Origin of the sequence: Paraburkholderia agricolaris (genome assembly GCF_009455635.1) — a bacterium.
Classification (GTDB): domain Bacteria; phylum Pseudomonadota; class Gammaproteobacteria; order Burkholderiales; family Burkholderiaceae; genus Paraburkholderia; species Paraburkholderia agricolaris.
Genome location: NZ_QPER01000001.1, coordinates 230,687 through 288,357 on the forward strand (window position 1 = coordinate 230,687; position 57,671 = coordinate 288,357).

Below are 57,671 nucleotides of genomic sequence, written 5' to 3' on the forward strand. Positions count from 1 at the left end.
AGACGTTTATCCGGATCGGGAAACTCGCCTTTTTTCCTGCGACGCCTTTTTTCCGCCGCACAGGTCTGGTCGTAGATCAGCACGGTTACGCCGTCGGTGTCGCGCAATTCGCGCTGCACGGTATCCATTTCGCTGCGATGGTGGAACGTCGTGCCTTTCGGGAACTGGTCGTGATGACCGTCGTATTTCTCCGGCTCGTCGCTGACCACGACGAAACGCGACACGCCTTCGGCTTCCACCTGACGCGCGATCTGCGGCACGGAGATGCTGCCGTCGACCGGTTGGCCGCCCGTCATCGCGACCGCGTCGTTATAGAGAATCTTGTACGTGATGGTGGCTTTCGCGGCCACCGCCTGGCGAATCGCGAGAATGCCCGAGTGAAAGTAGGTGCCGTCGCCGAGGTTCTGGAACACGTGGCGCGTTTTCGTGAACATCGAGTGCGAAGCCCAATCCACACCTTCACCGCCCATCTGAATCAGGCCGGTGGTGTCGCGTTCCATCCACGACGCCATGAAGTGACAGCCGATCCCCGCATGCGCGATTGAACCTTCAGGCACTTTGGTCGATGTGTTGTGCGGGCAGCCCGAGCAGAAATACGGCGTACGTTTGACGCTATCCGCAGCATTCGAAAGAATTTGCGGCGCGACCAGATCGACCACACGCTCGCGACGATCGAGCGCCGGCTTGTGCTTCGCGAGCCAGTTCGCGAACACCGGCAGAATGCGCGACGGCCGCAATTCACCCAGCGACGACAGCAGCAACGTGCCGTCTTGGGCGTTCTTGCCGACCACAATCGGCCGCGTGCCTTGCGTGCGGTTGTACAGATAGTCTTTGATCTGCTGCTCGATGACCGGACCCTTCTCTTCGATCACCAGCACTTCAGACAGACCGGACACGAACGCGTCGATGCGCGTCATCTCCAATGGGAACGACAAACCGACCTTGTAGATCCGCACGCCGGCCGCTTCCAGATCGGCCACCGTCAGATCGAGCCGGCGCAGCGTTTCCATCAGGTCGAGGTGGGCCTTGCCGCAGGTGACGATGCCCACGTTCGCATGCGGACTCGGCGCAATCCATTTGTCGATGCTATTGGTGCGCGCAAAATGACGAACCGCGTCGAGCTTCGCGTGCATCCGCGATTCGATGGTCAGGCTCGGCAGATCGGGCCAGCGGTTATGCAGGCCGCCGGCAGGTGTCGCGAAATCCGGTGGGGTTGCCCATTCGGTTGTCAGTGCATCGAGGTCCACCGTCGAGCCGGACTCGACTGTCTCCGAGATCGCCTTGTAGCCGACCCATGCACCCGAGAAACGGGAGAGCGCCCAGCCATACAGGCCGAACTCGAGCATGTCGGCAATGTTCGACGGATTCACCACCGGCATATGCCATGCCATCAACGCGAAGTCGCTCTGATGCGGCATCGACGACGATACGCAGCCGTGGTCGTCGCCCGCCACCACCAGCACGCCGCCGTGCGGCGACGAGCCGTACGCGTTGCCGTGCTTCAGCGCGTCGCCCGCGCGATCCACGCCCGGGCCCTTGCCGTACCACATCGCGAATACGCCTTCGACGGTGCGCTCCGGGTCCGATTCCACCCGCTGCGTGCCGAGCACGGCGGTGCCGCCAAGTTCTTCGTTGATCGCCGGCAAAAAGCGAATATCACTCGCCGTGAGCAGTTTCTTTGCTTTCCACAACTGCTGGTCGACCATGCCGAGCGGCGAGCCGCGATAGCCGCTGATGAAACCGGCGGTGTTCATGCCGTGTGCGCGGTCAGCGGCGCGCTGCATCAGCGCAAGTCGCACCAGCGCCTGGGTACCGGTCAGGAAAATCCGGCCGCGCGTGGCGGTGAGGTTGTCGGACAGCTTGTAGTCGGCGAGAGCGGGCGTGCCGTCGATGGGCAGGCGAGCGGTCATGGGTGAGTCTCCATTTTTTGCATCCGCGCGCCGTGGGTGGGGACCACAAAAGGTGATGCGGCGAAAGAGACTCTATTTTTTAGCGCCGATTGGAGTGAATTTTTTCTACTTGGCGACGCGTTCAGCGAAACAGCGCGACGGGTCGCGCTTTTTAATGAAGTTTTGAGATGGATCTGCCACGCGACGGAAGGGTTCGGGTATGCCCTGGTGTGTCGCGTGACGGTGAAATCGGCATTGGCGCGCGCCCAGCCGGCCGTTTCGCGGCCGGAGGGCGAATACCGTTCAATGCGGCTGGCCTGAGGTTCAGTACCCAGTCCAGACGGCCAACGCCAGTGCGCCGCCCGAGAGCAACAGCAGCACCACGAACAAGGGCAGGATGAACCTGATCCACTGACCGAAGCCGACCCGCGCGGTGGCGAGATACGCGAGCAGCATTCCCGAGGTCGGCGTGACCATATTCGTCAAACCGCCGCCCAACACGAAGGCGAGTACCGAGGTCTGGCCACTGACACCGGACAACTGCGCAATCGGCCCGATGATCGGCATGCTGACCGCGGCCTTGCCGGACACGGACGGAATGAACACGTCGAGCACCATCTGCACGGCCATCAGGCCGTTCGCCACCCATACCGCGGATTGGCCGCGCGCGAGTCGCGTGAAATGCTCGATCAGCGTGTCGAGAACGAGACTATTTTGCAGAATCAGTTCGACGGATGCCGCGAGCCCGATCAGCAGGCCGGCGAGAATCATCCCCTTCATGCCGTCGACGAAAGCATCGGCCGCACTGCGCGAATCGAGCCTGCCCACGGCCGCCGTCACGATACTGATGAACACGTAGAACGCGGACAACTCCACGTTGCCCCAATGCAGTTCACGCGTGCCGATCACGAGCATTGCAGCGGCGACGGTTAGCACGATCAGCGTCGCTTTGTGGCGCCCCGACAGCTTTGCTTGCGGATGCTGATCGACGCTTTGACGTGCGACAGCCAGCCGGTAGCCGCTCAAACGCACGTGGGCCAGCAGATACAGAATGCCCAGCGTCAGGAACACAACGAACACGCCGATGCGCATCGCGATGCCGCTGAAGAGCGGCACGCCGACGATCGGCTGCGCGACGGCGAGCGACAGCGGATTGGTCACCGAGGCGATATAGCCGACCTTCGCGGCAATCGCGACCAGCCCGACCGCGAACAGGTTCGACAAACCGAGCCGCCGCGCCAGCACCATCACCATCGGAATGATCACGAGGTATTCGGAGATGAACCCGAGCAAGGTGCTGCCCAAGCCGATCAGCACCATCAGCAGTGGCGCCAGCACATAGATGTTGCCCGCGGTGAGTTGCAGGAGCCGGTCGATTCCCGCGTCCACGACGCCGGTCTTGCGCATCACGCCGAACATGCCGCCGACGAACATCACCATGAAAATCAGCGGTGCGTTCTTGATGAGGCCATTGGGCACCACGACGAACGCCGACACCAGGCTCGCCGGCGCGGCCTGTTCGGGCGTGCTTTTGCTGACGCCCGGCGCGACCAGCGTGGCGAGGCTGTGACTCTTCGGCACCACCTGATAGGTGCCCGGCACCACCAGCTTGTCGTGACGCTCGAAGCGGCCGGCGTCGATCAGATAGGTCATCGCCACGGCGGCGAGTACGACCCAGATCATCATCACCACCGGATGCAGCATCTTGCCGTGCGGCTTCTTCTCTTCGCTGCCGCTGCCGGGATGGCTGCCAGGCGGTTGGTCGTCGTCGGCGGTGGGGGCCGCGGGTGGGGCGAGCGTGGTCATGGATGGATTCCTGTCATGCCGGCAGCGGGTTCATTTGCGGCGCGGTGTAGCCGAGTTCGGCGGAGATGGTGCGGCTGCACGCTTGCAGGCGTTCGAGGTAATCGGGAATCTCGATCCGGCTAATGCGCATTTCCGGCCCTGACACACTGACCGCGGCCACCGCTTCTCCGGTGACGTCGCGCACCGGCACCGAAATCGCCACCGCGCCGGCCGTCACTTCGCCCACGCTGACCGCATAGCCTTTGCGCGCGATCGCATCGAGTTCGTCGACGAGCTTCATCAGGTCCGGTGACTGCGGCAGCTTTTTCAGGCGCGCGAAGTATTCGGTCTTGACGGCGTCCGGCGCGAACGCGAGCAGGATCTTGCCGGACGCGCCGCTGTTGAGCGCACGCCGGTTGCCCACCGCGCCGATGGTGCGCATCTCGTGCGTGCTTTCGCAACGTGCGACGCATACGGTTTCGAGCCCTTCGCGCACGCGCAGCACGACGTTCTCGTTGATTGCCTGGTTGAGCGCGAGCATGTGTTTTTGCGCCGAGCGCACCAGCGTGTTCTGCTGCGCGGCCGCGACGCCGATCACGAAGGCCTGCGGACCCAGCGCGTAGGTTGAGGCACGCGTGTCCTGCACCACGAAGCGATGCAATTCGAGCGTGCACAGCATGCGATAAGCGCGCGATTTGTTGATGCCGAGTTGATTGGCGAGCTCGGTGACGCCGAGGCCTGGATGTTCGGCCACGTGGCTTAGCAGCTTGAGCGCGCTGTCGACGGAATCGACGATGTAGTTCACGGTTGTTCCTTCATTCGTTGCGTCATTGCGCCGTACGGGGCGCGGCAAGTTGGGCGCGGACATAGTCGGCGAGCGCGGCGGCGAAAGCGTCGAGGTTGCGCTTGAGCGTGTCGAAGCCGGCGTTTTTGACGAACGCGGCTTCGTCCATGTACAGCCCGCGATTCAGTTCGATCTGGATGCTGTGTCTGTGCCGCGCGGGATCGCTGACGGCGGTGAGCAGATCGCCGCCCTGATATGGCTCGTTGATCTGAACGCGATAGCCAGTGCCGCTGAAATAGTCCGCCACCCATTGTGTGAAGGCCGGGTCCGCGGTGGTGCCGCGACGGTCGCTGATAACAAAGTCGGGGCGCGCCGCGCCGGCGTCGACGTTCATCTCGTTGCCGCGTGATTTCATCGAATGACAGTCGACGTGCCACAGCGCACCGTGCTGCGCGTAAGCACGCTCGGCGGCGGCGCTGAGCGCCGCGCGATAGGGCAGGTAGTACGTGTCGATGCGATGCCGTACTTCGGCGATCGACAGTTTGCGGTCGTACATCGGCACATTCGGCAGTGCGTCGCGGCGGATCAGACCCATGCCGCGCAACGTGTACTTCTCCGGGGCGAGCGGTTCGGGCCACGGCTCGGCGAGCAATTGCACGTCGATGTCGGTGATCGCCCGGTTCGGGTCGATATAGGCGCGCGGGAAATGTGCGCCGATCAGCACGCCGCCTTGCTCGGGCACGCCGGCCCACAGTTCGTCGACGAATGCGTCCCACGAACTGCGAATCGCGGCGGCCGGCGCGGACGTGCCGAAGTCGGCCGGCAGCGCGATGCCACTGTGCGGCGAATCGAACAGGATCGGTAACGCAGCCGCAGTGGGTTTCGCGATAAAGAACGGCGCGTCTGCCGGCGCGGCAAGAGTGTTGCTATCGGGCGTCAAAACAAATTCCTTTCGGGTGGCCGACGCGCTTTGAAGATCGTCGTGGCTTGAGTCAGCGGCTTGTGTGTTTTATTAAATAAAACAGCATATCAATATTTAACGACGAACCTTATTGCCGGTCAAGTCACTCGTCGAAAGCCTTGCTATCCGGATCGTCAATTTTTAAATCCTTGCCGGTCAAGGATTTGCGCTGTGTTACTCAGTAAAACCCCCAGCGGTGCGTCATGCCGTCAATGCGGGCAAACCAGTATTTCTGCGACGCCTTGACCAAGCAATTTTGCATTTCGAATAATAAACGATACGTTGTTTTATTAAATAAAACAAAATGATCGAGGCAAGCAGGCAATAAGCGACCGGCTTCGACAAGACCGGTTCACACACTCATAACAAGGAAACGCAGATGAACAGCAAAGGTTTGGCGATGGCGCTTACAGGCACGGCGATCGGTGCGGTGCTCGTAGTGTCGGGAGGCAAGGCCATGGCGCAGTCGAGCGTGACGCTGTACGGCATCGTCGACTCAGGCATCACCTACACGAGCAACCAGAAAGGCAGCACGACCTGGCAGGCGACCGGCGGCAACGAACAGGGCACGCGCTGGGGCATGGTGGGCACGGAGGATCTGGGCGGCGGCACCACGGCGATCTTCAAGCTGGAGAACGGCTTCAACATCGAGACCGGCACCGCGAGCGCAAATGGCCGCATGTTCGGCCGTCAGGCGTGGGTGGGATTGTCGAACCAGCGCTGGGGGACTTTTACGATGGGCCGCCAGTACAACGCCGCACAGGATTCGCTGGCGCCGTTGCAGATTGGCGCGAGCACGTCGCTAACGCAGTACGCGCTGCATCCGTTCGACACCGACGACCTGAACAACTCGTTTCGCACCGACAATTCGGTGAAGTACGTGACGCCGACTTTCGCGGGCTTTCAGGGCAATGCGATGTACGGTTTCTCCAACGCGACCAACTTCGCGGCGAACCGCAGCTGGAGCGTCGGCGGCACGTATGCGCAGGGCCCGTTGCATCTGGGTGTCGCGTACGTGGTGCTCGATAACCCGGCGCTCGATCCGAGCGGCGCGATTCCGTCGGACAACTACTTCACCTTCCTGAAGGGCATCACGAAACAGCAGATCTGGGGCGCGGCCGGTACGTACGACTTCGGCAATGCGACGTTCGGCATGCTGTACACCACCTCGCTGTTCAATCTGCAAACCGGTGCGTCACAGCGTTTCAACAACTACGAAGGCAGTTTCCGTTATCGCTTCACGCCGGCCGTGATGTTCGCAATCGGCGAAACGTACACGCAGGTCAATACGACGCAAAGCGCGAAGCCGAGCGTGCATTACCTGCAAACCAGCGCGGGCGTGCAGTATTACCTGTCCAAGCGTACGGATTTGTATGTGAACGCGATCTATCAGCGCTCGTCGTCGAATACGGTGGCAGCGATTGAAGGGATCAGCAATCCGTCGAGCTCGAGCATTCAGGTGGCGGGCGTGGTGGGGATTCGCCACAAGTTCTGACGGAAGCAATTTCGCCGAGGCTGCGCGGCTTACGATGCAGGAGCCTTCGCCACCGGCGCGGCAACAGGCACCGGGTCGAGCGGCACGACGTCGTTGAAATGCGAGTAGTCGATGTGACTCACGCCGTTTTCCTCATGCATGATGTCGACGTACTTGTGCTGCCAGCGGATCTGCTCGCAAGACCACATGTGACGCGCCTGCATGGTCTGCGAGGTCGATTCGTCGACACCCTCGAGCGTGAGCCAAAGCGACGCCTCGCGGCCTTTCAACGTTTCGGCTGTTTCGCCGAATAGCGGACTGCTTTCGTCGATGACGTGCATCAGGCTCCAGCCCAGTTTGAAAACCGGGTGCTGATTGCGCACCAGCGTCAGGTCGTAGAGCTTGCGCAATGTAAAGCCTTCGATCGTGGTCTCCAGCCGCATGAGGCGCAGGTTCGCCCGCGCCTCGGCGATAACGTTCTGACGCGCGTTGGCCGCACGCACCACCAGCGTCATGCGGCCTTCGAGCGGCCGCACGATCGCGTAGCGGGCGAACATGATCTTGGCGTGCGGGCGTGAAAAGCGCGCGAAGATCAGCCCCGTCGCCAACGCGATACTGGACATGCCGACAAAGATCTCCAGGGTCGCGATCCAATGCGCGTAGACGGTTTGCGGATGCATGTCGCCATAACCGACCGTCGCGAGCGTTTCGACGCTGAAGAAAAATGCGCCGCCGAAACCCGCTGGGAACTGATTGGCGATCGGCGCGGTGCCGAGCATGTAGAGCGACGCGAACACGGTATTGAGCAGCAGGAACAAAACCGCGAGCGAGACAAAAAACGTCGGCCAGCGCACGACCAGGGCGCGGTGGTAGAGATCCTGCCAGAGCGGCGTGGGCATGCCGTGCGCGACCACGACGCGATCGTCCAGGCGCATTTCCCGGCTGCCGCGCGCGCGACGTCTCGGCGCAGGCGTTTCGTCGTCGCCGATGCTGGAAAGACGGTCGGGTGAGTCAGTCGCCATCGCGTGCTCGTGAAGATGGAAAACGCGCAAAGCGTAGCACGCCGGTTAGCGCGCGGCGGGTGATTTTCCGCGCGCTGCAGGGGCGGTGGAGGTGGCGCTGCCCGGCGCTCAACACGCCCGCGGCGAGTGAGTCTACGGAAAGGCTCGCGGCTTCGGAATGCCGGCGCCGTGTTCGATGTCGTCGACGGCTTGCTGGTGCGCTGCGGCGATGGCTTCGGTTTCATCCGCGTAGCCGTTGTCACCGCCCACGGTGGTCCACGACTTGACGGCTTTCTCGCGATGCCGGATTTCATATTCCGCGTCCCAGCGCGCACCGCTGAGTTCGAGAGGGCGGACGTGAATCGAGTACACGCCGTAGAGGAAGAGCTGTTCAGCCATGTTCGCCTCCAGCCGGTTGATTCGCGAAAAGGCGCCGTGCGATGGGCGCGGCGCCGGGTTGCCTAGAGTTCGATTTCCCCGAGGATGCGGTGGGCGAGGGCTTTGGCTTCCTCGAGCGCTTCCTCCGGCGTGGACGACGTGGCGTCGACCTCGTAGACCGTGGTCTCCTGGTCGGCGCTGGCTTCGCCTTCGTCGCGGGAAAGGGTGACGAGGCCCTGCCACGTGTCGCTTTGTACTTCTCTTATCGACGCGGTGGCCGTGTAGATGCCTTTGGTGTAGGTGATGTCCTCCATGGCAACGCTCCTTCTTCCAAAAGGAAGGGTCTTTTCATCCTAGCACGATGATCGCGGTTCGGTTTTTCGCCTGCACGGCGCTCGATTTCTGCAGCCGGCGTGTACTACTGCATCTGTCACTGCATCTGCCACCCCATCTGCCACCATACGCGCCGCACAAGGCAAAAAAGCTACAGCAGCGCCACCACCTCGTCCAAAGAAGGCGCATGCGCGCCGGCGTGGCGGCAAGCGGCGGCGCCTGCTGCCAACGAAAAGGCAAGATGCTCCGGCCATGCCCGCTGCGGCGCGGTCATCAGGCTGAACAGCAGCCCGCCAATCGACGCATCCCCGGCACCCACGGTATCGACCACTTCGACCCGAGGCGGCTGGGCTTCCACCACTGTGGCGCCGTCGATCAACATGGACGTCTCCGGTCCGCGTGTCACCAGCACGGTGGCGGCTGGATTCATGGCCCGCAACTGCGCAAGCGCGCCGGCCTCGTCGTCCGTCTTGAACAGCATCCGCAAATCCTCGTCCGACACCTTGATCAGGTCGGCCAGCGCGGCCATTTTCCGCAATGTGGGCTCGTATCCGTGTTCCATCAGGTTCCGGTAATTCGGATCGAAACTGATCTTCACGCCGCGCGAACGCAACTCGGCCGCCAACGCGGCCAGCGTGTCGCCGAGCGGCTGACGCACGAGGCTGATGCAACCGAAATGCGCCCACTTCACCTGCTCCATCCAGCCCGCCGGCAGGCGCGCCGGATCGAAAGCCAGGTCGGCGCCATTTTCACCCATGAAAAAGTACGCAGGCGGATGCGTCTGATGGACGATTGCCAGCAGAGGTGGCCGCTCCACGCGCTGCATGAAGCGCATGTCGAGCCCTGCCGCAATGCTCGCGTTCCACAGGTCGTCCGAGAAGTTATCGATGCCTAGCGAGCCGGCGCTCGCCGTAGGCAAACCAAGGCGCGCCACGCAGCGCGCGACGTTCCAGCCGGCGCCGCCGGGGCGCGAGAGCCATTGTGAGGCGCCGGTCCGCACGAGATCGGTGAGGATGTCGCCGGCGGAGACGAAGTGGGGGAATTCAGTGTTCGCGTTCAGGTTGCTCATTGTGCTTACTCCGCGGATTCGGACCCAGCGGCCGCGCCGTCAGGCAGTGCGTGCGCCAGCACCTCGTAGCACGCGCCCATCGTGTGATAGTCGGTCTTGCCGGCGGGACTCTTTTCGTCGCTGTACTTACGGTTGTCGCAGGTGAGAATGCGGTACCACGCGCCATACTTGTGATCGACGAAATGCGCCCAGCTGTAGCGCCAGATCTCGTCGTACCAGTCCCAGAAACGCTCGTTGCCGGTGCGCTTGCCGAGTAGCGCGGCGGTCGCGAACGTCTCCGCCTGAACCCAGAAATACTTGTCGTGGTCGCACACGGTGCCGTCCGGGCCGAAGCCGTAATAGAGGCCGCCGTGATCTTCGTCCCAGGCATGCGTCATGGCCGCGTCGAATAGCTCGATGGCGCGCGGCAGCAGCCACGGCAACGGACGAAAGCGCTCCAGAATCAGCAGCAGCTTGGCCCACTCGGTCTGATGGCCGGGCTGGAAGCCCCACGGACGGAAGATGTTAGAGCTGTCTTCCTCGTTGTAATGCCAATCGACCGACCAGTCCGCGTGAAAGTGCTCCCACACGAGACCCTGCGAGAGCTTCGCCTGGCGCAGCGTGATGTTCGACGCCACCCGTTCCGCGCGATCCAGATAGACCAGATGCCCGGTTGCCTCGTGCGCGGCCAGCAGCGCTTCGGTGGTGTGCATATTCGCGTTCTGGCCGCGGTACGAACTGACGCGCCAGTCGGCTGTCGCCTCGTCGGCGTAGAGGCCGGCGGCGGCGTCCCAGAAGCGGTGTTCCATCAACTCGAAGGTTGCGCCGATCATCGGTTTCGCTTCCTCGATGCCGGCCATCGCCGCATGCGAATACGCGAGCAGCACGAACGCGAGGCCGTAGCAGTGGCGCGTTGCGTCGAGCGTGCGTTTGCGGCCGTCGCGCCATTCGAGTTCCCAGTCGTAGCCCTGGTGTTCCGCGTCCCAATGCGCTTCGCGCAGGAAGCGCAAACCGCGGCGCGCGTACTCGAGATGCTGCGGATCGCCGAACTGGCGATAGGCCATCGCATAGTTGAAGACGTAGCGGCAGGTGCTCACCAGATGCCGCGTGGTCTTGTCGTAGACGGAGCCGTCATCGCGGAAAAAATGGAAGAAGCCGCCGCTCGGATCGAGCACGTTCGGCGCGTAGAACTTCAGCGTGTCCTGCACATGCGAGAGCAGGAAGTCGCGGTTGCGGAAGCTCTCGACGAGCGGCGCGGCGGCGCCATTGGCGGAGTGAAGCAGATCGGATTGCGTCATGGCGTTTTTACCAAAGTACTGGCACGGGCAATGAGATGGACGGGCAAGTGGACTTCGAGTTCAAGGGGGGCATCTTCAAGCAGCAACTCGACGCCGCGCCGCCCAAGCGCTTCCTTGTCGACCGAAATGGTCGACAGTGGCGGCGTGGCATGAGCGGCGGCGGGAATGTCGTCGAAGCCGATGATCGCGATTTCCTCGGGGACGCGGATGCCGCGTACCAGGCACGTGCGCAGCGCGGCGAGCGCCGCGGCGTCGTTGTAGGCGAACACGGCGTCGGGCCGCGGACCGGGCGCGTCGAGCAGCTGGTGCATCGCGCGCGCCGCGCCGCTAGCGGGATCGAGGCCGGCGTCGATCGTGACTTCAAGTGAGGGGTCGAACAGCAAGCCCGCTTCGAAAAACGCGCGCCTGTAACCGAGCGCGCGCTGGGCAATGCTGAAGTGTGCGAGCGAGCCGCCGATGAACGCGACGCGCTTGCGCTGCTGTTCGAACAGATGCCGCATGGCGAGCGTGGCGCCCGCGGCGTTGTCGAGATTCACCGAGCGCAGGCCAGGCGCCCACAGATCGATCAGCACGAGCGGACGTTGCATTGCCACCAGCGTGGTCAGCGTTTCAGGCTCGACGAAACCGGCGATCGCCACCGCATCCGGCGCATGCAGGCGCATCTGCTGGATCACGTCTTCGGTCGGACCGGCAGTCAGCACGGAAGGAACAATCCCGCGTTCGCGGCACGCGTCTTCCACGCCGTGCAGCACGTGCGAGAAGAACGGGCTGACGGCGAAGTTGTTGTGCTGACGATGCAGCAAAAAAGTCAGACGGCGGATGCGCGGACGCAACTGGGCGGCGTCGTAGCCGAGCTGCCGCGCCGCTTCGATCACGCGTTCGCGAGTGGCCTCGGAAAGGCCGGGCTGATTCTTCAGGGCGCGTGAGACGGTGCCGATCGACACGCTGGCCGCGCGGGCGACGTCGCGGATGGTTGTAGCCATCGAATGAAGCGGCCGCGGGCGGCGCGACCGTACGGTGTTTGGGTTCGGGCGATTGTATAGTAAAACATCGCTAAAACCGCCTCGTAAACCGTCGATGCGCCCCCGTAAATACCCGTAAGTATGGGTGTTAGTCTGATTTATGTTGTTTAGTAAAAATACTAAACAACGTGTCAATACTGGTGTTGACGCGTTCGCGCACTCAGTCGAAAGACATCGCCGCCACGTCGGCCTGTCCGCGCAGCAGGGCCACGCTCTCATCCGCCTCGATCAGCACGAAACCGCTCGCCTCGTGCTTCGCGCGCCGCTTCGCCAGCGCCGCGACGGACGCAATTTCTTCGCTGCTATAGAACGACGGACCACCGTCCGACTCGACGCGCACGCAGCCGATCGCCATTGTCACGAAGCCAAAGAAGGTCGGATTGCCGCGCCGGTCTTCACCGTGGATGCCGCCGGCGAGCCGGTCGGCGGGCGCGTAAAAGCGCTGGGCGCCTTCGTTGAACAGGTGAATCGCGCGCAGTACGCGGTCATTCCAGTCCTCGCTCTGGAACAGGATCAGGAAGTCGTCGCCGCCGACGTGGCCGAGGAAATCGCGGGTCGGGTCGCACACGTCGGCGAGTACGGCGGCCGCGAATTTCAGCACTTCATCGCCTTGCCAGTAACCGTACTGATCGTTGAAGGGCTTGAAGTGGTTCAGATCGACATAGCACGCGTAGAAACCGGCGTCGTTGCCGAGCAGGCGGGCGATGTGCGAACTGATCGGGATGTTGCCCGGCAGGAAGGTCAGCGGGTTCGCGTAGCGCGCGGCTTCGATGCGCACCTCGGTGACCGCGCGCACCAGATTCTCGCCGGTGCCGAGACCGGCGTATTTGCCGTGTTTGTCGGTGATGACGAAGCCGTCGGCGAGGTAACGCTGGTCGTCGCTGGCAAGCAGTTTGGCCATTTGCTCGACGGTCATCGATTGTTCGATGATTACCGGCGATGCGTTCGCAAACTGCAGGCAGGGCCGCTTGCCGAACAACTCACGGTGGTACGGCAGTGCGTAGCGATCCATGAAACTGCGGCGGTTGATGAGCGCCACCGGTTCGTCGTTCTCGACCACCGCCACCGCGTGCAGATCGGGCAGACGGTTGAACAGTTCGAGCACGTCGTTGTTGGTGGCATGACGCGGTAAGGCGGGCGCATGCACCATCATCTTTGCCGACGCCATGCCGCCCGACGGCGATGCGCTGCTCAACGTGCGCGTCGTTTCCGGGAACACGGCGATGTGGCCGGAGAGCAGCGCGTCGCGGGCGTCGTCGGTGACGCTGCGGGACGGCTGCGCATGCGGGCGGCCGAAGAAATAGCCTTGCCCGCAGCCGATCCCCATGTCGCGCACCACGATCAGATCCGCTTCGTCCTCGATGCCTTCGGCCACCAGTCTGGCGCCGCTCGCGTTGGCGAAGTGCTGCATGGCGCGCACGGCTTCGAACTTGAGCGAATCGCTGGAGATGCCGTGAATGAAGAATCGGTCGATCTTCACGACGTCCGGTTGCAGGCGCACCCATAGATTCATGCTGGCGTTCGCGGTGCCGTAGTCATCGAGTGCGAATTGCGCGCCCTCGGTCCGCAGCGCCGAAATCACCGGCACAAAACTGGCGACGTCCAGAATCGTGCTCTGCTCGGTCAGCTCGATCACGATCCGTTGCGGATCGACGCCGCGATGGCGCAGCAGTGCGAGCGTGTCGTCGCGTGCTTCGGCCAGCCGGCGGATCGCGCCCGCGCTGAAATTGAGAAACAGCTTGCCGTCGAAATCGAGCCTCGCGAACGCGTCGATGCACGTGCGTGCGGCGGCCTGCTCGAGTTCGAGCGTGCAGCCCTCGGCGAGTGCCTGCGAAAAAAGCGCGAACGGTGCTTCGAGCGAGGTGCCGGACGGCCCGCGAATCAGACCTTCGTAGCCGAGGATCGCGCCGCCGTCGAAATCGATGATTGGCTGGAATACGGCGGACAGATCACGCCGGGCGATCAACTCCTCGATGCGCGGCGTAGCGGATCGGGAGGGCGAACGAGGTTGCATGGCAGTTAGGCGTAGCGATCGACCTACGACTTATCGACCTATCCGGCATGGAATTAAGTGAACTTTTAGTGAAGCGTTGCACCGGCGTGGTGCGCCCGCCAGTATCGGCGGCGGGCTCGCTACCGTCTGGGTTTGCCGCGGCCAGGACTTTGCCTATGCCGTCCGGCTGAGGCGACAGCGGCGGCATTTGAGCGTGAAATAACAAAAAAGCCGCACAAGGCGGCTTTCTTCAAATGACGCTCAGGGAGGGCGCTTATGAATGTCCTGTTTGCATTGCGCGCATATTCACCGGCGCGCGACGGCAGCGGCGGCCCGCTCGCGCGAGGCCGCGCGGGTTTCACCGCTCATGTCGCGAGCCCCCCAGCGCTGCGCGAGCGCGGCGCACACCATCAACTGGATCTGGTGGAACAACATCAGCGGCAAGACCACGGCCCCCACCGCGTGCGCGGCGAAAATCACTTTGGCCATCGGCACTCCGGCAGCGAGGCTTTTCTTCGAACCGCAGAAGATGATCGTGATCTGGTCGGCGCGGTCGAAGCCGAGCCGCTTGCTGACCACGATCGTCACGGCCAGCGCGAGGGCGAGCAGCACAACGCTGATCAACACCAGTCCGCCGAGCGCGGACAGCGGGATCTGGTGCCACAGGCCTTCGTTCACGGCCTCGCTGAATGCTCCGTACACCACCAGCAGGATCGAGCCCTGGTCGACGAACTTCAGCACGCCGCGGTTGCGCTCGATCCACTTGCCGATCAGCGGGCGCAGCAGTTGTCCGGCCACGAACGGCACCAGCAATTGCAGAACGATATTGCCTACCGTATGCCACGGCGAGGCGCCGCCGCTTGCAGCCTGATTGGTGACAACGAGGCTGACGAGCGCGGGGGTGATGAAGATGCCCAGCAGGCTCGAGGCCGACGCGCTGCATACGGCGGCCGGTACGTTGCCTTTGGCAATCGAGGTGAACGCAATAGACGACTGAACCGTCGACGGCAGCGTGCAGAGGAAGAGGACCCCCGCATAGAGCGCCGGCGTGACAAGTGGCGAAAGGAGCGGCTTAAGCGCGAGACCGAGCAGCGGGAACAGCGCGAACGTGCTGAGCAGTACGACCAGATGCAGGCGCCAATGCGTCGCGCCCGCTACGATCGCCTCGCGTGAGAGCTTGGCGCCGTGCAGGAAAAACAGTAGGCCGACTGCAACGTTCGTCACCCAGTTGAACCCGACAGCGGCCTGCCCATGGACCGGCAGGAAGCTGGCAAGGATCACGGTGCTCACAAGACACAAGGTGAAATTGTCGGGAAGCAGTTTCGGGCGAGCCATGGCGGAATCTCGATTCGGTGATGCGAAAAGCGGGGCGCGCGAATGCGCCCGACTCAGGCTATGAAAAACGCCTATTGTTGCTAAAAACCGATTGAATATGCAAATTCATTTGCCGAATCGATTAATGAGCGTTGCGCATTAAAACGCTGAATCAGCGGGCCTCAGTCCATGCTCACGGTCAGTTCCAGTATTGGCGAGCGCATCGGTTTGGTCCACTGCCGTTTTGACAATCCGGCGAAAAATCCGCGGGGGATTCGTCATGCGAAAGCACCTTCCGCGGATCTCGGGACAGCCGTTCCAGCAAGCTGTTTCAATGCTTTCGCGCAAGGGCTCTGTCGCGGAAAAACGTCGCAGTAACAAGGTGTTACAACAGCCGTCGAGGCCTAACACTTTTTGGCTCGACACCCTTTGCCGGCAACCATAAATTACTGATCAAAGGCCATCGGGATGCCCCGCGCCGCAGCAGACATGCGGCGCGTGCGCCGATCCCAGAACAAGTCCATCGCAGCTCGAACGGTGGGCTTCAGGCAGCTCTTCGGGCATGTGAGTCACTTGGTGGACGGGTTGTCGAGAACGAAGCACTGGGCATTGGGCGCGGTTATCACTGCGTTGTGCTCGTTCGCCTACGCAAAAGTGCCGGGCATGCCGCACGGCGGCGGCGGTTCGCATGCGGTGTTTAGCCACGCAATGCGAGGCGATGCGCACAACGGTGGCTACTACCATGGCGCCGCCAATGTCAGGCAGCCTCGCACCAACGTGGCCGACAATAACGCACGCTTGCCGCGTGGCGGCGCGAATTTCGCCGGCAACTACCGCAACGGCTTTGGCGGCTACAATCCGGGTATGCGCCGTGTGGCCGGCCCGGGTGGATATCCCAACGACGGCCGCGGCGGTATGCAGTACGCCGACGCTATGACACCGGTCAGCGCCGAATCGCGCGGGGTACCGCGGCCACCGCCTAACGCGCCAATTCGCACCGGTTCGATTCGTGCCGACGTCGCCCGGTATAACGAAGAGCGCGGTGCCGCGCGCGCCATGCAGCGTCCGGGGGATGACCCACGTCAGCAGGAAGGTCCGTACCGCAACTAATCACCGCGTGGGCGTCGAGTTCGTCGCCCGCGCTCAAGGTGCTCCCACAGCGCTTTTCGTCCCACCGAATTTCCCTGGTTCCTACCGCGAAATCCGCATCTCCGGCTCTCAAACCGGCTTACTGCGGGATTACACGCCACTGCTGTTCAAAACCCCCTGTCAATGTGACGTTTCGACGCCACACTTTTTTGAAAACATCCGGCAGCAAATCGTGACCCGTTGTCAAATTCGAGCGATTTTGGCGCGGCGCGTCATCCACCTGTCATCTGAGCCGTTATCAACCGGTCGGGCGCAATCTCAGTAACGCTTTGCGCCGAACCGCGAAGTCCGCCGCGATGCGGTGACGGCATGCGCCGCGACAGCTTTATCAGGCTGATAAATGACAAAACTAATCAGAACGCTATACCCGCAATAACCCACGATATTTTTGTCCATAAAAATGGTCCGCAAAGATGGTCTCGCCCAGATTGGCTCGATGATCGAACGGACAACAACAACGGTTCGCGCGAGCGCCCCCTTTCGCACAGCCACACCCTTTTGACAAAGACAGGAGAACCCATGAAAACAAGCATCAGCCGTGCGCTGAAGACCACCCTCAAGGCAACCGCGTGTGCCGCTCTGCTGGCCAGTGCCTCATCTGCTTTTGCGCAATCGAGCGTGCAACTCTACGGCCAGGTCGACGAGTGGGTCGGTGCGCAGAAATTCCCGGGCAACAAGACCTCGGTCCAGGTATCCGGCGGCGGCATGTCCACGTCGTACTGGGGCCTGAAGGGGGCTGAGGATCTGGGCAACGGCTACAAGGCGATTTTCGCAATCGAAGGCTTCTTCCTCGCGCAGAACGGCCAGTACGGCCGCTTCACGGGCGACACGATGTTCTCGCGTAACGCGTACGTCGGTATCGAATCGCCCTACGGCACGGTGACGGCAGGCCGTCTGACCACGCCGCTGTTCGTGTCGACGATTCTGTTCAACCCGTTCATCGACTCGTACGTGTTCTCGCCGATGATCGCTCACACGTATCTCGGTCTCGGCACGTTCCCGACCTACACGACCGATCAGGGCGTGACCGGCGACTCGGGCTGGAGCAACGCAGTGTCGTACTCGTCGCCGAACTTCAACGGCCTGACCGCGACCGCGATGTACGCACTCGGCAATACCGCGGGCCAGAACGGCGCGAAGAAGTGGAGCGGCCAGGTGCTGTACTTCCACGGCCCGTTCGCAGCGACCGCGGTGTACCAGTACGTGAACTTCAACAACGTGCCGGGCGACCTCGGCAGCTTCGATACGTCGGGCGTTCCGGGGCTGAAGAGCCAGAGCGTGGCGCAAGCCGGCGTGACGTACGACCTGAAGTTCGTGAAGTTCTACGGCCAATACATGTACACGTATAACCAGCAGACCATCTCGAGCTGGCACGTGAATACGGGTCAGGGCGGCGTAACGGTACCGGCCGGCCCGGGTTCGGTGATGGCGTCGTATGCCTATTCGCGCGACGGCGGCGGCCTGAACCAGACTCGCCAGACGGCATCGATTGGCTACGATTACCCGCTGTCCAAGCGCACGGATATCTACGCGGCTTATATGTACGACAAGATCAGCAGCCAGTCGAGCGGCGACACGTACGGCGTCGGCCTGCGCGCCAAGTTCTAGGCGTCCGGGTCGAGGCGGGCGGCATTTGCAAGCGGATGCCGCGAGACGCCATGCCGGCTGATACCGGCACTGACACGCAGCAATACGCAGCAACGCGCAACACCGCCAAAGCCCACCTTCCCAGGAAGGTGGGCTTTGGCGCTTCTGGCGTTCATTCTTCGTTTGCGCATCGGCTCGATTTGCCGCCCGGCTTTTGATAAACCCGGCAGAATGGCGTCGATTGATTCCTGAAGCGAGCGATTGAGATGGATACCCTCGTCAGCATGAAAGTGTTCCGCCACGTGGTTGAAGTCGGCAGCTTTGTCGGAGCGGCCGAACGCATGGAGATGTCGGCGGCCATGGCGAGCAAGCACGTCATGCACCTCGAACAGCAACTCGGCGCACGTTTGCTCAACCGCACCACGCGTCGCGTCGCACCGACCGAGGCGGGCCGCGAATACTATGAGCGCCTGAGCCAGGTGCTCACCGAACTCGAAGAAGCCGAACAGGTGGTCGGCGCGGCGAGCGTCGTGCCGCAGGGACGCTTGCGGGTGTCGTCGTTGTCGGCGTTCGGCTTGAGCCACGTGATGGCCGCCGTGGCCGACTATGCCGCACAGTATCCGCAGGTCACCGTCGACATGACCTTGTCCGACCGGGTAGTGGAACTGATCGACGAAGGTTTTGACGTGGCGATCCGGGCGTCGCCGAGCGGGCTGAAATCGTCTTCGCTGATTGCCCGGCAGATTGCGACTGCTCATCTGGTGCTGTGCGCGTCGCCCGCCTATCTGCGCCGGCACGGCACGCCAAAGACCGTCGCCGAGCTGGCGCGTCACAATTATCTGCAGTACGCAGGCGTGTCCGCGCTCGAAATCGCACCCGCAACCGGCGATGCTTCGTCGCGCGTGCGATTAACCGGAAATCTGATCGTCAACCACCTGGAGGCGCAGCGCGTGATCGTACTGCAAGGCGCGGGAATCGCGATGCTCGGCACCGAGGTGATCGGCGACGATCTGGCGGCCGGGCGCCTCGTGCCCTTGCTGGTGGACGACGTGCCGCCGCGCGAGTTGCCGATCCATGTGGTTTATGCGAGCCGTCGGCATCTGTCGGCCAAGGTGCGCTCGTTTGTCGACTTCCTGGCCGACCGTTTTGCCAATGAATCGCTTTGGCCTTCGCTCGAGCAGATCAAGGCACTGGCGGTTCGCTAGGCACGTTGCCTGGCTATGTCGGGCGGCGCCTGCGTTCGGTCACCGCCGTCCTGCCGTTTCTGCGCCTGTTATTGCAACTTACCGTGCTATGCCGAGCCGCGCTTTGGCGTCGTTATATTCCTTCGCCAAACGCTGGACCAGCTCATCGACGCTGGGCACATCGTCCATCAGGCCGACGCCCTGGCCTGCGCCCCAGATGTCCTTCCACGCCTTCGCCTTATCGCTGCCGAAGTTCATCGCGGTCTTGTCCGATTCCGGCAGCGCGTCCGGGTCCAGCCCCGCGTTCACGATACTTTCGCGGATGTAGTTGCCGTGTACACCGGTGAACAGGTTCGTGTAGATGATGTCCGACGCCGTGGAATTGACGATCGCCTGCTTATAGCTGTCGACCGCGTGCGCCTCTTTGGTCGCGATGAAACGCGTGCCCATGTAGGCGAGGTCCGCGCCCATGGCCTGCGCGGCGAGAATCGAGCCGCCGTTGGCGATCGAGCCGGACAGCACGATCGGGCCGTCGAACATGCGCCGGACTTCGCCCACCAGCGCGAACGGCGAGGTCGTGCCCGCATGGCCGCCGGCACCCGACGCTACCAGGATCAGCCCGTCGACGCCCGCTTCCAGTGCTTTCTGCGCATGCCGAAGATTGATCACGTCGTGTAGCACGATGCCGCCGTAGCTATGCACCGCGTCGACGATTTCACGCGCCGGTGCGCGCAGGCTGGTGATGAAGATCGGCACCTTGTGCTCGACGCATACACGCACGTCGTGCTCGAGCCGCGTATTCGACTGATGAACGATCTGATTGACAGCGATGGGTCCGATGATCGCGTCGGGATTAGCTGCCTTGTGCTCGGCGAGCTGGGCCTGAATCTGCGTGAGCCATTCGTCGAGCAGTTCGGCCGGCCGGGCATTCAACGCGGGGAATGAACCGACGATACCGGCCTTACATTGAGCCAGCACGAGTTCGGGATAGCTGACGATGAACATCGGCGAAGCGACGACGGGCAGCGCAAGTTTTTGCAGGACGGCGGGCAATGCCATGATGCGAGTCTCCTGATAAGCGGACCGGTGCGGCACGGGGCGCCCGGCGATAATGAGTTTAGCGGCACATGGCCTCGGGTGCGTCGAAACTGACCGGCTTCAGGCAGCCGCCACGATCTCACCACGCGTTCACCACAGTCGCCCAAAAATTTAAGAACGATCGTTCGATTATAGGCGAAGCTGTAGCACCCTGTGCGTTTTGAACAGTTGGAAGGAGTGTTCAGGTTCTATGCTTGCGTGGGCTATCCCACTCCGCTTGGACACATTGCGCTCCTACAATGGTTTGACTTCCAAACACAAGAGACCTGCTATGGCCTTCGAGGATTTCGCGCCCTTTCGTGTCGCCGTGGGCGACGTCGATATTTTCGGAGTGAAGGGCGGAGCGGGCCCGCCGCTTCTGTTGTTGCACGGTCATCCTGAGTCGCATCTGATCTGGCAACGGTGCGCCGCGCAACTGGCGCAGCACTTTACCGTCATCGCTACCGATTTGCGCGGCTACGGCGCCTCGGGCAAACCGCCGAGCGACGCCGACCACACGCCGTATTCCAAACGTTCAATGGCGGCCGATCAGGTCGCCGTGATGCGCCACTTCGGCTTCGAACGATTCCTGGTGTGCGCCCACGATCGCGGCGCCAGGGTTGCGCACCGGATGGCGCTCGATCATGCCGACGCCGTCGAGCGTTTGATGCTGCTCGACATCGCGCCCACGCTCGCGATGTACGAAGCCACCGACCGCACTTTCGCGACGTACTACTTCCACTGGTTCTTCCTGATTCAGCCGGAGCCGCTGCCGGAGACGCTGATCGGCGCGAACCCGGCCGCGTATGTCGACGCTGTGATGGGGAGCCGTCACGCCGGCCTGGCGGCGTTCGCTCCCGAAGCGCTCGACGCGTATCGCCGCGCGCTGGCACAACCCGGCGCCGTGCATGCAATGTGCGAGGACTACCGGGCCTCGGCGGGCATCGATCTCGAACACGATCGGGCCGATATCGAGCGTGGCCACAAGATCGGTTGTCCGCTGCGTGTGCTGTGGGGCGAGCAGGGCGTGATCGAGAAATGTTTCGACGCGCTGGCGGAATGGCGTCACGTCGCGCGGGACGTGAGCGGGCGTTCACTACCGTGCGGGCATTACATTCCTGAAGAAGCGCCGGAGGAACTGGTCGCGGAAATGCTGTCGTTCTTCGAAGCGGTTGAACAGTAAGTCGCTGCGCTTCATACGCAAGGCGGCAGCCTTTCAGGCAGGCGCGAGTGTAAGGCAGCGCGCCTGCCTCAGCCCAGCGGCGGCAAGCGGCGCGCGATCGGTGTCGACTTGATGATCGCGGTGCTGGTCTCCGCGCGCTCGGTGACCTTCGACAGAATCTCGTCGAGCTGCTCGATCGAATGCAGATAGAGGCGGCAGATGAAACAGTCGTCGCCCGTCACTTTGTCGCATTCGACAAATTCCGGAATCCGCCGGATCACGTCTTCCACCAGATGCAGTTGTCCGGGCAAGGGCTTTACGCGCACGATGGCCTGCAACGTGAAGCCGAGCGCGCGTGGATCGATCTGCACGGTAAAGCGCTCGATCACGCCTTGCGCTTCGAGTCTTCGGACGCGCTCGGCCGTACTCGGCGCTGAAAGGCCAACCAGACGCGCCAGTTCGCTGACCGGCTGGCGAGCATCTGCGGCCAGTGCGGCGAGCAGCGCGCGGTCGGTTTCATCGAGTGTCGCGGGTGTGGCGGGAGCAAGGCGTTTAGACATGATGGCCTTCGATTATTAGGTTCCTCTGCAGGAAGACTTAAGTTTAGCCATGTATTCGGGTCGCCGGATTAATTACACTGCTTCTCATGCAGGAATCCATTCGAGGATCGAATCATGGCGTCAAATGAGATTCGCCGCGGCGCGGCGGAAATGAGCATGGCCATGCTGATGTCCGGCACCATCGGCTGGCTGGTGGTGTCGTCGCAGCAGAGCCCGTTCAATGTCGTGTTCTTTCGCTGCATCTTCGGCGGCGCGACGCTTGCGCTCGTGTGCGCGGTGCTCGGCCTGTTCAGGCGCAAGCTCTTTTCGTGGAAGATGCTCGGCCTCGCGCTGCTTGGCGGCGCGGCGATCGTCATCAACTGGCTGTTGCTGTTCGCAGCCTATTCACGTGCGTCGATTTCGATGGCAACGGCCGTCTATAACACGCAGCCGTTTATGCTGGTCGCGCTCGGCGCATTGGTGTTTCGCGAGCGCATCAGCGCGTCGACTGTAGCCTGGCTGGTGGTCGCGTTTGTCGGTCTCGTGTTCGTGGTGAAGGTTGAACCGGCGGTGTTGGCGGTGCCGGGTCATTATCTGGTCGGGGTTGCCTATGCCGTGGGCGCGGCGGCGATGTATGCGATTTCGTCGATCATCACGAAGCGCCTGAAGGGCACGCCGCCGCATCTGATTGCGTTGATCCAGGTATCGCTCGGCGTCGTGATGCTGGCGCCGTTTGTGCGCTTCGACGCGCTGCCGGCCAGTGGCGTGCAGTGGCTCGAATTGATCGTGCTCGGTATCGTCAATACGGGACTCATGTACGTGCTGCTCTACGGGGCAATCCAGAAGCTGCCGACCTCGATGACCGGTGCGTTGTCGTTCATCTATCCGGTGGTGGCGATCATTGTCGACCGGGTTGCGTTCGGGCAGAAGCTCGCATGGATTCAGGTGCTCGGCGCGGTGCTGATCCTGCTCGCGGCGGCCGGCGTGAATCTCGGCTGGCGGATCGTGCCGCAAAGACGCCTGTCCTCAACCTGATGTGATGGCCGCTGTGCCGTTGCATCAGCAGACAATGGTACGGATTCCGGAGCAAAAATGCGATGCATTGTTCGTATCGACGAACCAATGAGATCCCGTTCGCCGCCACTACGGTGTTTCGTAGCAGGGGTTGTATGCGGGTTTAAAAGGCGGCGTCAAGCTTCTGTAGGGAAATCACTGATGCGGTCAAAAAACCGGCACGCGTATCATTCGTACCGACGCTGATCACGTCCGACAGAATTTCCGCCGCTCGCCATGATGGTCGAGCGGCTTTCTTTTTGTGGCGACGGTTCTGGTGTTCTGCGTGCGTGTCGCGTCAACCCCGGCGCGCGACGATACGCTCGCCGTCGATTTCCAATGGCCCGTTCTGCGCCGCCAATTCCTCAACGATCGCATGCACCAGCGTGGACCATTCGCCGCGCGGCTTGAGCATCGATGCGGCGGCGTGCATCACGGCGGCGTCATCGAGCATTTGCAGCACGGTGTCGAAGCGCATCGCGCGAACTTCGAGCAGCTTGAACACGATCAACACCTTCAACGCATTCTTCGCGTTACGCGCCGGGTCGGCCCGTAGCCACGCGACGCGTGAAAACGCCCGCTCAAGCGCCTCGTCGACGTTCGTGAAGGGCGAGCCGTGCCCTGGAATCACAAGCCGCACGTTGAGCTTCGCGATGGCTTCGAGAACCGCCTGTTCTTCGGCGAAACCGCTTTCACCTTCCAGTTCGGGAAAGATCACGCCAAAGCCGTTTTCCCACAGCGCGTCCGCACTGATCAGGATGCGTTCGCTCGCGCAGTACAGCATCAACGAATGCGGATCGTGGCCCGGCGCGCCGAGCACCTGCCAGTCGAGCGCGCCGAGCCGCAATTGCGCGCCGGGTGCGATCGTCCCGGTGAAGGTGAAGCGCTCGCAGCGCTGGCCGGTGGCGCGAAACGTCAGACGGGTTTCGTCCCAGTCGCGCACCGCGTCGGCTTCGGATGCGGGAATCGCGGTACGGCACGGCCATGTCGACTGCAATAGCGCGTTGCCGCCGCAGTGATCCGAATGCAGGTGTGTGTTGACGATCAGATCGAGCGCGCGCGCACCGAGCGCCTGCTTCACCAGCGCGACGGTTTGCGGCGCGTGCGTCGCGTAGCCGGTATCGACCAGCGCGGCGCACGTGTCGTCAACCAGCAGTACGTTGTTCGACGAAAGCCAGCCGCGTTCGAAAACTCGAATCGATTCAGGCAGTGTGATCATGGTGCGTTTGTGTTCGCGTTCGTTTCCGCCGACGCTTCGGATTTCGCCATCACAAGAATGGTCGACGTGCCGATTAGCATGGTGTCGCCACGCTGATTCACCACGCTTCCTTCGAGATGCGTCAGATCGCCGTTCAGACTCGGCTTCCAGTAAGCGTCGCGCACACGCCAGGTGATCGTCAGCGTATCGTCCGCGTGGACCGCTTTCTTCAGCTTGATATCGAACTCGAGTCCGAGCGGCTGCGCGTAGGTTGAAAAATGGGTGGCCAGCAGCGCCATGAAATACGCGGTGGGTTGCGTGCCCGATGCGATCAAACCGCCGAAGCGGCTTTGCGCGGCATAGGCGTCGTCGTGATGCAGCGGGTTGAGGTCGTTGACGAGCGTGGCGAACGATTTCACCGATTCCGCCGAGAGTTCGAGCGTCGAGCTGAACGTTTCGCCGACCGTCACGATGCGAGGCGCGGCGTTCATCGCTGGACCTTTGCCTGTCTGGCCATGAATTCCGCGTGACGTTCCTCGATCGCGTTCCAGACCGTGCGCTTCGCGTCGTCGTCGAACAACGACCAGCCGGCGATTTCGTCGATGGTGCGCAAACAGCCTTCGCACCAGCCGGTGGAGGCGTCCATCCTGCACACGCTGATGCAGGGTGACGGCACGGCGGCCTCGTCGTCTTCGTTGTCGATGCCCGCTGTCATGGCGTCACGCCGTCTCGCGCAGCGCCACGTCGATCACCGGCGCGCCCGTGAGCGCAATCAACTCCTGCGCCGTCAGATTGAACACGGCGTGCGGATGACCTGCCGCCGCCCACAGACTATCGAGCGCCAGCAGATCGGCATCGATCAGCGTGACGGGTTCCGTGGCATGGCCGATCGGGCACACGCCGCCGATTGCATAGCCGGTTTTCTCGCGCACGAACTTCGCATCCGCACGGCCGATCTCGCCGACTTGCGCCGCAACCTTCTTTTCGTCGACGCGATTCGCGCCGCTCGCAACCACTAGCACCGGTGCGTCGTCTTCGCGGCGGCGAAACAGGATCGATTTGGCGATCTGCGCAACCGAACAGCCGAGGCCGGCAGCAGCTTCGGCGGACGTCTTGCCGGTTTCCGGCAGCATCACGATCCGGCCCGCGTGGCCGCGTTCGCGCAACAACTGCGCGACGCGGCGTGCGGAATCGGGCAACGCGGTGAGATCGTCTGGTTCGAGAGAAGCGTGGTCCGTCATTGTTCTATGTCCTGATCGAGGTGCGGGGTCAAACGCAGTTGGCCTGTTCGCTGCGTGCTTTGGCAAGCAGGGCCTTGCCGGCGCGCGACACGTTCGGCCGGCCAATCGACGTGGAAATGAAATCGCCGATCGCGACGACTTGCGCGAGGTCGATGCCGGTTTCAATGCCGAGGCCGTTCATCAGATACAGCACGTCTTCGGTCGCGACATTGCCGGTTGCGCCCTTGGCATACGGACAGCCGCCAAGCCCAGCCACTGACGCGTGATAGATCTCGATGCCTTCCTGCAACGCGGCGTAGATGTTCGCGAGCGCTTGCCCATAGGTGTCGTGGAAGTGCCCCGACAGACGTTCGCGCGGGAACACTCTGGTGACCGCCTCGAACACTTCGCGCGTGCGCTTCGGCGTACCGACGCCGATGGTGTCCGCGATATCGATTTCGTCGCAGCCGAGCGCCGCGAAACGTTCGACCACATCGACCACCGACGCGACCGGCACCTCGCCCTGGTACGGGCAACCGAGCGCGCACGACACGCTGCCGCGAATTCGCAGGCCGTGTTCCTTCGCTGCCTGCGCGACCGGTGCGAATCGATCGATGCTTTCCGCGATGCTGCAATTGATGTTCTTCTGCGAGAACGCTTCGCTGGCCGCGCCGAAGATCACGATCTCATCCGCGCGCGCGGCGAGTGCGCCTTCGAAGCCGCGCAGGTTCGGCGTCAGCACCGAGTAGATCGTGCCGGCCCGGCGGTCGATGCCGGCCATCACGTCGGCGCCATCGGCCATTTGCGGCACCCATTTTGGCGAGACGAACGACGCGGCTTCGACGTTGCGAAAGCCCGCCGCCGCCAGGCGGTTGATCAGTTCGATCTTGACCGCGGTGGGGACGAATTCTTTTTCGTTCTGCAGTCCGTCACGCGGACCGACTTCGACGATTTTGACGCGTTGTGGCAAGGCCATGATATGTCTCCGTCCCATGCAATGAGCCCGCGCGTGGCGGTGCTCTTTCAGTTACTCAACTGGATTCGATGGCGGTGTTCAAAGCCGCCCTCAGTATCCACGTTCGATATTGACCACGCCGCTCACCGTCTCGCCGCGCGTGAGCGCCACCATCTTCTGTGCGACTTGCGCGACGCTCTCTTCGCGCAAGGTGAGCGCCGACATGTGCGGCGTAATCGTGATGCGCGGTTCCCGCCAGAACAGATGATCGGGCGGCAACGGTTCTTCGCGGAACACGTCCAGCGTCGCGGCGGCGATCTGGCCACAGGCGAGCGCTTCAAGCAGATCCTGTTCGACCAGATGCCCGCCGCGTGCGACGTTGATCAGATAGGCACCCTTCGCAAGCTTCGAGAAAGTATGCCGGTTCAGCACGTCGCCCGTATCCGGCGTATGCGGCAACAGATTCACCAGCACCTTCACGCCGTCGAGAAACGCGTCGAACTGCGCGTCGCCGGCAAAGGTCGTGATGCCGTCGATTTGCCGCGCGTTGCGGCTATACCCGCGCACCGGCATGCCGAACGCCGCGACCGCTTGCGCGACGTGCGCACCAAGCACGCCGAGACCGAGCACGCCAACCGTGAAGGTGTCGCGTGGGTGCGGATCGAGCACTTCCCAGCGGCGCTCGGTTTGCAGCGTCTGATATTCGTCGAAACGGCGCAGATAGCGCAGCACGGCATGCGTTACATATTCGGCCATCTGCAGAGCCATGCCGGTGTCTTCGAGCCGGATCAACTGGGCGTTGCGCGGCAGCGTGCCGGGTTGCTCGTGTTCGAGCCCGAGAATCGCATCGACGCCCGCGCCGAGATTGAAGATCGCGCGCAGATCGTCGCGGCCGGCCAGCATCTCACGCGGCGGACGCCACACGACCGCGAAATCGGCGGGTGCGGTGTCGCCGGGCTGCCATTCGCGCAGTTCGGCCTCCGGCAGGGCGCGGGCGAAGTCGTGAAGCCACGCGGCGGCGTTGGCATGCTGCATGTAGAAGAGGATTTTCATACGGTCCGGAGTGCGCATGCGTGCTCGAGTCTGATGACGGGAAAGGCCCGGTAGAACGGCTGCACCGCCCGCCGCGCTTCAGACGACGCTTGCTGCATGGGGCCTCCTCCTTTTATGGATAGGCTTCATTCTACTTTTTCGACGCGAATCGCGCGCGTTTGCGCACGGGCGTGCGCTTTTGGCCCTGTATTCGCCCCATAAACAAAGCACAAAAACTTGGTTCGCCCTTGCGGCGCCTGGCGGGACAATCATTTCCCGGATTCCGGCAGCGAGGGACTCACATGCTTTCATGCACCAAATCGACATGGCCGCCGCGGCTAGTCACCGTTCCCGGTCTGCACGGCAGCGAGGGCGCGCACTGGCAAACCTGGCTCGAACGGCAATTCGCGCGCTCGCTGCGCGTCGAGCAGGCCGACTGGGATGCACCGGACGTCGCGCTGTGGGCGAAGTCGCTGCGCGATCTGCTCGCGCGCGAACGTGGCCCGTTCGTACTGGCCGCCCACAGCTTCGGTTGCCTCGCGACCGCGCACGCGTTGCAGCAGGCGTCGTATGCGAACGATGTAGTTGGCGTGCTGTTCGTCGCGCCGGCGAGCCCGCAGAAATTTGCCTTCGCCGGACCGTTCGACGCGCGACGTCTCGGCGTGCCGTCGATTCTGATCGGCAGCGAAACCGATCCGTGGATGACGCTCGCCGGTTCGCGCGATCTCGCGCAGCGCTTCGGCAGCGCGTTCGTCAATCTGGGCGACGCAGGTCACATCAACACCGCCGCGGGATTCGGCCCATGGCCGCGTGCCAAGTATTTCGTGGACACCCTGGTGCATTGCGCGGCGCCGCTGCGCTTTCGCGAGGAGACGCTCGAGGTCGCGCAGCATGCGTTCGTTTGAGCGCCCAAACGGGCGCGAGTGAATACGTAAGCAATCCGTTAGAATCCCGCTTCACGCCGCACGTTCGTGTGGCCGCAGTTTTTCATCATCGACAGGCGGGGACAAGAAAGATGGCAGGCAACACGGGGACATCGCGCTGGCTGGCAGCCGGCATGACGGCAATCACGCTCGCGCTCGGCGGCGTATCCACGGCACACGCGGACACGTCGCTGCTGAATGTGTCGTACGACGTGACGCGCGAGCTGTACAAGGACATCAACGCCGGCTTCATTGCGGCATATAAGCAGAAGAGCGGCGAGACCGTTTCGATTCGCCAGTCGCATGGCGCGTCGAGCGCGCAGGCGCTGTCGGTGCTGCAAGGACTGCAGGCCGACGTCGTGACGATGAACCAGCCGAACGACATCGACCTGCTCGCGGAAAAGGGCCAGCTGGTGCCCGCCAACTGGCGCGCGCGTCTGCCTGACGACAGCGCGCCGTACACCACGACGATGGTGTTCCTCGTGCGCAAGGGCAATCCGAAGCACATCAAGGACTGGGACGACCTCGCCAAACCGGGCGTGCAAGTGGTGATCGCCAATCCGAAGACTTCGGGCAACGGCCGCTACGCGTATCTGGCGGCATGGGGTTATCGCAAGCAGCACGGTGGCAGCGATGCGCAGGCACTCGACTTCGAAAAGGCCATCTTCAAGAACGTGCCGGTGCTCGACACGGGCGGCCGCGGCGCGACTACGACCTTCACGCAACGCGGTATCGGCGACGTGCTGGTGACGTTCGAAAACGAAGTGTCGTTGATCGACACGGGTGTCGGCGCAGGCAATTTCGAAGCGGTGTATCCGTCGGTGAGCCTGCTGGCCGCGCCGCCGGTTTCGATCGTCGACAAGGTGGTCGACAAGCGCGGCACGCGCAAGGAAGCGCAGGCGTATCTCGACTATCTGTGGTCGCCGGCCGCGCAGGAAATCATTGCGGAACATCATCTGCGTCCGCGTGACAAGAACGTGCTCGCCAAGCACGCGGGCGAATTCAAGCCGATCAAGACCTTCACGGTCGAAGAGATGTTCGGCAGCTGGCAGAAAGCGCAGCAAACGCATTTCTCTGACGGCGGCACGTTCGATCAGATCATCGTCGACAAGAAGTAATCGTCATCAGGACGTAGAAAGGCCACCTCGCAAACGAGGTGGCCTTTTTTATTGCACGTGCTTCGTAAGCAGCTTAGTTCGGTGCTGCGTGCGTGTTGTGCTCATGCGCGCAGCCCTGTTCGCAACCGTTCTGATCCTGCGGCATCTGTTGCGCCGCTTCCGCGCGGATACCCAGCCGTTCGAGCAGCTTGCGGTCCGCTTCGGCTTGCGGGTTGCTGGTGGTCAGCAACTGGTCGCCGTAGAAAATCGAGTTTGCGCCGGCGAGGAAGCACAAGGCCTGCAACGCTTCGTCCATCTGTTCGCGTCCTGCCGACAGACGTACCATCGCGCGCGGCATCGTAATGCGTGCAACCGCAATCGTGCGGACGAACTCGAACGGATCGATCGCTTCGGTGCCGGTCAGCGGCGTGCCTTCCACCTGCACCAGGTTGTTGATCGGCACCGATTCCGGATACGGCTCCATGTTCGCCAGTTGCGCGATCAGGCCGGCGCGCTCGCGGCGCGATTCGCCCAGCCCGACAATCCCGCCGCAGCACACGTTGATGCCCGCATCGCGTACGCGTTCCAGCGTGTCGAGGCGGTCCTGATAGGTGCGCGTCGAAATGATCTGGCCGTAGAACTCCGGCGACGTATCGAGGTTGTGGTTGTAGTAATCGAGGCCCGCTTCGCGCAGACCTTGTGCCTGATGCGTTTCCAGCATGCCGAGGGTCACGCAGGTTTCGAGACCCATCGCCTTCACGCCGCGGATCATGTCCTTGATCGGCTCGAGGTGGCGGTCCTTCGGATTGCGCCACGCCGCGCCCATGCAGAAGCGCGTCGCACCGTTTTGCTTCGCGGCCCTGGCGGCAGCCAGTACTTCATCGACCGGCATCAGCTTGTCGGCCTGCAGCCCCGTGTCGTGATGCACCGACTGCGGACAGTATGCGCAATCTTCTTCGCAGCCGCCGGTCTTGATCGACAGCAGCGTCGAAAGTTGCACCGTGTTCGCGTCGAAGTGTTCGCGATGGGTTTGCTGCGCGCGGAACATCAGGTCGCTGAACGGCAGTTCGTACAGCGCGACGATGTCGGCGACACGCCATTTGGCCATCGGCTTGGCGCCTGCGGCGGCGTGGTTGGCGTTCTGGTTGGAGGCGGCCGTATCGGCAGGCGTCGGAGCGATGTTCAGTTGCGTCATGTCGTCAATCCTCATGGATGGATGTAATGGGTTTTCAGCGCTGCGCGTGGCGCAGCGTCTGCAGGAGTCGGTTGATGTCGAGTTGATCCGCCGCGAGCTCGGGCGAAGCCGGGTTCAAATGCGGCACGATGCCGAGCAGGGGCGCGTCGTATTCGCGCGCCAGATGCTCGCGAATCGAGGCGATGTTTTCATCGGGGAACGTCATGGCCGGATCGACGCGATTCGCCACCCAGCCGGCGAGCGTCAACCCACGCGCGGCGATCGCTTCGGCGGTGAGCAATGCGTGGCTGATGCAGCCGAGGCGCATGCCGACCACCAGCACGACCGGCAGCTTCAGCTCGACAGCGAGATCGGCGGTGTCTTGCGTGGCGGTCAGCGGCACGCGAAAACCGCCGACGCCTTCGACCACGACGATCTCCGCCTGCTGCACAGCCTGCCGATGGCAAGCGACGATGTGATCGAGATCGAACGTGACGTTTTCCAGCGCGGCGGCGATATGCGGTGCCGCGGGTTCTTTCAGCAGATACGGCGTGCGAATCGCCGGTGGCAGCAGGACGCTCGACGCGGCGTCGAGTTGATCCGCGTCTTCGTTATGCAATACACCGTTCACTTCGAACGCACCGGCGGCAATCGGCTTCATCGCGGCGGCTTGCAGGCCCTCGCGAACGAAACCGCGCAGGAGTGCCGCGGACACAAAGGTCTTGCCGATTTCCGTATCGGTGCCGGTGACGAATAGCGACAGTGCGCTTTGATTCGGGCTACTCATGCCGCCTTCGCTTCGAGTTGTTGCAAGCCCGCTTCGAGCCGGTCCAGATCCGCTTGCGAATGCGCGGCGGAAAGCGAAATGCGTAGCCGCGACGTACCCACGGGCACGGTCGGCGGACGGATCGCCGGCACCCAGAGACCCGCGCGATCGAGCGTCGCCGCGATATCGAGCGTCGCGTCGTTCGCGCCGATGATCAGCGGTTGCACGGCGGTGTGCGAATCGACCGGCAGCCACGGCGTGGCCTTCAGCATCGCGCGTGTGCGTTCGATCAGTTGCTGGAGATGGGCGCGCCGCGCGTCACCTTCTTCGCCACCGATGATCCGCAGACTCGCTGACACCGCATGCGCCGCAGCAGGCACCGACGCGGTCGTGAAGATATACGGACGCGCGCGCTGCACGAGCCATTCGATCACGGTCTCATGCGCGACGACGAATGCGCCGGATACGCCCGCCGCCTTGCCGAGCGTGCCGATCGAAATCAGATTCGGCGAGCGCAACGCGGCCTGGGCGATGGCGCCGCGACCTTGCGGGCCGAGCACGCCGAAACCGTGCGCATCGTCGACGATCAGCCATGCGCCGTGTTGTTCCGCGAGTTCGAGCAAACGCGCGAGCGGGGCGATATCGCCGTCCATGCTGAACACGGTATCGGAGACGATGACTTTGACGTCCGCATCCGACGCGTCGAGCATCGCGCTCAGAGCATCCGTGTCGCAGTGCGGATAGATCTGCACGTCGGCGCGCGACAGGCGCGCGCCGTCGATCAGCGACGCGTGATTCAGCGCATCCGAGAAGAGTGTCGTGCCGCGGCCCGCGAGCGCGGTGAGCGTCGCGAGATTCGCCATGTAGCCGGTGCTGAAGTAGAGCGCGCGTGCATTGTCGACGAAGCCGCCGGCGAACTCGGCCAGATCGTCTTCCAGTTGCGCATGCGCGCGCGAGTGGCCGCCGAGCAGATGCGAACCACCGCTGCCTGCGCCGTAGCGTTGTGCGCCTTCGGCGATGGCCGCGATCAGTTGCGGATGTGCGGCGAGACCGAGATAGTCGTTACTGGCGAAGCCGATGATTGCGCGGCCGTCGACCGTCATGTGCGCGGCGCACGGCGTGTCGGCCGTACGGCGGCGACGACGCAGACCGCGCGCGTCGATCTCCTTGAGGCCTTCGGTAAGTGTGTCGAGCAGATGCATTAGCGGGTCTCCACGAGCGTGGCTTCGAAGGTTTCGCGTGTGCGCGACGCGAGCAGCGCGATTTCTTCGTCGTCCAGGATGTAGGGGGGCATCAGATACACCGTCGTCGAAATCGGGCGCAGCAGCAATTCACGCTGCAACGCGTTTTCGAAGAAACGGCGCGAGAATGTTTTGGCTTGCTGAGCATCGTCGATCACGGCGTCGAACGCGAAGATCGTGCCGCACTGGCGCAGATTGCGCACTTGCGGGTAGTCGGCGAGCGGTGCGAGCGCGGCCTTCAGCTTCGCCGATTTCTGCCTGTTGACGGCGAGTACGTTGTCGCTCGCGAACAGATCGAGTGTGGCGAGCGCCGCGCGGCACGCGAGCGGATTGCCCGTGTACGAATGCGAGTGCAGGAAACCGCGCGCGGTGTCGTCGTGATAGAAGGCTTCGAAAATTTCATCGCGCGACAGCACGATCGAGAGCGGCAGATAGCCGCCGCTGATGCCTTTCGACAGACACAGGAAGTCCGGCCAGATGCCGGCCTGTTCGCATGCGAAGAAGGTGCCTGTGCGACCGCAACCGACTGCGATTTCATCGGCGATCAGATGCACGCCGTACTGATCGCACAGTGCGCGCAAGCCGGCGATATAAGACGGATCGTGCATGGCCATGCCGGCCGCGCATTGCACCAGCGGCTCGACGATCAGCGCGGCGATTTTCGTGGCACGCGCTTCGAATAGCGAGCGGACCTGATCGAGTGCGTGGCGCGCGACGTCGGCTGCGCTTTCGCCTGGCTGCGCGAGGCGCGCATCGGGCGACGCGACGACGTGTGCGTTGCGGATCAGGGGATCATAGGCGTCCTTGAAGAGTGCGACGTCGGTGACACCGAGCGCGCCGATGGTTTCGCCGTGATAGCTGTTGGCGACGCAGACGAATTCCTGCTTGTCGGCGAAGCCGCGATTGCGCCACGAGTGGAAGCTCATCTTCAATGCGATCTCGACGGCCGATGCGCCATCGGATGCGAAGAACGCGTGGCCGAGCGTGTTGCCGGTGAGCGCGCCGAGGCGCTCCGCGAGTTCGATGGCGGGCTCGTGCGTGCAGCCGGCGAGCATGGCGTGTTCGAGCGTATCGAGCTGATCCTTGAGGGCTGCGTTGATGCGCGGATTCGCGTGACCGAACAGGTTGACCCACCAGGAGCTGATCGCGTCCAGATAGCGGTTGTTTGCGCGGTCGTAGAGCCATGCACCCTGGCCGCGCGCAACCGGGATGAGCGGCAGGCGCTCGTGGTGCTTCATCTGGGTGCAGGGGTGCCAGACGGCACGCAGGCTGCGGGTGATCCAGTCTTCAGGGGAGGCTGACTTTTCCAAAGGGTACTCCGAGGTGCTTTTTTTGCCGTTGCATGGCGGGCTTTTTTAGGGCCTTTTCATTCGCGCGGCGGTTTTTTCTGTGCGCTGCGCGCGGCCTTGGGGTGGCGTGCGGGGTCGAGATTAGCCGTTTATTTCGCGCTGTGCACTAGGGGTTCGGGTTGGGTTTTTGCCTGCGGCTCTGGGGTTGGGTGCTGTTCCGTGCAGGTGGTTTCTGTTTCGTTCAGAAGGTTGCCGATCGGCGGAGTTGACGACGGCAAAGTAGTTGGTCCTTGTGGGCGGGAAATGGGGGGGACGGGTTGAGTTTTGGTTGTTTGGTGGGGTTTTTGGCCTTTCCTTGCTGTGTTAGTGGTCTATTAGCGTTGCCCCTGTGCGGGGCGGCACCTACTTCTCTTTGCCGCCGCAAAGAGAAGTAGGCAAGAGAAAGCGGCCAAAACCGCTAATTCTTAAGCGGGTCCCCCGCGCAGTAGCGGTAGTGGTGCATCTGGAATCCGTGCCCCCGCACACTCCGCGCCGTTGACAAAGGGCTCATCAGCTCCCACTCCGCACTGCGTGCGTCGCGGACAGGTATGGCAGGGAAACCAGGGGCTCTGCTCGCGCAGCGGGAGCAAAAAAGTTGGAGAGTGGTTTTATGAACAGGGTATCGGCGCGCGCAGCGCCGCCGGAGGTATGACTCCTTTGTCACTGAGGCCGAATGTGCGAGGAGACAGATTCCAGATGCACCACTACCGCTACTGTGCGGGGGACCCGCTTAAGAATTAGCGGTTTGAGCCGCTTTCTCTTGCCTACTTCTCTTTGCGGCGGCAAAGAGAAGTAGGTGCCGCCCCGCACAGGGGCAACGCTAATAGACCGATAAGAAAGCAAGGAAAGGCCAAAAGACCAAAAGGCCAAAAGACCAAAAGACCAAAAGACCAAAAGACCAAAAGACCAAGGAGAGCAACGCCAAACAGACCACGAACACAGCAAGGCAACGCCCAAAATCCAGATCAACAACAAACCCGCCGAGCAGGCCCCAACCCTTAACCCTCAATTCCGGCTAGCAATAGCCCCCTGCCCACCAGCAGAATCCGCCGTCTGCGAAGACCCAGCCGCCCCCCAAACAACGGAGTTATTAACCGCATACAACCGGCACGGCGCCGAACTCTGCTTCTGGCAATTAGCAATCGCCACGGTCATCGGATCATCGCCACCCTCGGCCCACGACCACGCACCCGTATCCGACACAGCAAAAGCCCGGCTAGGATACTGATGCAGGAAATTCCGATATCCATTACGGCCAGCTTCATCGACATACGGCACGGAGTCGACCGCATCGACAGCAGCAAACCCACTCGCCTTAGGCGTGGAAGGATCCGCCACGCGGTACTGCACGCCGGTAGGCATCCCCACCCTGGCAAGGAAAGCCTCAACCGCAGGCCACCACACATGCACGCCGTCACGATCGCCCACGAGCCGATGCGCGTCATTCTTGTAGTTGCCGAAATCCACCATCGTCGCGCCCGCACCGTGCGCGGCATACGCGGCATACATGCCGGCCACCAGCGGCGCGGTCCACACCGAATCGTTATCGCCGTACAACCACAGCGAGGGCACCTTCGTTTTCTCGCCATACGCGCCGAATGCACGCGTCAGATTGCCCTGCCAGTCAGCGCATGCGTCCTGCCGCAAACCACCCGAGAAATTGATCAGCGCCCGCACGCCCGGTGCCGCGTCAGGACCGTAAGCGATCGTCGCCAGACCGCCGTGCGAGGTGCCGGCCACCACGATGTGCGTGGCGTCCACGTACGGTTGCTTCGACATGTAGTTGATCGTCGCGGCCACGTCGCCGGCCTGGTCGATACCGTTGCGCTCGACGTCGCAACCGTCCTGCTGATATGTGCCACCCGAATGGCCGAAGCCCTGGCGGTTCGGCGCCACCACCACATAGCCGCGACGCACAAATTCACGCGCGAACGGCAGCGGGTCGCTGCGCTCCTGCGTACGCGGGTCGCCAGGAATCTTGCCGTGGTTGAAAACGATCATCGGAAACGGACCGGGGCCGTCCGGCTTGTAGATCGTCGTTTCGAGCGTGATGCTGCCGGCAGCGTCGACCGGCACGCGGATGATCTGTTCGTTGAGACCGGCGGTGGGCAGATAGACGTCGTCGTCGAGCGCAATGCGCGGCACGTGCGCGCGGGTGAGAGGCCCTGCCTGGGTGTCGGCAAGCGGCTCGGCATGCGCGAGCGCGACAGCGCATATCGCCGTTGCACACGTCACCGCACACTTCGTCAGAACCTTGCTGAACACCATTGACGCACCTGCCTCAAAAACCTGCCCAGAACACCGTGATGCCTTGTCTGTCGAATGTCATCGCTGACAGTTGCCTTTCATCGGCGTTTTCGACAAACAAAAACACACTCGCGTACGTAGTGCGCTACGCGCACGCTGATCGAGATCGCACGGGATGAACCCAAACGGCTGACGCGACCCCACGCGCCGATGATGAGCGCCACACACGCCGCCTGAACCGCCGTCGAACCCTTACTGGGGGGCTATCGGCAGGAGCCTGCGCATTTTGCGGATTCGGTATGCACCTGTTCTCGCAACGTGACGTCACAAACCTACGACTCCATCCTGGCATGACAATTTTGTTTTGTGCAATCAAGGAGAACCCGTGGCGCAAAAATTGCCATGTGCGGATCAGGGTGCTTTCGCCCCCGAGGCGCAGGAAAGCTGCCTGTCGGACGCTGCGTGGCTGTGCGAAGTAATGTGCTGCAACACACGCGCTGTGGTGTCGAGCCAACACGAAAAAAAAGCCCTCATCAGAGGGCCATATGTAAGCACGACGCTCTTTGCGTCATTGCATCCTGTAAGGCCAGGAAAGGCGCAGCTTATTCATTGACGTCACCGTCGACATAGCGCCAGCATCCGTCGCCGCCGCGGACGAAGCGGCTCAGTTCGTGCAGCCGGTGAGCACGCCCGCCGACCTTATATCGTGCGACGAATTCAACGGTTGCATGCTCGATGTCGATTTCGGTGAAGGCCTTGATCTGGAGTCCGAGCCAACGCGGTGCGTCGGGGGCAGCAGGGTCGGCGTCGAGGTCCGCGGGGCAGGTGTGCGGTGCCCAGCTCGCCCGCAAGTAATCCGTTGCGCCCACAACATATGCGCTGTAACGCGAGCGCATCAGTTCGAGCGCGCGCGGCGCGGTTTCGCCGCCATCGATATAGCGGCCGCAACATTGCGCGAAGCGGGGCGGTTTGGCGCCGCTGCGCTGATCGGGCGCGGCGCCGCCGCATGGGCAGTCGGAAGGTCGTTGCATTGACAACAATGGCTTATTCATCAGACTTTCAGGTGAGACCGCGCGCGATCAGTATTTTCTGGATGTCGCTGGTGCCTTCGTAAATCTGGCACACGCGCACATCGCGGTAGATGCGCTCGACCGGGAAGTCGTTCAGATAGCCGTAGCCGCCGTGGATCTGCAAGGCTGCCGAGCAGATGCGTTCGGCAGCCTCCGAGGCGAACAGCTTGGCCATCGCGGCCTCGGTCAGACAAGGCTGGCCGGCGTCTTTCAGCGAAGCCGCGTGCCAGATCAACTGGCGCGCAGCTTCGAGTTGCGTCGCCATATCGGCGAGACGGAACTGCACGGCCTGGTGCGAAAAGAGCGGCTGACCGAAGCTCTCGCGTTCCTTCGCGTAGCCCAACGCCGCTTCGAACGCAGCACGCGCCATTCCGACGCTCTGCGCCGCGATTCCGATCCGGCCGCCTTCGAGCCCCGACAGCGCAATCCGATAGCCTTCGCCTTCTGCGCCAATCAGATTCGCGGCCGGCACACGGCAGTCCTCAAAAATAATCTGCGCCGTGTCTGACGAATGCTGGCCGAGCTTTTCCTCGACTCGTGCAACGACGTATCCCTTCGTGTCGGTCGGCACGATAAACGCGCTGATGCCGCGCTTGCCTGCTGCCTTGTCGGTCACGGCCATGACGATCGCAACGTCGCCGTTCTTGCCGCTTGTGATGAACTGTTTGACACCGTTCAGCACGTAGCCGTCGCCATCGCGTGTCGCGGTGGTGCGCAGCGCGGATGCGTCCGAGCCCGCTTGCGGTTCGGTCAGGCAGAACGCGCCGAGCATCTCACCGCGCGCGAGCGGTGTGAGCCAGTCGCGTTTCTGCGCGTCGTTGCCATAGGTCAGCAGAATGCTGCACACCGGGCAATTGTTTACGGAAATCGTGGTCGAGGTACCGCCGTCGCCGGCCGCGATTTCCTCGAGGATCAGTGCGAGCGCCAGCGCGTCCATGCCGGCGCCGCCATACGCTTCGGGTACCAGCACGCCGTACGCGCCGAGTTCGGCCAGCTGGCGATGCACATCCTTCGGAAAAATGCGCTCGCGGTCCCATTGCGCCGCGTGCGGGGTGACCGCTTCGCGGACGAACGTACGTACCGCGTCGCGGATCATCTGGTGATCCTGATCAAGCACCATGGCTCGGTCTCCTTTTTAGTCTCTCCAGGTGTCTTCTCACCAGTCGAGCGCCGTGCCGTCATATTGATAGAAGCGGCCGTTGAACGCGTCGTGCGCGGCTGCGGCCTGTGCGAGCACTTCGCGCATGCCGGTCACGCTGCGCGCAGGATCGATCGCCGCCTGCGCGCCACCCATGTCGGTGCGCACCCAACCCGGATGCAGCGAAATACACGTGGCGCGCGTGGTAGTCAGCGAGGCGACTTTCAGCGCGTCGTTGAGCGCCGCCTTACTCGCCCGATACAGCCAGCCGGTCGTGCCACTTGCGTCGCTGATGCTGCCCATCTTGCTCGAAATCACCGCGAACACGCCGCCGGCTTCTTCGACGAGCGGCAGCAGGATCGGCATCAACTGCATCGGACCACGCACATTGGTGTGCATGACCTGATCGAAGTCTTCGGCCGTGATCGTTTCGATGTCCTCGGTGTGCGGGCCGAACACGCCCGATACCACGACCGCCGCGTCGAGCCGTTCGCCGTCGAGCCTCCAGCCGAACGCGGCGATTTCCTCGGCCTCGGTGACGTCGAGTGAGAAGGTCTCCGCGCCGAGCGTTTTCAGCGCGTCGAGCGCGGCACCATCGCGAGCGGTGGCGAGTACGCGCCAGCCGCTTTTCTTGTACTGCCGCACAAACTCCTGACCGATGCCGCGCGACGCACCCACGATCAACACTGTCTTCATCGAATCACCTCGAGCTCCAGAACGCCGGCAGGCGGCGCGTCAAACCAGTTCGATACCCATCGCGGTCGCTTCGCCACCGCCGATGCACAGTGTCGCGACGCCGCGCTTGCCGCCGCGCTTTCTCAACGCGCCGATCAGCGTGACGAGAATCCGCGCGCCCGATGCGCCGATCGGGTGGCCAAGTGCGCAGGCGCCGCCGTTCACATTGACCTTATCGTGCGGCAGATGGTGTTCTTTCATCGCGGCCATCGTGACCACCGCGAAGGCCTCGTTGATTTCGTACAGATCCACCTCGTCGGCGCGCCAGCCGTTCTTCTCGAACAGCTTGCGAATTGCACCGACCGGCGCGGTGGTGAACTTCGCCGGTTCCTGGGCGAAGGTGGCGTGGCCGACCACGCGAGCAAGCGGCTCGACACCGAGACGTTTCGCGGTCGATTCACGCATCATTACGAGCGCAGCCGCGCCGTCGGAAATCGACGATGAGTTCGCCGCCGTGACCGTGCCGGTTTTGCTGAACGCGGGCTTGAGCGTCGGAATCTTGTCGAGGTTCGCTTTGAACGGCTGCTCGTCGTGGTCGATGGTCACGTCGCCCTTGCGGCTTTCCACCTTCACCGGCGCGATTTCCCACGCGAACGAACCGTCTTCATTCGCGCGCTTCGCCCGATTCAGGGACTCGACGGCGAACGCGTCCTGCGCTTCGCGCGTGAAGTCGAACGATGCCGCGCATTCTTCGGCAAAGGTGCCCATCAAACGGCCTTTTTCGTAGGCGTCTTCGAGACCGTCGTAGAACATGTGGTCGATCACCTGGCCGTGGCCCATGCGCATGCCGTTACGCGCTTTCGGCAACAGGTAAGGTGCGTTGGTCATGCTCTCCATGCCGCCCGCGACGATCACGTCGACCGAGCCGGCGGCCAGCATGTCATGCGCGAACATCGCCGCGCGCATGCCGGAGCCGCACATCTTGTTGACCGTGGTGCTGCCGGTGGCGAGCGGCAAGCCCGCACCGAGCGCGGCCTGACGCGCGGGCGCCTGGCCCTGGCCGGCGGGCAGCACGCAACCCATTACCACTTCGTCGATCTGCTCCGGCTTCAGGCCGGCGCGTTGCACGGCGGCCTCGATCGCCGCCGAGCCCAACTGCGGCGCGGTGAGCGAAGCGAAATCGCCCTGAAATGCCGCCATGGGCGTGCGGGCCACACCGACGATCACGATCGGATCAGCTTTTGTATCACTCATGTTTGTCTCCTTCATGTTTGAGTTCCTTGATCACACCTTCGACGATGGCCGGCACGTCACCGAGCTGGGCCGCATCGGCGGCAGCCATGTCGCTGTCTTCCTTGTACACGCCGCCGGCCGATACCGCGGCGAGGCAGTTCCTGTAGGTTGCATCGAGCGCCGCCGGGTCGTTGACGGTCATACCGAGGTTGCGAACCTTGCCGTCGTGCACGCCATACACCCAGCCATGCACGGCGAGTTCCTGGCCGCGTGCCCATGCGTCGTTGACGATGGTGGTCCGGCATACGTTCATCACCTGCTCGATCGCGTTCAGTTCGACCAGACGCCGATGCCGCGCCTCGCCGATCGGCCACTCCTCGATCAGCGCGGCATGCTTCGTGCGCACGTCCTGCACGTGATGCAGCCAGTTGTCCGCGAGGCCCACGCGCCGGCCATGCAGCGCCGCGGCGACACCCGAGCAGCCATAGTGGCCCACCACCATGATGTGCTTGACCTTCAGCAGATCGACGGCGAACTGGATTACCGACAGGCAGTTCAGATCCGTATGCACCACTACATTGGCGATATTTCTGTGCACGAACACTTCGCCAGGCGGCAGGCCGATGATCTGATTGGCCGGCACGCGCGAATCGGAGCAGCCGATCCACAGATATTCGGGTGTCTGCTGGTGCGCGAGGCGTGAGAAGTACTCAGGATCTTCGGATAGTTTGCGGGCCACCCACGCGTCGTTGTTGTCGAACAGGTGAGCGAGCGGATTGGCAGCGGGAGAATCGTTCGTATTCATGGATGAGTCTGGGCGGTTGCTCGACCGATTGACCGGTCGATGTCGTATAAGGTTCGGACGATGCAGTCGACGATGCGGGCAGCACGTGAGACGCCAGAGGCGCGCCAGGTTCAAGCCACGCGCACGGTGGGTTCGTCTGCCGGATTCTCCGCTTGTCCGGACGCCGTATCGGCGAATCGTTCCGGATAGCGGATGCAGAAGCGCACGCTGCTGTCGTACGGGAAAAAGTCGGGCAGTTCGCCTTTCAGGAGATGATCCTTGTGCCGTTGCCATAGCGCAGGATCGAAAAAGTCCGCGTGGTGCTGCATGAAGGATCGGCGCACGCGTGGGTCGCCGAGTAAAAACGTGCCGTATGTCTCCGGGAAAATGTCGTGCGGGCCGACCGAGTACCACGGCTCGCCCGACATTTCGTCTTCCTCGTTACGTGGCGCCGGCACCGCGCGCACGTTGCATTCAGTCAGGTATTCGATCTCATCGTAGTCGTAGAACACGACGCGGCCGTGACGGGTCACGCCGAAGTTCTTGTACAGCATGTCGCCAGGGAAGATGTTCGCCTGCATCAATTCCTTGATCGCGTTGCCGTATTCCTTGATGCCGTGATCGACGTCCTCGTCGCTGCCGTTCTGCAGGAACAGATTGAGCGGCACCATCCGGCGTTCGATATACAGATGGCGAATCACGAGGTTGTCGCCGTCGTATTCGATCAGGGACGGCACTTCCTTCTCGAGCTCGCGCATCAGCGCTTCGTCGAGCCGGGAAATGGGCAGCGCCACGCTCGAATATTCGAGCGTGTCGGCCATGCGGCCCAGCCGGTCGTGCCGTTTGACGAGCTGATACTTTCCCTTGATCTTCTCGCGCGTGGTTTCCTTGGGTGGCGGAAAGTGGTCTTTGATCAGCTTGAAGACGTACGGAAACGAGGGCAGCGTGAACACCAGCATCACGAGCCCCTTGATGCCGGGCGCGATGATGAACGGGTCGCTCGAATGCTTCAGGTGGTGCAGCAGATCGCGATAGAACAGATTCTTGCCCTGCTTCTGCAAACCCACCGACGTGTAGATTTCCGCCTTCGGTTTGCCCGGCATGATCGTGCAGAGAAACTCGACGTAAGCGGAGGGCACTTCCATGTCCACCAGGAAGTATGAATGCGAGAAGCTGAAGATGATCAGCAACTGTTCACGTTTGAGCAGCACCGTATCGAGTGCCAGCACGCCGGGTTTCACATGGCGCAGCGGCACGGCGAACGGCAACAGCAAATCGCCGTTGATGATCCGCCCAATGATGTACGCCGTCTTGTTCCGGTAGAACAGCGACGAGAGCACGTGAATCTGGAAGTTGGCCGCTTCGTCGAACACGCCGAACGCGTCGTGGATCGTTTGCATTACGCACTCGACGTCGCGTGTCAGATCCTCGAACGGCGGCTCGAGCTGGAAGTTGGTGACGATGCGTTCGAGCGTCGCAGCGAGGCCGTCTTTGCCGGGGTAATACGCACGATAAGTCGGCTTCGCCGCCGGTTCGTCGTTCTCGATGTACTCGGTCGAAATCGCCGGGCGCACGAAAATGAAGTCGTTGTTGAAATACGAACGGTGCAGGATCTTGCAACACACCGAATTGAAGAACGTCTCAGCGCACTCGGGCTGACGGTGCGTGGTCAGGAGGCCGATGTAGTGGAGCTTGATCTGTTGCCACACTTCGCTGTCGATATTCTCGGCGTCGTATTCGTCTTCGAGCAACTCGACGCATTCCTCGACGCGCTCGTCATACGAGGTAATGCGTTCTCGCGCCAGCGTTTGCAGGCCGTGCCAGTCGGCCGCCTCGAACAGCGTTTTGGCATGAATCGCGGCGTCGCGGAAAATCCGGTAGTGCCGATCGAACCCTTCGAGCATCGTCTGGGCGACGTCGAAGCCGATCTGGGACGACAGCAGTTTGGGAAAGTGATTCATGTCGAATTCGCCTGGTCGCAGCTTACGCAGACTGGGTTCCGCGTGCGCCGCTCTCCAGCAGCGCGCGCGCCTGGGCTTCGTATTGTGCGAGGTCTTCGAGCGTCGCGTTCAGATCTTCGAGTTGACGTTCGAGCACATCGCGATGGCGCGACACCGTGGCAAGGAAAGCGTGCAATTGCGGCACGGTGTCGGTTGGCGACTCGTAAACGTCGAGCAGATCGCGGATTTCCGACAGCGTGAAGCCGAGCCGCTTGCCACGCAGCGTGAGTTTCAGGCGAGTTCGGTCGCGACCTGAATAAACGCGCCGCAAGCCGCTCGAACCCTCTCGGGTGGGTGAGAGTAAACCCTGGTCTTCATAGAAGCGGATCGCTCGGGGCGTGACGTCGAATTCCCGCGCGAGCTCGGTGATCGTGTATTGCGTGTTCATCGGGGCGTCCCGTGTCCGGGCAGAAAATCGGATTGAACGATAGAATCGACGTTTACGTTATCGTCAACCTGAGCGAAACGCAACTAGAGAGCAATACGGCACCGGACTGTCCCGGCCGGGCCGCAACCACGCTGTGCGGCATCGCATACCTCGCCATGCCGGACGGCCGACGGAGGAAGACAACCCCAATGAATGCACTCGAACATCAACTCGACTACCCGTTCAACGACACGATGCCCGAAGCGGGCCATGCGATGGAAGTCGCGCCCGGCGTGTTCTGGCTGCGCATGCCGCTACCGTTCGCCCTCGATCACATCAATCTGTGGCTGCTACGCGATGAAATCGACGGTCAGCGTGGCTGGACGGTAGTCGACTGCGGGATTGCATCGGATGCGATCAGGGAGAATTGGGAGAAGGTGTTCGACTCCGTGCTCGACGGCCTGCCGGTGCTGCGCGTGATCGCCACGCATTGCCACCCGGATCACATTGGCCTCGCACACTGGATCTGCGGCGGCGGCGACAAGAAACGCTGGAACGTGCGCCTGTGGACGACGCTTGGCGAATACATGCAGGCACGTGTGATGGCGGCCGGCGACGGTTCGAATGCGGGCGGTGAGGGCGCGGCACAGCATTTTGCACGGCATGGTCTGAACGATCAGGCGTCGCTCGAGAAGCTGCGCAATCGCACGAGCTACTACGCGAGTCTCGTGCCGGCTCTTCCCGATCAATACCGCCGCCTGCGCGAAGCCGATGGCGTGCGGATTGGCGGCAAGACGTGGCGGGTAGTGACCGGCTTCGGCCATTCGCCGGAACACTGTGCGCTGTATTGCGAGGAGACCGGCACGCTGATCTCCGGCGATATGGTGCTGCCGCGCATCTCGACGAACGTTTCTGTGTTCGCCATGGAGCCGGAAAGCACGCCGCTTGCGCTGTATCTGGAATCGCTCGGCCGCTACGAGACGATGCCCGAAGACACGCTCGTGCTGCCGTCGCATGGCAAGCCGTTCCGTGGCGTACGCACGCGCATCAGGCAACTGCGTGAGCATCATGACGCGCGTCTGGCTGAAGTGCGCGAGGCCTGTGCGGAGAAGCCGCAGAGCGCGGCGGATATCGTGCCGTTGATGTTCAAGCGCCAGCTCGACATCCATCAAATGACGTTCGCAATGGGCGAAGCGCTGGCGCACTTGCATCTGCTATGGCTCGCGGGCGAACTGCAGCGCAGGCAGGATGCGGACGGCGTGATCCGGTTTAGCGGCGCGGCCGATCTGAAGCGCTGATCTGGCCGCGACGTCACCGGGCCGCCGATGCTACACGGTGGCCGGTTCGAAACGCCAACCTGCCGGCGTCCACCGCATGGTGTGGGTGGGCTGCAATGCCGCCAGAAAATCGGCGTCGTGCGACACCGCGACAATCGCGCCCGGGAAGTCCACTAGCGCATCTTCGAATGCCAGCACCGACTCGAGGTCCAGGTGATTGGTCGGCTCGTCGAGCAGCAGTAACTGCGCCGGCGTGCCGCGCCATAACGCACAGGCGAGTGCCGCTTTCAGCCGCTCGCCGCCACTCAGATTTCGCGAGGGTTGCGTCGCGCATTGGGCGTCGAGTTGCAGCAAGGCGAGCCGGCTGCGTAACTCGCCTTCGGCTAGCGGCGTATCGAGCAAGCCCAACTGCTCGACGATCGAACGTTCAGGATCGAGCAGAGCCAGGCGTTGGTCGAGATAGGCGCACGGCACGTGCGTCAGACGCGTGCCGCCCAGTGGCGGGACTTCACCTGCCAGCACACGCAGCAGCGTCGATTTTCCGCAACCGTTCGGCCCCGTTAGTGCGATACGTACGGGGCCTTCGACTGCCCATGTGACCGTTGCCGCCGGGTCGTTTGCTTCCAGCCAGGGCAGGCGCGCCCCGTCGAGCGTGAAAACTTTGCGACGTGCAGGAAGCCCGGCGCCGGGTAATGAGAGCAGGACTGCGCTGTCCGGTATGACAGCGCGCTGTCGCTTCGCTGACCTTGTCGTTCAGATCGGTTTTAACCGCTTGCTGGGACTTGTGGACATGTCCCATCGCCTCCGTCGCTCGACCTTTTATCTTCGCGCGTTCCATACGTGAGACGTTGGCCGTATCGGCATAGTGCCGTGTGCCCGCTGCGCGGCGCTGAATCGTGTCGTGTTCCCGTGCGAGGCGGCGGCGTTCACGTGCGCGCTCCGTGCGGGCATGTTCAAGCGCGGCGTGGGCGGCCTGTTGCTCCGCGTCGCGCTGCGCATGAAAAACCGCGTAGTTGCCGCCATACACGCGCGGCCCATGAGGCGTCAACTCGACGATCCGTTCAACCTCGCCGAGCACCTGACGGTCATGGCTGACAACGATCAGGCCGCCGCGCCACTCATTAAGCTGCGCGCGCAACCACGCCCGGCCATCGCGATCGAGGTGGTTAGTGGGTTCGTCGAGCACGAGCAGATCGGCGCCGGAGAGTAACGCGCCGACCAGCGCGACGCGTGCGCGTTGGCCGCCGCTCAGATTGTCCGCGCTGTCGTGCGCTTGCAGCTCAGGCAGATTTGCCTGCTGCAACGCGATTTGAAAGCGCGTGGCGAGATCCCAGCGGTCGCCCACTACCTCGAGATCGTCGGGGTGAGTGGTGCCCGCGGCAAGGCGTGCGAGCGCATCCAGCGGGGCATCGAGTCCGGCAGTTTGCGCGATCGTTTCGCCTTCCTGCGCGACCGTATTCTGCTTGACGTAGGCGATCGAGCCGAAGCGGTCGACTTTGCCGGCCGACGGCGTCAGTTCCCCCGCAATCAGTCGAGCGAGCACGCTTTTGCCCGCGCCATTGCGACCGACAATAGCCGTCGGCGTGGTGTCGAACGTGAGATTGAGGGAGTCGAACAGCGTCGCTCCATCGTCGAAATGGAACGAGAGCTGATGAAGCGAGACGAGTGTGGATGCTGGCGTGACATGAGCCATAAGCACCTCCGAAAATGTGTTGCACCTTTCGCCCGGCAAGCAAGGCTTGCGTGAAGCGAAAACATTTAAGGAACGCTTAGTTGTTCATTTTGGCTGATGTCCGGAAAGAATGATCTGTAAAAAAGTATAGCAAGCGCAACAGATCGGATGCAAGCGGGGCGCCGCGGTGCGTTGTCGCGTGTGGACGCTGCCTGAGCGGTGAACGCTGAAGGGGGAGGATAAAAAAACAGACCCGGTGCATTGCAGCGGGTCTGTCGTGATGCTCACCATCGAGCGTGGCGTCATGCAGTGGTTTTACTGCACCGCCACCGCGCCAAAGTTCTGCCGTCCGAACGGACTGACGTGATAGCCGCTCACATTCGTGCGCGTGATGGCTGCTGCCGTCGGGTAACCCAGCGGAATCCACAGCGCCTGATCGTGGATGATCTGTTGTGCCTGTTCATACGCTTTCGCGCGTTTGGCCTGATCGGGCGTTGCCTTGCCGTCGGCGATCAGTTTGTCCAGATCCTGATCGCAGAAGCGCGCAAAGTTGATGCCCGACTTCACCGCGTTGCAACTGAAGAGCGGCGACAGATAGTTGTCCGGATCGCCGTTGTCACCGGCCCAGCCCATGAACAGCGTGTCATGCTGACCTTGCTTCGCCTGCTTGATCAACTCGCCCCATTCGATCACCTTCACCTCGGCCTTCACGCCGATCTTCGCGAAGTCGGCCTGCAACAGTTCGGCGCCGGCCTTCGGATTCGGGTTCAGTACGCTGCCGTTCGGCCGCACCCAGATAGTCGTTTCGAAGCCGTTCGGATAACCCGCGTCCGCGAGCAGTTTCTTTGCCTTCACCGGATCGTACGGCCACGGCTTCACGGACTTGTCGTAGCTCCACGTGTTAGGCGGATACGGATTGACGGCCGGCGTCGCGGTGTTGTCGAAGATCGCCTTCAGATAAGTGGTGCGGTCGAACGCCATGTTCAGCGCGGCGCGCACCTTCTGGTTGTCGAGCGGCTTCTTCTGCGTGTTCAGCGCGACGAAGGCGGTCATGAAGGCCGGTGTCTGAACGATGGCGAGCGACTTGTCGCCCTTCGCTTCGGCGAGATCCTGCGGTTTCGGCGACAGCGCGATCTGGCATTCGCCGGCTTTCACCTTTTGCGCGCGCACCGTGGCGTCCGGCGTGATCGCGTAGATCAGGCGATCGATCTTCGGTTTCGGGCCCCAATACGTCGGATTCACGTCGTAGCGGATCACCGCGTCTTTGGTGTAGCTCTTCAACTCGAACGGGCCGGTGCCGATCGGCTTTGCATTCAGGTCGACCTGTTTGCCGGCCTTGAGCAACTGGTCGGCGTATTCGGCCGAATAGATCGAGGCGAAACCCATCGTCAGGATCGACACGAAGGTCGCGTCCGGGGCGTTCAGTTCGAACTTGACGGTGTTGTCGTCAACCTTGCTGATCGACTTGATGAGCTTCGGCAAGCCCATTGATTGGGCGTGCGGGAAGCCGCTCGCGCCCGCCACCTTGTGCCACGGATTGCTGTCGTTGAGCATGCGGTCGAACGTGAAGACGACGTCGTCGGCATTCAGCGGCCGGGTGGGCTTGAAGTAATCGGTGGTCTGGAACTGCACGTTCGGGCGCAGGTGGAACGTGTAGGTGAGGCCATCGGCGCTCACGTCCCACTTGTCGGCCAGCGAAGGCACAACTTTCTTCGCGGCCTCGTCGTATGAGACCAGCGAATTGAAAATCACGTCGGCCGACGCATTGGTCGTGACGAGCGAATTGAATTGCACGACATCGAAACCGTCAGGGCTCGATTCGGTACAGACGGTCAGCGGTTTGGCGAGCACGAGCGCGGGCGCCGTGAACAGTACGGCGGCTGCGAGCAGTTTGAAGCGCATAGGATCTCCCATAACAAGCGCAGTCAGGCAGTGCGTCTGGTTGTGTGGTTGTATTCCGTTGACGGGCGGCGACCGGTCTGGCCGTCGTCTTTATTGTGATACGTTTCCGGCGCCTGCGCATGGTTTGGCGGATACCGTACACGCGCGCTTTGGCCTTCGCGAAAGCTTATCGAAGGGTGGTTGTGACGACAACAATTTAATCCGCATATCCATATGGATAGCGGATGTCGGTGTCAGCGCTCAGGACGCGGCAGCGCGCGTTTTCGTCGATATTGACGCAGTGCGTTCGATTTACTCGGTGACGGCGCGGGGCTTGCGTGGCGCACGTTCGAACGCGCGATCGTAGAGCCAGCGCGGCAGCACATGCAACAGCATGGCCGCAATGCGCATCTGCCACGGGAACACCGCAAAGGATGTCTGCCGCTCGATCGCGCCCGCGACCTTCACGGCGAAGCGGTCGGCGTCCATCAGAAACGGCATGCCGTACGGATTGTGCTCGGTCATCGGCGTGCGGATATAGCCGGGCGCGATGGTGACCACGCCGACGCCCAGAGGGCGCATCTCGACGCGCAGCGCTTCCAGATACTTGAGCGCCGCCGACTTCGACGCGCTGTACGCACCCGACCCCGGCAAGCCCCGCACCCCGGCCACGCTGGCAATGCCGACCAGCGTGCCTTTCTTCGCGGCCACCATTGCGGCGGCGAACGGCTCGAAAGTGGCGACCATGCCGAAGTAGTTGATATCCATCACTTCGCGGAAGGTGCGCAGGTCGCCGTGCCCGGTGACCGCGCCGCGGCTGATGCCGGCATTGGCGATCACGATGTCCGGCAAACCATGCTGCGCGATGAACTGTGCGGCCGCTTCAGCGAGCGCTTCGGCGTCGCGGACGTCGACGGAATAGGTGGAGATGGAATTCTGCGGATGGGACTGCTGGAAAGCGGCGAGCGCGTCGCCGCGGCGGGCAACCAGGCCGAGAATCGCGCCGCGCCGCGCATATTCGGCGGCGAGCGCGAGGCCGATGCCACTCGAGGCGCCGGTAATGAAAACCTTCAAGGGTGAACTCATTCCGGCGCCTCGGCTTTACATCTTCTTGGCGCGGACCTGCTGCACCAGGTAGTCGAGCACCTGAATCGTGCCCGGCAGGCTGTTGGTCGCCGCCGGACCGGTTTCATACTTGCCCTGCACGGCCAGCGTCGGCACGCCGTCGATCTTGTAGTCGTCCATCAGTTTCTTATCCTTCTGCAACGCGCTTTGCGTCGAGAACGAGTTGTACGCGTCCATGTACTTCTTCGGATCGACGCCGTTCTTCGCGAGGAACTTGGCCTGGTCTTCCGGCGTCAGCAGGTAGTTTTTGTTGACGTGGATTTCGTTGAAAACCTTCGGCGTGAGTTGCTGGGCGAGACCGAGCGCGTCGAGCGCATGGAACATTTTCGAGTGCGGAATGAAGTCGTCGCGGAAGGCGACCGGCACGCGCTTGAACACGACGTCCGGACCTTGCTTCTTGATCCAGGCTTCCAGGTAGGGGTCGAATTCATTGCAGTGCGGGCAGCCGTACCAGAAGAATTCGGTGACTTCGATCTTGCCGGCCGGCGCGTCCGTAGGTTGCGGCGTGGCCAGCACGGTGTAGTCCTTGCCGGACACCGGCGCGGCCGGCGATGCATGCGCCGTGGCGGCAACCAGGCCCAGCGAGAGGAACAGAATGCTCAGCAGTTTTTTCATGTTGTGTTGACCCAAGTAGGCGATAAAGCGGTGGCGCCACGCAAATGCCCGTCACCGTTTTCATTGTCGGCGTAGACGTTCTAGTCGGTTGTGTTTGTCGATTGTGTTTGTGACACGCGCCGCACGCCGGGAGTTCGGCGTGCGGCGCGTTCCGGTAAAAATCACCGTTTATTGATTGCCTGCTTATTGTTTCGTAAAGCGGATGACGGCTGTATCCACGCCCGCGTCGGACAGACGCTGACGGCTCGAATTCATGTCTTCAAACTTCGAGAACGGGCCGATCCGCACACGGTAGTACGTCACGCCGCCAGCATCGCGCTGCGTGACCTTCGACTCGAAGCCCTGGAAGGCGAGACGCGCACGTTGCTGCTCGGCGTCGGCCGAGGTCTTGTAGGCGCCCACTTGCAGGAAGTAGCCCGTGTTCGCGTCACCTGGCGCCGGCGCTGCGCCCGAACCGGGCTTGGCGTTGGCAGCCGTACTCTTCGGCGCCGAGCCCGCCGCGGTGGCGGCCGGTGCGCTGGAACCTTGCGGTTTCTTCGCCGTTGCAGTGGCCGTGCCGTTGTCCTGCGCGGGTTTCGGCGCGACTGCGGTGCCGTTCGCGTTGTCACCCGACGGCGGCACTTCGACGATCTGCGGTTCTTCCAGCATGCCGGACTGCGTTTGCGAATTGGTCTGGCCCGGGGCGGTGTTCGGCGGTGCCGGCTGCGCGGCTTGCGGCACCGGCTGGCCCGGCGTCTTGCCTTGCAGCGGACGGTTCGGGTCGTATTGCTGTGCCTGGCTTGCGCCGGTGTCAGGCGCCGCGGGCGGCGCGACCTTCGAGACAAACGGCGTAGGTGCGCGGGTGATATACAGCGCCACCACTACCGCGATCGCGAGACCGACGATCAGGCCCAGCACGATACCGAGAAAAGTCCCCCCGGTTTGTTTCGATTGCGATTGCTTTGTTGTGCGGCGTGGTTTTGCCATCGTATGAATCACCTGCAAAAAGAATCCTGGAACGGCCGTCGATTATAACGACGGCCGCATGCATGTTGCGCCGGAGGACTTACATCTTGACGGGAGCGGAGACGCCGATCGTCGCGAGACCGTTGGCCAACACCTGACGCGTGGCCGCAAGCAGCGCGACGCGCGCATTGCGCTCGGCCGCGTCGTCGACCAGCACGCGTTCAGCTTTGTCATTGTAGAACGAGTGGAATTCCCCGGCGAGGTCGCGCAGATAGAACGCGACCGCGTGCGGCGCGAGTTCGTCGGCGGCGTGCTCGAGCATGTCCGGGAACTCGGCGAGCTTGTTCAGCAAGGCCATGGCGCGTTCGCTGGTGAGCGGCGACACGTCGAGCTGGGCCAGCGTGCTTTCGTCCGTGTTGTAGCGCGCCTTGCATTCGGCGATGACCGAGCAGATCCGTGCATGCGCGTACTGCACGTAGTGCACCGGATTCTCGTCGTTCTGTTTCAACGCCAGGTCGATGTCGAACACGAATTCCGTGTCAGCCTTGCGCGAAATCAGGAAGAAGCGCACAGCGTCGCGACCGCGGCGAATCGTCTCTTCGTCGATCAGGTCGATCGCGGCTTCCGAGCCCGGCGTGGCGCCGCCCGACCATTCGATCAGGTCGCGCACGGTCACATAGCTGCCGGCGCGCTTGGAGATCTTCACCTCTTCGCCGTTGCGCATGACCGTGACCATCTTGTGCAGGATGTAGTCGGGATAGCCCTTCGGAATGCCGATGCCGAGGCCTTGCAGGCCGGCGCGCACCCGCGCGATCGTGCCGTGGTGGTCCGAGCCCTGCACGTTGATGACCTTGGTGAAGCCGCGTTCCCACTTGGCGACGTGATACGCGACGTCCGGCACGAAGTACGTGTAGGTGCCGTCGGTCTTGCGCATCACGCGGTCTTTGTCGTCGCCGTCGTCGGTGGTGCGCAGCCACAGTGCGCCTTCCTGTTCGTAGGTCTTGCCGGCGGCGATCAGCGCATCCACGGTTTTCTCGACCCGGCCTTCCTTGTACAGCGACGACTCCAGGTAGTACTGGTCGAACTTCACGCCGAACGCCTGCAGGTCCATATCCTGCTCGCGGCGCAGATAGGCCACCGCAAAGCGGCGGATCGCGTCGAGGTTTTCGATGTCGCCCGCGCCCGTCACGGGCTCGCCGTCGCTCGCGGCCACGGTGACGCCGTTCAGATAGTCTTTCGCGATATCGGCGATGTACTCGCCGTTGTATGCCGAAGCCGGCCAGCCTTCGTCGCCCGGAGCGAGGCCGCGGGCGCGCGCCTGGGTCGACACGGCGAGCGTGTGGATCTGCACGCCGGCGTCGTTGTAGTAGAACTCGCGGTGCACGTCATAGCCCTGGCTAGCCAGCACGTTCGACAGCGCGTCGCCGAGCGCGGCCTGGCGGCCGTGGCCGACGTGCAGCGGGCCGGTCGGGTTGGCCGAGACGAATTCGATCAGTACGTGCTTGCCGGCGTCGCGCTGCGAGCGGCCGAAGGCTTCCTTTTCAGCGAATACGGCCGCGATCACGGCCTGCTTCGCGGCCGCCGCGAGGCGCAGGTTGATGAAGCCGGGGCCGGCCACTTCGGCGGCGTCCACGAGCCCCTTGGCCTGCGGCTGCGCGAGCAGCGCGTCGACGATCTGCTGGGCCAACTGGCGCGGGTTGGCGCGCAACGGCTTGGCGAGTTGCATCGCCACATTGCACGCGACGTCGCCGTGCGCGGCCACCTTGGGACGCTCCAGCGTGATCGTGGGCGAGACGAAGGCGGCTTCGGTCGCGCCTTGGGTTGCTTCAGCAACCTGCTTCACCGTGTCGGCGAGCAGTGTTTCGAGGGTTTGTTTATGTGCGGGCAGCATGCTTGTTGCGAGTCCAGTGAGGCAATCCGGTAATGCGGAAGAAGCGGCGGCCGCGCGCGACGCGCAGCCGATTCGTCAGAAGCGTGGAAAGCGGCGATGCCCCGGCCGGTAGGCAGCAGGCACACCGTGGCGCCATCAGGCGCGCGGCGTGCTTGCCGCCAGGCTTGGCGCGCTTGTGCGCGGTTTCGCGTGATTTTGGCCAACCGCTCCGGCTCGGCCACCCGCGCAACGCCGTACACAGCGCATTGCAGCGCGCTTTTCCGTTCAGACGGATTTTAGCAGGTGCTAATATGTTCAATGAGATGCCCACCAAGGGCCGTGGCCGCCGTGCCTGATCGGCGTGTCAACGCAAAGCGCGCGGGCGGCGAGTTTTTGGGCGGCACGTGCGTCGATCCAACATAACGAAAAAGGGAACAGTCATGCTGATTACTTTTAAATGCCGGGCCTGCCCGGATGTGATGATGCTGGAGAATCTTGCACAGTACCTCGTGGGCATTGTCGGCAAGCGCCTGGGCGAGCGTGGCGTCATCATCCACGACGAACTTGACGTTGCAATCAGCAAACTCGAAGCGGCGATTACCTTCGACAAACAGGAACGTGCCGAGCACGATGGCCATTTCCACGAAGGTGAAGAGGGCCACGAGCATCACGAAATTCCGCCGGGGCTCGCCCAGCGTGCGTATCCGTTCCTCGACATGCTACGTGCCGCGAAGAAGGAAAACGCCGATATCGTCTGGGGTATCTGAGCCGGGCTTCGTCCGCCAGCGGTGGCGCTTGCAGCGCCCGGCGGCGCGGCGCGGACCGGGTTGCGCCGCGCGCAATATGACGTATCAATGAAAAGAGCCCGCATCTGCGGGCTCTTTGTCTTTTACGGGGCTTAACAGCCCGTCTGCCAGGCCTGCTTACTGGCTGGCGCCGTCTGCCGGCGCTGCCATCGGTGCCGACGCACCCTTCTTCATTTTCTGCTTCTTGGGCTTCTTGACGTGCTTTTGTGTAGGCGGCGAATAGGAACTGACCGAGCTGGCGGGCTGGGCCAGCGCCACCGAGGCGCCTGCGGCGAGCGAAACAGCAGTCAATAACAGCGTCAGCTTCTTCATACGATTCTCTCCGTTGACGATTGCAATTTGATAAGCCGACGCGTTTTGGCCACGTCTGGCGGGGTGAAGCTATTTCAGTCTACAAAGCCGAAAATTGCACTGCCGCAAATATTCAGCCTAGCGTGCCCGATATAGTGGGTTCCCCGCCCCGCAAGGCTTACAGCAAAGGCGCGAGCGCCCGCTCGGCGTCTGTTTTCGACAACGACATGCGTACTGCGTAGTCTTCCAGCTGGTCCTGGCCGATCTTGCCGACCGAGAAATAGGTGCTGTCCGGGTGCGCCAGATAGAAGCCGGACACGCTGGCCGCCGGCAGCATGGCCAGCGATTCGGTCACGCTCATGCCGATTTCGGTGGCTTGCAGCACGTCGAACATATCGCGTTTCACGAGGTGGTCCGGGCAGGCCGGGTAGCCCGGTGCCGGACGGATGCCGTGGTACTTTTCGGCGATCAGGTCGTCGTTCGAAAGGCTTTCGGTGTTCGCGTAACCCCACAGATCGCGGCGCACACGGGCATGCAAGGCTTCGGCAAAGGCCTCGGCGAAGCGGTCGGCGAGCGCCTTCAACATGATCGCGCTGTAGTCGTCGTGATCCTTTTCGAACTGCTTTTCCTTCACGTCGACGCCCAGACCCGCCGTGACCGCGAACATGCCGATGTAATCGGCCACGCCCGAGTCTTTCGGCGCGATGAAGTCGGCGAGCGAGCGGTTCGGGCGCATCACGCCGTCCACCACCGGCCGCACGCTTTGCTGGCGCAGGTTGCGCCACGTGAGCGCGACCTCCGAACGCGATTCGTCCGTGTAGATCTCGATGTCGTCGTCGTTCACCGTGTTGGCCGGGAGCAGGCAGATCACGCCGTTAGCCTGCAGCCAGCGGCCCTGGATCAGACGCGCGAGCATCGACTTGCCGTCCGAGAACACGCGGCGGGCCGATTCGCCGACGATCTCGTCGTTCAGGATCGCCGGGTACGGGCCGGCCAGGTCCCAGGTCTGGAAGAACGGACCCCAGTCGATATAGTTCGCCAGCTCGTTCAGATCGAAATTCTTGAACACACGGCGGCCGATGAACTTCGGCTTGACCGGCTGGTAGCCAGCCCAGTCGATCTTGGTCTTGTTCGCACGGGCTTCGGCGAGCGTGACCATCGGCTGGGCTTTCTTGTTGGCGTGCTGGTCACGGATCCGGTCGTAGTCGGTCTTCAGCTCGTCGAGGTACTTGGCCGCGCCTTCATCGGACAGCAGGCTCGAGGCCACCGAGACCGAGCGCGAGGCGTCCGGCACGTAGACCACCGGGCCTTCGTAATGCGGCGCGATCTTCACGGCAGTGTGCACGCGCGAGGTGGTCGCGCCGCCGATCAGCAGCGGGATCTTCTTCACGCGGAAATAGTCGTCGCGCTGCATTTCCGAGGCAACGTAGGCCATTTCTTCGAGGCTTGGCGTAATCAGGCCAGACAAGCCGATGATGTCCGCGCCCTCGACCTTGGCTTTGGCGAGAATGTCGTTGCACGACACCATCACGCCCATGTTGACCACTTCGAAGTTATTGCACTGAAGCACCACCGAAACGATGTTCTTGCCGATGTCGTGCACATCGCCCTTTACCGTGGCGATGACGATCTTGCCTTTCGCGCGCACGTCGGCGCCGGCTTCGGCCATCAGCTTCTTTTCTTCCTCGATGTACGGGATCAGATGCGCGACCGCCTGCTTCATCACGCGCGCCGACTTCACGACCTGCGGCAGGAACATCTTGCCCTGACCGAACAGGTCGCCGACGATGTTCATGCCGTCCATCAGCGGGCCTTCGATCACGGTGATCGGACGGCCACCGGCTGCCGCGATCTTCGCGCGCACTTCCTCGGTGTCTTCAACGATGAAGTTGGTGATGCCGTGCACCAGCGCATGCGACAGACGCTTCTCGACGGGCTGGTTGCGCCATTCGAGGTTCTCTTCTTTCTTCGCGGCGCCGGTCTTGAACTTGTCGGCGATTTCCAGCAGACGATCGGTGCCGTCTTCACGACGGTTCAACACGACGTCTTCCACACGCTCGCGCAACTCCGGATCGAGATCGGCATAGACGCCGAGCTGGCCCGCGTTGACGATGCCCATGTCCATTCCCGCCTGAATCGCGTGATAGAGGAACACGGTGTGGATCGCCTCGCGTACCGGATCGTTGCCGCGGAACGAGAACGACACGTTCGACACACCGCCGCTGATCTTCGCGTACGGCAGGTTTTCCTTGATCCAGCGCGTGGCGTTGATGAAATCGACGGCGTAGTTGTTGTGCTCTTCGATGCCGGTCGCAATCGCGAAGATGTTTGGATCGAAGATGATGTCTTCCGGCGGGAAGCCAACTTCGTTCACGAGGAAATCGTAGGAGCGCTTGCAGATCTCGGTCTTGCGCTTATACGTGTCGGCCTGGCCTTGTTCGTCGAAGGCCATCACGACAGCCGCTGCGCCATAACGGCGGATCAGGTTCGCGTGATGACGGAACGCTTCTTCGCCTTCCTTCAGCGAGATCGAGTTGACGATCGCCTTGCCTTGCACGCACTTCAGGCCGGCTTCGATCACATCCCATTTCGACGAGTCGATCATGATCGGCACGCGTGCGATGTCCGGCTCGGAGGCGATCAGATTCATGAAGCGGACCATTGCCGCTTTCGAATCGAGCATGGCCTCGTCCATGTTGACGTCGATGATCTGCGCACCGTTTTCGACCTGCTGCCGCGCGACCGCGATCGCGTCGTCGAACTGATCGTTCAGGATCATTCGCGCGAACGCCTTCGAACCGGTCACGTTGGTACGCTCACCGACGTTGATGAAGAGCGTCCCGGTCGTGACGTTGAACGGCTCGAGGCCGGAAAGGCGCATGGTGTGATCGGTCATGGCGTGAGTGCGGTTCGGTTGCGTGCGGTTACGTACGGTGGCGTGCGATTACGTTCGATTACGTGCGATTACGTGCGTCGGGTTCGATAGCGGAACAGCGGCGGCTCAGCGGCGAGCCGCGGCTCAGGCCGCGTTGCGGTATTGACTCGGCCATTGGCGCGGTTTCACTTCTGCCAGCGCCTTGGCAATTGCCGCAATATGCTCAGGCGTCGTGCCGCAGCACCCGCCGGCGATATTTACGAGGCCTGCCTGCGCGAACTCCTTCAGCAATCCCGACGTATCCGCCGGCAATTCGTCAAAACCGGTATCGCTCATCGGATTCGGCAAACCGGCGTTTGGATAGCACGACACATAGGTGTCGCACAGCTTTGCCAGTTCGGCGATGTACGGGCGCATCAGCGCCGCGCCCAGCGCGCAGTTCAAACCGAAGGTGAGCGGTTTGGCGTGACGCAGCGAGTTCCAGAAGGCCTCGACGGTTTGTCCTGACAGAATCCGGCCCGATGCATCGGTGACGGTGCCCGAGATCATGATCGGCAGACGCTCGCCGGTGTCTTCGAACAACTCGTCCAGCGCGAACAGCGCGGCCTTTGCATTGAGCGTGTCGAAGATCGTTTCGACGAGAAACAGGTCGCAACCGCCGTCCAGCAACGCCTTCGCCTGCTCGTAGTACGCCGTGCGCAGTTCGTCGAAGGTCACGTTGCGGGCGCCCGGATCGTTCACATCAGGAGAAATGCTCGCGGTCTTCGGCGTCGGTCCGATCGCGCCGGCGACAAAGCGCGGCTTGTCGGGCGTCGAGTACTTGTTGCAGGCGGCG

General features: G+C 62.5%; 50 protein-coding genes and 2 pseudogenes (2 of these 52 running past the window's edge). 11 read left to right on the forward strand and 41 right to left on the reverse strand.

Annotation, left to right across the window (positions count from 1 at the left end; genetic code table 11):
- Window positions 1–1,910 carry the 5' portion of an indolepyruvate ferredoxin oxidoreductase family protein gene (locus GH665_RS00985; protein ID WP_153134312.1) on the reverse strand. It extends 1,678 nt beyond the left edge of the window, so the window shows 1,910 of its 3,588 coding nt (coding positions 1–1,910); its start codon is at window positions 1,908–1,910; its stop codon lies beyond the left edge, outside the window.
- A gap of 36 nt (window positions 1,911–1,946) precedes the next feature.
- On the opposite strand from GH665_RS00985, the gene GH665_RS00990 reads away from it, so the two are divergent.
- Window positions 1,947–2,210, forward strand: coding sequence for a hypothetical protein (locus tag GH665_RS00990; protein WP_153134313.1), 264 nt, complete (start codon window positions 1,947–1,949; stop codon window positions 2,208–2,210).
- 3 nt (window positions 2,211–2,213) lie between these two features.
- Here the strand turns inward: GH665_RS00990 and GH665_RS00995 are convergent, their stop codons facing one another.
- Genes GH665_RS00995 through GH665_RS01005 form a run of 3 tightly spaced genes read right to left on the reverse strand, consistent with a single transcriptional unit; the run spans window position 2,214 to window position 5,398 of the window.
- Window positions 2,214–3,695 (reverse strand): YfcC family protein, encoded by a 1,482-nt coding sequence (locus GH665_RS00995; protein WP_153134314.1) that lies wholly within the window; start codon window positions 3,693–3,695, stop codon window positions 2,214–2,216.
- Between the two features lie 13 nt (window positions 3,696–3,708).
- Complete coding sequence (locus GH665_RS01000) at window positions 3,709–4,479, reverse strand: IclR family transcriptional regulator (protein ID WP_153134315.1); 771 nt, start codon at window positions 4,477–4,479, stop codon at window positions 3,709–3,711.
- A 22-nt stretch (window positions 4,480–4,501) separates the two neighbouring features.
- Window positions 4,502–5,398: an N-formylglutamate amidohydrolase gene (locus tag GH665_RS01005; RefSeq protein WP_153134316.1), complete on the reverse strand. Its 897-nt coding sequence runs from the start codon at window positions 5,396–5,398 to the stop codon at window positions 4,502–4,504.
- A 400-nt stretch (window positions 5,399–5,798) separates the two neighbouring features.
- Between GH665_RS01005 and GH665_RS01010 the strand changes: the two genes are divergently transcribed.
- Entirely contained in the window at window positions 5,799–6,914 is a 1,116-nt protein-coding gene (locus GH665_RS01010; RefSeq protein WP_153134317.1) for a porin, read from the forward strand.
- A gap of 29 nt (window positions 6,915–6,943) precedes the next feature.
- Here GH665_RS01010 and GH665_RS01015 read toward each other — a convergent pair whose 3' ends face one another.
- The 8 genes from GH665_RS01015 to GH665_RS01050 all read right to left on the reverse strand — a co-directional run bounded on the left by GH665_RS01015 (window position 6,944) and on the right by GH665_RS01050 (window position 15,301).
- Entirely contained in the window at window positions 6,944–7,915 is a 972-nt protein-coding gene (locus tag GH665_RS01015; RefSeq protein WP_153134318.1) for an ion channel, read from the reverse strand.
- Window positions 7,916–8,047: 132 nt separating this feature from the next.
- Window positions 8,048–8,293 (reverse strand): hypothetical protein, encoded by a 246-nt coding sequence (locus GH665_RS01020; RefSeq protein WP_028198935.1) that lies wholly within the window; start codon window positions 8,291–8,293, stop codon window positions 8,048–8,050.
- A 62-nt stretch (window positions 8,294–8,355) separates the two neighbouring features.
- Window positions 8,356–8,586, reverse strand: coding sequence for a hypothetical protein (locus GH665_RS01025; RefSeq protein ID WP_120346735.1), 231 nt, complete (start codon window positions 8,584–8,586; stop codon window positions 8,356–8,358).
- A 170-nt stretch (window positions 8,587–8,756) separates the two neighbouring features.
- Complete coding sequence (locus tag GH665_RS01030) at window positions 8,757–9,674, reverse strand: carbohydrate kinase family protein (RefSeq protein ID WP_153134319.1); 918 nt, start codon at window positions 9,672–9,674, stop codon at window positions 8,757–8,759.
- Between the two features lie 5 nt (window positions 9,675–9,679).
- Window positions 9,680–10,951, reverse strand: a complete 1,272-nt coding sequence (locus tag GH665_RS01035) for an AGE family epimerase/isomerase (RefSeq protein ID WP_153134320.1) — start codon at window positions 10,949–10,951, stop codon at window positions 9,680–9,682.
- A complete protein-coding gene (locus tag GH665_RS01040) occupies window positions 10,948–11,934 on the reverse strand; it encodes a LacI family DNA-binding transcriptional regulator (RefSeq protein ID WP_153134321.1) in 987 nt (328 codons plus the stop codon). The genes GH665_RS01035 and GH665_RS01040 overlap by 4 nt, the downstream gene beginning before the upstream one ends.
- 199 nt (window positions 11,935–12,133) lie before the next feature.
- Window positions 12,134–13,987, reverse strand: coding sequence for an EAL domain-containing protein (locus tag GH665_RS01045; RefSeq protein ID WP_153134322.1), 1,854 nt, complete (start codon window positions 13,985–13,987; stop codon window positions 12,134–12,136).
- A gap of 285 nt (window positions 13,988–14,272) precedes the next feature.
- On the reverse strand, window positions 14,273–15,301 hold the full coding sequence (locus tag GH665_RS01050; protein ID WP_153134323.1) for a bile acid:sodium symporter family protein: 1,029 nt from the start codon (window positions 15,299–15,301) through the stop codon (window positions 14,273–14,275).
- A gap of 555 nt (window positions 15,302–15,856) precedes the next feature.
- Between GH665_RS01050 and GH665_RS01055 the strand changes: the two genes are divergently transcribed.
- The 3 genes from GH665_RS01055 to GH665_RS01065 all read left to right on the forward strand — a co-directional run bounded on the left by GH665_RS01055 (window position 15,857) and on the right by GH665_RS01065 (window position 19,221).
- Window positions 15,857–16,390, forward strand: a complete 534-nt coding sequence (locus tag GH665_RS01055; RefSeq protein WP_167530971.1) for a hypothetical protein — start codon at window positions 15,857–15,859, stop codon at window positions 16,388–16,390.
- A 558-nt stretch (window positions 16,391–16,948) separates the two neighbouring features.
- On the forward strand, window positions 16,949–18,037 hold the full coding sequence (locus GH665_RS01060; protein ID WP_153134325.1) for a porin: 1,089 nt from the start codon (window positions 16,949–16,951) through the stop codon (window positions 18,035–18,037).
- Window positions 18,038–18,282: 245 nt separating this feature from the next.
- A complete protein-coding gene (locus tag GH665_RS01065; RefSeq protein WP_153134326.1) occupies window positions 18,283–19,221 on the forward strand; it encodes a LysR family transcriptional regulator in 939 nt (312 codons plus the stop codon).
- Between the two features lie 78 nt (window positions 19,222–19,299).
- On the opposite strand, the gene GH665_RS01070 is transcribed toward GH665_RS01065, so the two are convergent.
- A complete protein-coding gene (locus GH665_RS01070; RefSeq protein WP_153134327.1) occupies window positions 19,300–20,259 on the reverse strand; it encodes an NAD(P)H-dependent flavin oxidoreductase in 960 nt (319 codons plus the stop codon).
- Between the two features lie 310 nt (window positions 20,260–20,569).
- Here GH665_RS01070 and GH665_RS01075 point away from each other — a divergent pair, with 310 nt between their 5' ends.
- A complete protein-coding gene (locus tag GH665_RS01075) occupies window positions 20,570–21,460 on the forward strand; it encodes an alpha/beta fold hydrolase (RefSeq protein WP_153134328.1) in 891 nt (296 codons plus the stop codon).
- A gap of 68 nt (window positions 21,461–21,528) precedes the next feature.
- Here GH665_RS01075 and GH665_RS01080 read toward each other — a convergent pair whose 3' ends face one another.
- Entirely contained in the window at window positions 21,529–21,999 is a 471-nt protein-coding gene (locus GH665_RS01080; RefSeq protein WP_046567047.1) for an Lrp/AsnC family transcriptional regulator, read from the reverse strand.
- Window positions 22,000–22,113: 114 nt separating this feature from the next.
- Between GH665_RS01080 and GH665_RS01085 the strand changes: the two genes are divergently transcribed.
- Window positions 22,114–23,013, forward strand: a complete 900-nt coding sequence (locus tag GH665_RS01085) for a DMT family transporter (RefSeq protein WP_153134329.1) — start codon at window positions 22,114–22,116, stop codon at window positions 23,011–23,013.
- Between the two features lie 316 nt (window positions 23,014–23,329).
- Here GH665_RS01085 and GH665_RS01090 read toward each other — a convergent pair whose 3' ends face one another.
- The 6 genes from GH665_RS01090 to GH665_RS01115 all read right to left on the reverse strand — a co-directional run bounded on the left by GH665_RS01090 (window position 23,330) and on the right by GH665_RS01115 (window position 27,457).
- Entirely contained in the window at window positions 23,330–24,250 is a 921-nt protein-coding gene (locus GH665_RS01090; RefSeq protein ID WP_153134330.1) for an MBL fold metallo-hydrolase, read from the reverse strand.
- Window positions 24,247–24,720: a MaoC family dehydratase gene (locus tag GH665_RS01095; RefSeq protein WP_153134331.1), complete on the reverse strand. Its 474-nt coding sequence runs from the start codon at window positions 24,718–24,720 to the stop codon at window positions 24,247–24,249. The genes GH665_RS01090 and GH665_RS01095 overlap by 4 nt, the downstream gene beginning before the upstream one ends.
- Entirely contained in the window at window positions 24,717–24,944 is a 228-nt protein-coding gene (locus GH665_RS01100; protein ID WP_030100002.1) for a DUF1289 domain-containing protein, read from the reverse strand. Before GH665_RS01100 ends, GH665_RS01095 begins: the two co-directional genes overlap by 4 nt.
- Before the next feature lie 4 nt (window positions 24,945–24,948).
- On the reverse strand, window positions 24,949–25,470 hold the full coding sequence (locus GH665_RS01105; protein WP_030100001.1) for a YbaK/EbsC family protein: 522 nt from the start codon (window positions 25,468–25,470) through the stop codon (window positions 24,949–24,951).
- Window positions 25,471–25,498: 28 nt separating this feature from the next.
- The gene (locus tag GH665_RS01110; protein ID WP_153134332.1) at window positions 25,499–26,425 is read right to left on the reverse strand and encodes a hydroxymethylglutaryl-CoA lyase; all 927 of its coding nucleotides are present in this window, start codon (window positions 26,423–26,425) and stop codon (window positions 25,499–25,501) included.
- Between the two features lie 90 nt (window positions 26,426–26,515).
- Entirely contained in the window at window positions 26,516–27,457 is a 942-nt protein-coding gene (locus GH665_RS01115; protein WP_153138158.1) for a 2-hydroxyacid dehydrogenase, read from the reverse strand.
- A 281-nt stretch (window positions 27,458–27,738) separates the two neighbouring features.
- On the opposite strand from GH665_RS01115, the gene GH665_RS01120 reads away from it, so the two are divergent.
- Together GH665_RS01120 and GH665_RS01125 are read left to right on the forward strand one after the other, a co-directional pair.
- Window positions 27,739–28,341, forward strand: a complete 603-nt coding sequence (locus tag GH665_RS01120; protein WP_153134333.1) for an RBBP9/YdeN family alpha/beta hydrolase — start codon at window positions 27,739–27,741, stop codon at window positions 28,339–28,341.
- A 110-nt stretch (window positions 28,342–28,451) separates the two neighbouring features.
- A complete protein-coding gene (locus GH665_RS01125; protein WP_153134334.1) occupies window positions 28,452–29,477 on the forward strand; it encodes a sulfate ABC transporter substrate-binding protein in 1,026 nt (341 codons plus the stop codon).
- 73 nt (window positions 29,478–29,550) lie between these two features.
- Here GH665_RS01125 and bioB read toward each other — a convergent pair whose 3' ends face one another.
- The 12 genes from bioB to GH665_RS01185 form a co-directional block, all read right to left on the reverse strand.
- Window positions 29,551–30,651, reverse strand: a complete 1,101-nt coding sequence (bioB, locus tag GH665_RS01130) for a biotin synthase BioB (protein WP_153134335.1) — start codon at window positions 30,649–30,651, stop codon at window positions 29,551–29,553.
- Window positions 30,652–30,685: 34 nt separating this feature from the next.
- A complete protein-coding gene (gene bioD / locus GH665_RS01135) occupies window positions 30,686–31,417 on the reverse strand; it encodes a dethiobiotin synthase (RefSeq protein WP_046567032.1) in 732 nt (243 codons plus the stop codon).
- On the reverse strand, window positions 31,414–32,598 hold the full coding sequence (gene bioF, locus GH665_RS01140) for an 8-amino-7-oxononanoate synthase (protein WP_153134336.1): 1,185 nt from the start codon (window positions 32,596–32,598) through the stop codon (window positions 31,414–31,416). Before bioF ends, bioD begins: the two co-directional genes overlap by 4 nt.
- Complete coding sequence (bioA, locus tag GH665_RS01145; RefSeq protein WP_153134337.1) at window positions 32,598–33,947, reverse strand: adenosylmethionine--8-amino-7-oxononanoate transaminase; 1,350 nt, start codon at window positions 33,945–33,947, stop codon at window positions 32,598–32,600. Before bioA ends, bioF begins: the two co-directional genes overlap by 1 nt.
- Before the next feature lie 1,023 nt (window positions 33,948–34,970).
- Complete coding sequence (locus tag GH665_RS01150) at window positions 34,971–36,233, reverse strand: dienelactone hydrolase family protein (protein WP_153134338.1); 1,263 nt, start codon at window positions 36,231–36,233, stop codon at window positions 34,971–34,973.
- Between the two features lie 581 nt (window positions 36,234–36,814).
- On the reverse strand, window positions 36,815–37,264 hold the full coding sequence (locus GH665_RS01155) for a YchJ family protein (protein ID WP_153134339.1): 450 nt from the start codon (window positions 37,262–37,264) through the stop codon (window positions 36,815–36,817).
- 7 nt (window positions 37,265–37,271) lie between these two features.
- Window positions 37,272–38,402, reverse strand: coding sequence for an acyl-CoA dehydrogenase family protein (locus GH665_RS01160; RefSeq protein ID WP_153134340.1), 1,131 nt, complete (start codon window positions 38,400–38,402; stop codon window positions 37,272–37,274).
- A 36-nt stretch (window positions 38,403–38,438) separates the two neighbouring features.
- Window positions 38,439–39,116, reverse strand: coding sequence for an SDR family oxidoreductase (locus tag GH665_RS01165; RefSeq protein ID WP_153134341.1), 678 nt, complete (start codon window positions 39,114–39,116; stop codon window positions 38,439–38,441).
- A gap of 39 nt (window positions 39,117–39,155) precedes the next feature.
- The gene (locus GH665_RS01170; RefSeq protein ID WP_174771695.1) at window positions 39,156–40,364 is read right to left on the reverse strand and encodes an acetyl-CoA C-acetyltransferase; all 1,209 of its coding nucleotides are present in this window, start codon (window positions 40,362–40,364) and stop codon (window positions 39,156–39,158) included.
- Window positions 40,342–41,133: a carbonate dehydratase gene (gene can, locus GH665_RS01175; protein ID WP_153134343.1), complete on the reverse strand. Its 792-nt coding sequence runs from the start codon at window positions 41,131–41,133 to the stop codon at window positions 40,342–40,344. Before can ends, GH665_RS01170 begins: the two co-directional genes overlap by 23 nt.
- 110 nt (window positions 41,134–41,243) lie before the next feature.
- Window positions 41,244–43,073, reverse strand: a complete 1,830-nt coding sequence (gene aceK, locus GH665_RS01180) for a bifunctional isocitrate dehydrogenase kinase/phosphatase (protein ID WP_153134344.1) — start codon at window positions 43,071–43,073, stop codon at window positions 41,244–41,246.
- Window positions 43,074–43,095: 22 nt separating this feature from the next.
- Entirely contained in the window at window positions 43,096–43,500 is a 405-nt protein-coding gene (locus tag GH665_RS01185) for a MerR family transcriptional regulator (protein ID WP_153134345.1), read from the reverse strand.
- A 188-nt stretch (window positions 43,501–43,688) separates the two neighbouring features.
- Here GH665_RS01185 and GH665_RS01190 point away from each other — a divergent pair, with 188 nt between their 5' ends.
- A complete protein-coding gene (locus GH665_RS01190) occupies window positions 43,689–44,777 on the forward strand; it encodes an MBL fold metallo-hydrolase (protein ID WP_153134346.1) in 1,089 nt (362 codons plus the stop codon).
- Window positions 44,778–44,807: 30 nt separating this feature from the next.
- Here GH665_RS01190 and GH665_RS01195 read toward each other — a convergent pair.
- The 6 genes and pseudogenes from GH665_RS01195 to argS all read right to left on the reverse strand — a co-directional run bounded on the left by GH665_RS01195 (window position 44,808) and on the right by argS (window position 52,885).
- Window positions 44,808–46,449: pseudogene (locus GH665_RS01195) on the reverse strand (ABC-F family ATP-binding cassette domain-containing protein).
- Between the two features lie 294 nt (window positions 46,450–46,743).
- On the reverse strand, window positions 46,744–48,330 hold the full coding sequence (locus GH665_RS01200; RefSeq protein WP_153134347.1) for an ABC transporter substrate-binding protein: 1,587 nt from the start codon (window positions 48,328–48,330) through the stop codon (window positions 46,744–46,746).
- 291 nt (window positions 48,331–48,621) lie between these two features.
- The gene (locus GH665_RS01205; RefSeq protein WP_153134348.1) at window positions 48,622–49,395 is read right to left on the reverse strand and encodes an SDR family oxidoreductase; all 774 of its coding nucleotides are present in this window, start codon (window positions 49,393–49,395) and stop codon (window positions 48,622–48,624) included.
- A 15-nt stretch (window positions 49,396–49,410) separates the two neighbouring features.
- Window positions 49,411–50,049: a thiol:disulfide interchange protein DsbA/DsbL gene (locus GH665_RS01210; RefSeq protein ID WP_153134349.1), complete on the reverse strand. Its 639-nt coding sequence runs from the start codon at window positions 50,047–50,049 to the stop codon at window positions 49,411–49,413.
- Between the two features lie 183 nt (window positions 50,050–50,232).
- The gene (locus GH665_RS01215) at window positions 50,233–51,033 is read right to left on the reverse strand and encodes an SPOR domain-containing protein (RefSeq protein ID WP_153134350.1); all 801 of its coding nucleotides are present in this window, start codon (window positions 51,031–51,033) and stop codon (window positions 50,233–50,235) included.
- A gap of 61 nt (window positions 51,034–51,094) precedes the next feature.
- Window positions 51,095–52,885: an arginine--tRNA ligase gene (gene argS, locus GH665_RS01220; RefSeq protein ID WP_153134351.1), complete on the reverse strand. Its 1,791-nt coding sequence runs from the start codon at window positions 52,883–52,885 to the stop codon at window positions 51,095–51,097.
- A gap of 419 nt (window positions 52,886–53,304) precedes the next feature.
- On the opposite strand from argS, the gene GH665_RS01225 reads away from it, so the two are divergent.
- A complete protein-coding gene (locus GH665_RS01225) occupies window positions 53,305–53,631 on the forward strand; it encodes a DUF1840 domain-containing protein (protein ID WP_035519500.1) in 327 nt (108 codons plus the stop codon).
- A gap of 156 nt (window positions 53,632–53,787) precedes the next feature.
- Here the strand turns inward: GH665_RS01225 and GH665_RS01230 are convergent, their stop codons facing one another.
- The 3 genes and pseudogenes from GH665_RS01230 to GH665_RS01240 all read right to left on the reverse strand — a co-directional run.
- Entirely contained in the window at window positions 53,788–53,982 is a 195-nt protein-coding gene (locus tag GH665_RS01230; protein WP_028198977.1) for a hypothetical protein, read from the reverse strand.
- Window positions 53,983–54,139: 157 nt separating this feature from the next.
- A pseudogene (metH, locus tag GH665_RS01235) lies at window positions 54,140–56,869 on the reverse strand (methionine synthase); the annotation flags it as partial.
- 111 nt (window positions 56,870–56,980) lie between these two features.
- Window positions 56,981–57,671, reverse strand: partial view of a homocysteine S-methyltransferase family protein gene (locus GH665_RS01240; RefSeq protein WP_153134353.1) — the 3' portion only. Its footprint extends 380 nt past the window's final position; the window shows 691 of its 1,071 coding nt (coding positions 381–1,071); its start codon lies off the right edge, out of view — the gene reads right to left on this strand; the stop codon is at window positions 56,981–56,983.

Bases quoted from the DNA above. Each gene is read 5' to 3' on its own strand.
- GH665_RS00995 (WP_153134314.1), bottom strand. From the start codon at position 3,695: ATGACCACGCTCGCCCCACCCGCGGCCCCCACCGCCGACGACGACCAA.
- GH665_RS01010 (WP_153134317.1), top strand. From the start codon at position 5,799: ATGAACAGCAAAGGTTTGGCGATGGCGCTTACAGGCACGGCGATCGGT.
- GH665_RS01015 (WP_153134318.1), bottom strand. From the start codon at position 7,915: ATGGCGACTGACTCACCCGACCGTCTTTCCAGCATCGGCGACGACGAA.
- GH665_RS01020 (WP_028198935.1), bottom strand. From the start codon at position 8,293: ATGGCTGAACAGCTCTTCCTCTACGGCGTGTACTCGATTCACGTCCGC.
- GH665_RS01025 (WP_120346735.1), bottom strand. From the start codon at position 8,586: ATGGAGGACATCACCTACACCAAAGGCATCTACACGGCCACCGCGTCG.
- GH665_RS01030 (WP_153134319.1), bottom strand. From the start codon at position 9,674: ATGAGCAACCTGAACGCGAACACTGAATTCCCCCACTTCGTCTCCGCC.
- GH665_RS01035 (WP_153134320.1), bottom strand. From the start codon at position 10,951: ATGACGCAATCCGATCTGCTTCACTCCGCCAATGGCGCCGCCGCGCCG.
- GH665_RS01040 (WP_153134321.1), bottom strand. From the start codon at position 11,934: ATGGCTACAACCATCCGCGACGTCGCCCGCGCGGCCAGCGTGTCGATC.
- GH665_RS01045 (WP_153134322.1), bottom strand. From the start codon at position 13,987: ATGCAACCTCGTTCGCCCTCCCGATCCGCTACGCCGCGCATCGAGGAG.
- GH665_RS01050 (WP_153134323.1), bottom strand. From the start codon at position 15,301: ATGGCTCGCCCGAAACTGCTTCCCGACAATTTCACCTTGTGTCTTGTG.
- GH665_RS01060 (WP_153134325.1), top strand. From the start codon at position 16,949: ATGAAAACAAGCATCAGCCGTGCGCTGAAGACCACCCTCAAGGCAACC.
- GH665_RS01065 (WP_153134326.1), top strand. From the start codon at position 18,283: ATGGATACCCTCGTCAGCATGAAAGTGTTCCGCCACGTGGTTGAAGTC.
- GH665_RS01070 (WP_153134327.1), bottom strand. From the start codon at position 20,259: ATGGCATTGCCCGCCGTCCTGCAAAAACTTGCGCTGCCCGTCGTCGCT.
- GH665_RS01075 (WP_153134328.1), top strand. From the start codon at position 20,570: ATGGCCTTCGAGGATTTCGCGCCCTTTCGTGTCGCCGTGGGCGACGTC.
- GH665_RS01080 (WP_046567047.1), bottom strand. From the start codon at position 21,999: ATGTCTAAACGCCTTGCTCCCGCCACACCCGCGACACTCGATGAAACC.
- GH665_RS01085 (WP_153134329.1), top strand. From the start codon at position 22,114: ATGGCGTCAAATGAGATTCGCCGCGGCGCGGCGGAAATGAGCATGGCC.
- GH665_RS01090 (WP_153134330.1), bottom strand. From the start codon at position 24,250: ATGATCACACTGCCTGAATCGATTCGAGTTTTCGAACGCGGCTGGCTT.
- GH665_RS01095 (WP_153134331.1), bottom strand. From the start codon at position 24,720: ATGAACGCCGCGCCTCGCATCGTGACGGTCGGCGAAACGTTCAGCTCG.
- GH665_RS01100 (WP_030100002.1), bottom strand. From the start codon at position 24,944: ATGACAGCGGGCATCGACAACGAAGACGACGAGGCCGCCGTGCCGTCA.
- GH665_RS01105 (WP_030100001.1), bottom strand. From the start codon at position 25,470: ATGACGGACCACGCTTCTCTCGAACCAGACGATCTCACCGCGTTGCCC.
- GH665_RS01110 (WP_153134332.1), bottom strand. From the start codon at position 26,425: ATGGCCTTGCCACAACGCGTCAAAATCGTCGAAGTCGGTCCGCGTGAC.
- GH665_RS01115 (WP_153138158.1), bottom strand. From the start codon at position 27,457: ATGAAAATCCTCTTCTACATGCAGCATGCCAACGCCGCCGCGTGGCTT.
- GH665_RS01120 (WP_153134333.1), top strand. From the start codon at position 27,739: ATGCTTTCATGCACCAAATCGACATGGCCGCCGCGGCTAGTCACCGTT.
- GH665_RS01125 (WP_153134334.1), top strand. From the start codon at position 28,452: ATGGCAGGCAACACGGGGACATCGCGCTGGCTGGCAGCCGGCATGACG.
- bioB (WP_153134335.1), bottom strand. From the start codon at position 30,651: ATGACGCAACTGAACATCGCTCCGACGCCTGCCGATACGGCCGCCTCC.
- bioD (WP_046567032.1), bottom strand. From the start codon at position 31,417: ATGAGTAGCCCGAATCAAAGCGCACTGTCGCTATTCGTCACCGGCACC.
- bioF (WP_153134336.1), bottom strand. From the start codon at position 32,598: ATGCATCTGCTCGACACACTTACCGAAGGCCTCAAGGAGATCGACGCG.
- GH665_RS01150 (WP_153134338.1), bottom strand. From the start codon at position 36,233: ATGGTGTTCAGCAAGGTTCTGACGAAGTGTGCGGTGACGTGTGCAACG.
- GH665_RS01155 (WP_153134339.1), bottom strand. From the start codon at position 37,264: ATGAATAAGCCATTGTTGTCAATGCAACGACCTTCCGACTGCCCATGC.
- GH665_RS01160 (WP_153134340.1), bottom strand. From the start codon at position 38,402: ATGGTGCTTGATCAGGATCACCAGATGATCCGCGACGCGGTACGTACG.
- GH665_RS01165 (WP_153134341.1), bottom strand. From the start codon at position 39,116: ATGAAGACAGTGTTGATCGTGGGTGCGTCGCGCGGCATCGGTCAGGAG.
- GH665_RS01170 (WP_174771695.1), bottom strand. From the start codon at position 40,364: ATGAAGGAGACAAACATGAGTGATACAAAAGCTGATCCGATCGTGATC.
- can (WP_153134343.1), bottom strand. From the start codon at position 41,133: ATGAATACGAACGATTCTCCCGCTGCCAATCCGCTCGCTCACCTGTTC.
- aceK (WP_153134344.1), bottom strand. From the start codon at position 43,073: ATGAATCACTTTCCCAAACTGCTGTCGTCCCAGATCGGCTTCGACGTC.
- GH665_RS01185 (WP_153134345.1), bottom strand. From the start codon at position 43,500: ATGAACACGCAATACACGATCACCGAGCTCGCGCGGGAATTCGACGTC.
- GH665_RS01190 (WP_153134346.1), top strand. From the start codon at position 43,689: ATGAATGCACTCGAACATCAACTCGACTACCCGTTCAACGACACGATG.
- GH665_RS01200 (WP_153134347.1), bottom strand. From the start codon at position 48,330: ATGCGCTTCAAACTGCTCGCAGCCGCCGTACTGTTCACGGCGCCCGCG.
- GH665_RS01205 (WP_153134348.1), bottom strand. From the start codon at position 49,395: ATGAGTTCACCCTTGAAGGTTTTCATTACCGGCGCCTCGAGTGGCATC.
- GH665_RS01210 (WP_153134349.1), bottom strand. From the start codon at position 50,049: ATGAAAAAACTGCTGAGCATTCTGTTCCTCTCGCTGGGCCTGGTTGCC.
- argS (WP_153134351.1), bottom strand. From the start codon at position 52,885: ATGCTGCCCGCACATAAACAAACCCTCGAAACACTGCTCGCCGACACG.
- GH665_RS01225 (WP_035519500.1), top strand. From the start codon at position 53,305: ATGCTGATTACTTTTAAATGCCGGGCCTGCCCGGATGTGATGATGCTG.
- GH665_RS01230 (WP_028198977.1), bottom strand. From the start codon at position 53,982: ATGAAGAAGCTGACGCTGTTATTGACTGCTGTTTCGCTCGCCGCAGGC.